Annotated in this window: 57 protein-coding genes (1 of these 57 only partly in view); 45 read left to right on the top strand and 12 right to left on the bottom strand. The window is 55.5% G+C overall.

Features of this window, described 5'->3' with window-relative positions:
• Positions 1-62 precede the first annotated feature (62 nt).
• A complete protein-coding gene (locus BUA65_RS03625) occupies positions 63-1184 on the top strand; it encodes an iron ABC transporter substrate-binding protein (protein ID WP_072867411.1) in 1122 nt (373 codons plus the stop codon).
• Positions 1185-1422: 238 nt separating this feature from the next.
• Here the strand turns inward: BUA65_RS03625 and BUA65_RS03630 are convergent, their stop codons facing one another.
• Together BUA65_RS03630 and BUA65_RS03635 are read right to left on the bottom strand one after the other, a co-directional pair.
• Positions 1423-2478 carry an ATP synthase subunit B family protein gene (locus tag BUA65_RS03630; RefSeq protein ID WP_072867412.1) on the bottom strand — a complete coding sequence of 352 codons (1056 nt, stop codon included), beginning with the start codon at positions 2476-2478 and terminating at the stop codon, positions 1423-1425.
• A gap of 161 nt (positions 2479-2639) precedes the next feature.
• A complete protein-coding gene (locus tag BUA65_RS03635; RefSeq protein ID WP_242656222.1) occupies positions 2640-4574 on the bottom strand; it encodes a DEAD/DEAH box helicase in 1935 nt (644 codons plus the stop codon).
• A gap of 392 nt (positions 4575-4966) precedes the next feature.
• On the opposite strand from BUA65_RS03635, the gene BUA65_RS03640 reads away from it, so the two are divergent.
• Together BUA65_RS03640 and BUA65_RS03645 are read left to right on the top strand one after the other, a co-directional pair.
• On the top strand, positions 4967-5530 hold the full coding sequence (locus BUA65_RS03640; protein ID WP_072867413.1) for a Uma2 family endonuclease: 564 nt from the start codon (positions 4967-4969) through the stop codon (positions 5528-5530).
• 175 nt (positions 5531-5705) lie between these two features.
• Complete coding sequence (locus tag BUA65_RS03645; protein ID WP_072867414.1) at positions 5706-6557, top strand: cyanophycinase; 852 nt, start codon at positions 5706-5708, stop codon at positions 6555-6557.
• Here the strand turns inward: BUA65_RS03645 and BUA65_RS03650 are convergent.
• Both BUA65_RS03650 and BUA65_RS03655 read right to left on the bottom strand, forming a co-directional pair.
• Positions 6554-7054, bottom strand: coding sequence for a ribonuclease toxin HepT-like protein (locus tag BUA65_RS03650; protein ID WP_072867415.1), 501 nt, complete (start codon positions 7052-7054; stop codon positions 6554-6556). The genes BUA65_RS03645 and BUA65_RS03650 overlap by 4 nt on opposite strands.
• Positions 7038-7463: a nucleotidyltransferase family protein gene (locus tag BUA65_RS03655; protein ID WP_072867416.1), complete on the bottom strand. Its 426-nt coding sequence runs from the start codon at positions 7461-7463 to the stop codon at positions 7038-7040. Before BUA65_RS03655 ends, BUA65_RS03650 begins: the two co-directional genes overlap by 17 nt.
• A 606-nt stretch (positions 7464-8069) precedes the next feature.
• Here BUA65_RS03655 and BUA65_RS03660 point away from each other — a divergent pair.
• The 8 genes from BUA65_RS03660 (at position 8070) to BUA65_RS18765 (ending at position 16386) form a co-directional block, all read left to right on the top strand.
• Positions 8070-8546 carry a hypothetical protein gene (locus BUA65_RS03660; protein ID WP_072867417.1) on the top strand — a complete coding sequence of 159 codons (477 nt, stop codon included), beginning with the start codon at positions 8070-8072 and terminating at the stop codon, positions 8544-8546.
• Between the two features lie 45 nt (positions 8547-8591).
• On the top strand, positions 8592-9107 hold the full coding sequence (locus tag BUA65_RS03665) for a polysaccharide biosynthesis C-terminal domain-containing protein (protein ID WP_072867418.1): 516 nt from the start codon (positions 8592-8594) through the stop codon (positions 9105-9107).
• 15 nt (positions 9108-9122) lie between these two features.
• Positions 9123-9713: a flavin reductase family protein gene (locus tag BUA65_RS03670; protein ID WP_072867419.1), complete on the top strand. Its 591-nt coding sequence runs from the start codon at positions 9123-9125 to the stop codon at positions 9711-9713.
• 316 nt (positions 9714-10029) lie between these two features.
• The gene (locus tag BUA65_RS03675) at positions 10030-11154 is read left to right on the top strand and encodes an iron ABC transporter substrate-binding protein (protein WP_072867420.1); all 1125 of its coding nucleotides are present in this window, start codon (positions 10030-10032) and stop codon (positions 11152-11154) included.
• A gap of 87 nt (positions 11155-11241) precedes the next feature.
• On the top strand, positions 11242-12558 hold the full coding sequence (locus BUA65_RS03680) for an FmdE family protein (protein ID WP_072867421.1): 1317 nt from the start codon (positions 11242-11244) through the stop codon (positions 12556-12558).
• Between the two features lie 199 nt (positions 12559-12757).
• The gene (locus BUA65_RS18755) at positions 12758-13183 is read left to right on the top strand and encodes an ABC transporter substrate-binding protein (protein WP_242656223.1); all 426 of its coding nucleotides are present in this window, start codon (positions 12758-12760) and stop codon (positions 13181-13183) included.
• Between the two features lie 27 nt (positions 13184-13210).
• Positions 13211-13513: a periplasmic substrate-binding domain-containing protein gene (locus tag BUA65_RS18760; protein WP_242656224.1), complete on the top strand. Its 303-nt coding sequence runs from the start codon at positions 13211-13213 to the stop codon at positions 13511-13513.
• Between the two features lie 434 nt (positions 13514-13947).
• Positions 13948-16386: a tetratricopeptide repeat protein gene (locus tag BUA65_RS18765; RefSeq protein WP_072867422.1), complete on the top strand. Its 2439-nt coding sequence runs from the start codon at positions 13948-13950 to the stop codon at positions 16384-16386.
• Positions 16387-16501: 115 nt separating this feature from the next.
• Here the strand turns inward: BUA65_RS18765 and BUA65_RS03695 are convergent, their stop codons facing one another.
• Positions 16502-16885, bottom strand: coding sequence for a hypothetical protein (locus BUA65_RS03695; protein WP_131821456.1), 384 nt, complete (start codon positions 16883-16885; stop codon positions 16502-16504).
• 49 nt (positions 16886-16934) lie between these two features.
• Entirely contained in the window at positions 16935-17279 is a 345-nt protein-coding gene (locus BUA65_RS03700; RefSeq protein WP_072867424.1) for a type II toxin-antitoxin system Phd/YefM family antitoxin, read from the bottom strand.
• A 337-nt stretch (positions 17280-17616) separates the two neighbouring features.
• Between BUA65_RS03700 and tsaA the strand changes: the two genes are divergently transcribed.
• Positions 17617-18042, top strand: coding sequence for a tRNA (N6-threonylcarbamoyladenosine(37)-N6)-methyltransferase TrmO (tsaA, locus tag BUA65_RS03705; RefSeq protein ID WP_072867425.1), 426 nt, complete (start codon positions 17617-17619; stop codon positions 18040-18042).
• Positions 18043-18113: 71 nt separating this feature from the next.
• Here the strand turns inward: tsaA and BUA65_RS19165 are convergent, their stop codons facing one another.
• Entirely contained in the window at positions 18114-18353 is a 240-nt protein-coding gene (locus BUA65_RS19165) for an FmdB family zinc ribbon protein (protein ID WP_072867426.1), read from the bottom strand.
• A gap of 360 nt (positions 18354-18713) precedes the next feature.
• Between BUA65_RS19165 and BUA65_RS03715 the strand changes: the two genes are divergently transcribed.
• The 4 genes from BUA65_RS03715 to BUA65_RS03730 all read left to right on the top strand — a co-directional run bounded on the left by BUA65_RS03715 (position 18714) and on the right by BUA65_RS03730 (position 22670).
• On the top strand, positions 18714-19487 hold the full coding sequence (locus tag BUA65_RS03715; protein WP_072867427.1) for an ATP-binding protein: 774 nt from the start codon (positions 18714-18716) through the stop codon (positions 19485-19487).
• Between the two features lie 91 nt (positions 19488-19578).
• Positions 19579-20754 (top strand): iron ABC transporter substrate-binding protein, encoded by a 1176-nt coding sequence (locus BUA65_RS03720; protein WP_072867428.1) that lies wholly within the window; start codon positions 19579-19581, stop codon positions 20752-20754.
• A gap of 93 nt (positions 20755-20847) precedes the next feature.
• On the top strand, positions 20848-21921 hold the full coding sequence (locus BUA65_RS03725; RefSeq protein WP_072867429.1) for a FecCD family ABC transporter permease: 1074 nt from the start codon (positions 20848-20850) through the stop codon (positions 21919-21921).
• Positions 21918-22670 carry an ABC transporter ATP-binding protein gene (locus tag BUA65_RS03730; RefSeq protein WP_072867430.1) on the top strand — a complete coding sequence of 251 codons (753 nt, stop codon included), beginning with the start codon at positions 21918-21920 and terminating at the stop codon, positions 22668-22670. Before BUA65_RS03725 ends, BUA65_RS03730 begins: the two co-directional genes overlap by 4 nt.
• On the opposite strand, the gene BUA65_RS03735 is transcribed toward BUA65_RS03730, so the two are convergent.
• Complete coding sequence (locus tag BUA65_RS03735) at positions 22582-22914, bottom strand: AbrB/MazE/SpoVT family DNA-binding domain-containing protein (protein ID WP_084062022.1); 333 nt, start codon at positions 22912-22914, stop codon at positions 22582-22584. The two genes, BUA65_RS03730 and BUA65_RS03735, sit on opposite strands and share 89 nt — an antisense overlap.
• A 125-nt stretch (positions 22915-23039) precedes the next feature.
• Between BUA65_RS03735 and BUA65_RS17815 the strand changes: the two genes are divergently transcribed.
• From BUA65_RS17815 to BUA65_RS03785, 11 genes are all read left to right on the top strand, one after another.
• Entirely contained in the window at positions 23040-23207 is a 168-nt protein-coding gene (locus BUA65_RS17815) for a hypothetical protein (RefSeq protein WP_114281453.1), read from the top strand.
• Positions 23208-23302: 95 nt separating this feature from the next.
• Positions 23303-23866, top strand: coding sequence for a Uma2 family endonuclease (locus BUA65_RS03740; protein ID WP_072867431.1), 564 nt, complete (start codon positions 23303-23305; stop codon positions 23864-23866).
• A 363-nt stretch (positions 23867-24229) separates the two neighbouring features.
• The gene (locus BUA65_RS03745) at positions 24230-24601 is read left to right on the top strand and encodes a DnaJ family domain-containing protein (RefSeq protein ID WP_072867462.1); all 372 of its coding nucleotides are present in this window, start codon (positions 24230-24232) and stop codon (positions 24599-24601) included.
• 102 nt (positions 24602-24703) lie between these two features.
• A complete protein-coding gene (cphA, locus tag BUA65_RS03750; protein ID WP_072867432.1) occupies positions 24704-27358 on the top strand; it encodes a cyanophycin synthetase in 2655 nt (884 codons plus the stop codon).
• 33 nt (positions 27359-27391) lie between these two features.
• Positions 27392-28270, top strand: a complete 879-nt coding sequence (ispE, locus tag BUA65_RS03755; protein WP_072867433.1) for a 4-(cytidine 5'-diphospho)-2-C-methyl-D-erythritol kinase — start codon at positions 27392-27394, stop codon at positions 28268-28270.
• A 43-nt stretch (positions 28271-28313) separates the two neighbouring features.
• Positions 28314-28994, top strand: coding sequence for a GntR family transcriptional regulator (locus BUA65_RS03760; protein ID WP_072867434.1), 681 nt, complete (start codon positions 28314-28316; stop codon positions 28992-28994).
• Positions 28994-29755, top strand: coding sequence for a nucleotidyltransferase family protein (locus BUA65_RS03765; RefSeq protein WP_072867435.1), 762 nt, complete (start codon positions 28994-28996; stop codon positions 29753-29755). The genes BUA65_RS03760 and BUA65_RS03765 overlap by 1 nt, the downstream gene beginning before the upstream one ends.
• A 21-nt stretch (positions 29756-29776) precedes the next feature.
• A complete protein-coding gene (ilvA, locus tag BUA65_RS03770) occupies positions 29777-30991 on the top strand; it encodes a threonine ammonia-lyase (protein WP_072867436.1) in 1215 nt (404 codons plus the stop codon).
• A gap of 151 nt (positions 30992-31142) precedes the next feature.
• Positions 31143-31397, top strand: coding sequence for a septation regulator SpoVG (spoVG, locus tag BUA65_RS03775; RefSeq protein ID WP_013821316.1), 255 nt, complete (start codon positions 31143-31145; stop codon positions 31395-31397).
• A 250-nt stretch (positions 31398-31647) separates the two neighbouring features.
• A complete protein-coding gene (glmU, locus tag BUA65_RS03780; RefSeq protein ID WP_072867437.1) occupies positions 31648-33033 on the top strand; it encodes a bifunctional UDP-N-acetylglucosamine diphosphorylase/glucosamine-1-phosphate N-acetyltransferase GlmU in 1386 nt (461 codons plus the stop codon).
• A gap of 97 nt (positions 33034-33130) precedes the next feature.
• Positions 33131-34075, top strand: coding sequence for a ribose-phosphate diphosphokinase (locus tag BUA65_RS03785; protein ID WP_072867438.1), 945 nt, complete (start codon positions 33131-33133; stop codon positions 34073-34075).
• Positions 34076-34164: 89 nt separating this feature from the next.
• Here the strand turns inward: BUA65_RS03785 and BUA65_RS03790 are convergent, their stop codons facing one another.
• The gene (locus BUA65_RS03790) at positions 34165-34887 is read right to left on the bottom strand and encodes a PRC-barrel domain-containing protein (protein WP_072867439.1); all 723 of its coding nucleotides are present in this window, start codon (positions 34885-34887) and stop codon (positions 34165-34167) included.
• A 129-nt stretch (positions 34888-35016) separates the two neighbouring features.
• Between BUA65_RS03790 and BUA65_RS03795 the strand changes: the two genes are divergently transcribed.
• Positions 35017-35649 carry a 50S ribosomal protein L25/general stress protein Ctc gene (locus tag BUA65_RS03795; protein WP_072867440.1) on the top strand — a complete coding sequence of 211 codons (633 nt, stop codon included), beginning with the start codon at positions 35017-35019 and terminating at the stop codon, positions 35647-35649.
• A 154-nt stretch (positions 35650-35803) separates the two neighbouring features.
• On the opposite strand, the gene BUA65_RS03800 is transcribed toward BUA65_RS03795, so the two are convergent.
• A complete protein-coding gene (locus tag BUA65_RS03800; RefSeq protein ID WP_072867441.1) occupies positions 35804-37060 on the bottom strand; it encodes an NAD(P)-dependent malic enzyme in 1257 nt (418 codons plus the stop codon).
• Positions 37061-37224: 164 nt separating this feature from the next.
• Here BUA65_RS03800 and BUA65_RS03805 point away from each other — a divergent pair, with 164 nt between their 5' ends.
• The 8 genes from BUA65_RS03805 (at position 37225) to BUA65_RS03840 (ending at position 45720) form a co-directional block, all read left to right on the top strand.
• On the top strand, positions 37225-37542 hold the full coding sequence (locus tag BUA65_RS03805; protein ID WP_072867442.1) for a hypothetical protein: 318 nt from the start codon (positions 37225-37227) through the stop codon (positions 37540-37542).
• Positions 37543-37637: 95 nt separating this feature from the next.
• Positions 37638-38237 (top strand): aminoacyl-tRNA hydrolase, encoded by a 600-nt coding sequence (gene pth / locus BUA65_RS03810; RefSeq protein WP_341349602.1) that lies wholly within the window; start codon positions 37638-37640, stop codon positions 38235-38237.
• Between the two features lie 33 nt (positions 38238-38270).
• A complete protein-coding gene (locus BUA65_RS03815; RefSeq protein WP_072867443.1) occupies positions 38271-38666 on the top strand; it encodes a hypothetical protein in 396 nt (131 codons plus the stop codon).
• Between the two features lie 97 nt (positions 38667-38763).
• Positions 38764-38985, top strand: a complete 222-nt coding sequence (locus BUA65_RS03820) for a hypothetical protein (protein ID WP_072867444.1) — start codon at positions 38764-38766, stop codon at positions 38983-38985.
• 89 nt (positions 38986-39074) lie between these two features.
• Positions 39075-42614, top strand: a complete 3540-nt coding sequence (mfd, locus tag BUA65_RS03825) for a transcription-repair coupling factor (protein ID WP_072867445.1) — start codon at positions 39075-39077, stop codon at positions 42612-42614.
• Positions 42615-42762: 148 nt separating this feature from the next.
• Positions 42763-43062, top strand: coding sequence for a DUF6922 domain-containing protein (locus tag BUA65_RS03830; protein WP_072867446.1), 300 nt, complete (start codon positions 42763-42765; stop codon positions 43060-43062).
• Positions 43011-43646 carry a nucleotidyl transferase AbiEii/AbiGii toxin family protein gene (locus BUA65_RS03835; protein ID WP_072867447.1) on the top strand — a complete coding sequence of 212 codons (636 nt, stop codon included), beginning with the start codon at positions 43011-43013 and terminating at the stop codon, positions 43644-43646. The genes BUA65_RS03830 and BUA65_RS03835 overlap by 52 nt, the downstream gene beginning before the upstream one ends.
• A gap of 118 nt (positions 43647-43764) precedes the next feature.
• Complete coding sequence (locus BUA65_RS03840) at positions 43765-45720, top strand: acetoacetate--CoA ligase (protein WP_072867448.1); 1956 nt, start codon at positions 43765-43767, stop codon at positions 45718-45720.
• An 81-nt stretch (positions 45721-45801) separates the two neighbouring features.
• On the opposite strand, the gene BUA65_RS03845 is transcribed toward BUA65_RS03840, so the two are convergent.
• Together BUA65_RS03845 and BUA65_RS03850 are read right to left on the bottom strand one after the other, a co-directional pair.
• A complete protein-coding gene (locus BUA65_RS03845) occupies positions 45802-46965 on the bottom strand; it encodes a UxaA family hydrolase (RefSeq protein ID WP_072867449.1) in 1164 nt (387 codons plus the stop codon).
• Positions 46966-46967: 2 nt separating this feature from the next.
• Complete coding sequence (locus tag BUA65_RS03850) at positions 46968-47249, bottom strand: UxaA family hydrolase (RefSeq protein ID WP_072867450.1); 282 nt, start codon at positions 47247-47249, stop codon at positions 46968-46970.
• A gap of 563 nt (positions 47250-47812) precedes the next feature.
• Here BUA65_RS03850 and BUA65_RS03855 point away from each other — a divergent pair.
• The 9 genes from BUA65_RS03855 to BUA65_RS03895 form a co-directional block, all read left to right on the top strand.
• Entirely contained in the window at positions 47813-49210 is a 1398-nt protein-coding gene (locus BUA65_RS03855) for an ArsB/NhaD family transporter (protein ID WP_072867451.1), read from the top strand.
• Positions 49211-49359: 149 nt separating this feature from the next.
• The gene (locus tag BUA65_RS03860) at positions 49360-50055 is read left to right on the top strand and encodes a FadR/GntR family transcriptional regulator (protein WP_072867452.1); all 696 of its coding nucleotides are present in this window, start codon (positions 49360-49362) and stop codon (positions 50053-50055) included.
• A gap of 155 nt (positions 50056-50210) precedes the next feature.
• On the top strand, positions 50211-51149 hold the full coding sequence (locus BUA65_RS03865; protein WP_072867453.1) for a hydroxyacid dehydrogenase: 939 nt from the start codon (positions 50211-50213) through the stop codon (positions 51147-51149).
• A gap of 13 nt (positions 51150-51162) precedes the next feature.
• Positions 51163-52206: an Ldh family oxidoreductase gene (locus BUA65_RS03870; protein WP_072867454.1), complete on the top strand. Its 1044-nt coding sequence runs from the start codon at positions 51163-51165 to the stop codon at positions 52204-52206.
• A gap of 135 nt (positions 52207-52341) precedes the next feature.
• Positions 52342-53337, top strand: coding sequence for a tripartite tricarboxylate transporter substrate binding protein (locus BUA65_RS03875; RefSeq protein WP_072867464.1), 996 nt, complete (start codon positions 52342-52344; stop codon positions 53335-53337).
• 64 nt (positions 53338-53401) lie between these two features.
• The gene (locus BUA65_RS03880; protein WP_072867455.1) at positions 53402-54925 is read left to right on the top strand and encodes a tripartite tricarboxylate transporter permease; all 1524 of its coding nucleotides are present in this window, start codon (positions 53402-53404) and stop codon (positions 54923-54925) included.
• The gene (locus BUA65_RS03885) at positions 54912-55361 is read left to right on the top strand and encodes a tripartite tricarboxylate transporter TctB family protein (RefSeq protein WP_072867456.1); all 450 of its coding nucleotides are present in this window, start codon (positions 54912-54914) and stop codon (positions 55359-55361) included. Before BUA65_RS03880 ends, BUA65_RS03885 begins: the two co-directional genes overlap by 14 nt.
• Positions 55362-56061: 700 nt before the next feature.
• A complete protein-coding gene (locus BUA65_RS03890; RefSeq protein WP_072867457.1) occupies positions 56062-56727 on the top strand; it encodes a respiratory nitrate reductase subunit gamma in 666 nt (221 codons plus the stop codon).
• Positions 56727-57468: the 5' portion of a (Fe-S)-binding protein gene (locus BUA65_RS03895; RefSeq protein ID WP_072867458.1), read on the top strand. Its footprint extends 650 nt past the window's final position; 742 of the gene's 1392 nt are visible here — the first part of the coding sequence; it begins with the start codon at positions 56727-56729; its stop codon lies beyond the right edge, outside the window. The genes BUA65_RS03890 and BUA65_RS03895 overlap by 1 nt, the downstream gene beginning before the upstream one ends.

Consider the following 57468-nt stretch of genomic DNA (forward strand, 5'->3'; position numbering starts at 1 on the left):
ACAAGTGGTGATTGTCGTCCCTAGAAATTATTTAACTTGGCTGAAACAAGGGAGGAGAAAGGATGCGCACGAAAGCATTGAAGGCAGGGTTCCTGTTCATTGCCCTGCTGGTTACCCTTGTTGTCCTGGGTGGGTGCGGTGCCAAAACAGCCGGGCAGGATAAGGCTGCGCCGCAGAAAGCCGTTGTCACCGACCTGGCCGGCCGGCAGGTGGAGGTTCCCGTTCCGGCAAATAAAGTGGTGGCCATCGGCCCCGGCGCGTTGCGGCTGGTTTGCTATGTCAACGGCGCGGATAAGGTGGTGGGTGTGGAAAACCTGGAAAAAAGACAGCCCACCGGCAGGCCGTATATTCTGGCCCATCCCGAATTAAAGGATTTGCCCACCATTGGCCAGGGAGGACCCGATTCCACCCCGGACGCGGAAAAGCTTGTCAGCGTCAAGCCGGACGTAATTTTTGTCGCTTACCTGGTGGATAAGGCCAAGGCCGATGATCTCCAGGCTAAGACCGGGATTCCGGTGGTGGTTTTAAGCTACGGGAAGCTGGCCACCTTTGACGAGGACGTTTATAAGTCCCTTGTGCTGATTGGCAAAATTACCGGCCGTGAGGAGAGGGCCCGGGAAGTAGTTGATTACCTGCAAAAATGCCAGCAGGACTTGCATAAGAGGACGAAGGACATTCCTGAAGACAAAAACCCCGGGGTCTACGTGGGCGCCCTGGGCATGAAGGGAGTGCACGGCATCGAGAGCACCCAGGCCAAATATCCGCCCTTTGTAGCTGTTAATGCCCGGAATGTGGTTGACGAAACGGGTAAAACGGGAAGTGTCATGATCGACAAGGAAAAGCTCCTGGAATGGGACCCCGATATTATCTTTATCGATGAAGGCGGCTTAAACCTCGTGCGGGAAGACTACAAGAAGAACCCGCAGTTTTACCAGTCCCTGAAGGCGGTCAAAACAGGCCGGGTTTACGGCCAGATTCCTTATAATTATTACACCACGAACATCGGCACCGCCATTGCCGACGCCTACTACGCCGGAAAAGTGATTTACCCCGAACAATTTAAAGATATCGACCCGGCCCAAAAGGCCGATGAGATTTACCAGTTTCTTTTGGGCAAACCTGTTTATGAACAGATGGCGAAAGATTACGGTGGATTTAAAAAGCTGGATCTTGCCGGTCCGTAATACCCGGGGAGTTCCCATGACCGGAGCGAGCCGGACAATTCCGGCCCGATGGTAAAGGATGGTAAATCCCTGTTTTCGTGGGTGATAAAAAATATGCGGCAGGCCGCGATGGAAAACATCCCGGAAAGTCATACCCGTAGTGCCGTTGTAACAGCCCGGGGTGGTCTTCATGGCTTTGTTCGCAGTGGTCAATTGCAGCCCGTCCCGCCGGGGAGAGTAATTCTGGACGGTCCGGTTTTTAGCGCTCGTGGCTGGTGCAGATGAGCCGGCCCTCCCTGTCCGGAACCAGGCGGGTGGCCGGCTGGCCGCACAGGGGGCAGAGCGGTGGTTCCAGGCGGTGGGCCTGCAGGTTGTAAAGCACGGTGGTGGTCAGACACCGGTCTTTATGCTGCAGTTCCAGCCTGGCGTGCAGTCGCGGCACGCGATAGTCTACCAGGTGATCCAGGTGAAGGTCTACTTCCACGGCATAACGATCCAGGATATCCTTTTCCCGCCGCTGCCGGTCCGCTTCAATGGCGGCCAGCTGTTTGGCCAGGCGTTCCTTTTTTGTTTCGTCCCCGGCGGCCGCCATCTTTTTCGTAGTTTCCTGGGATAGCTGGGTATAGTAGTCCGCCATCCTGGCCAGCTCCCGTTCCATGCGCCAGGCGGCCTGGCGCTGCAGGGAAGCGGCAAGTTCCCTGGCCTGTTTTTCCGCTTCCCGGCAGGCATTCTGGTAGAGTTTTTCCGGGGGGAGATGCCGGGCGAAGGGAAGCTGGTATGGTGGCTCGCCGGCGGCCACCACCTTGCTCCACCACCCCTCAAAGTCGAACGCGATTTGCCCCGTGTAACCGTCCACCACCACTTTGAGCAGCTCTTCTCTTTTTTCGAAGGAACGGAAGACGGCCCGGAAATAAAAACCCCGGAAGACATGCTCCTCCAGCCACTGGTGAATTACCTGCGGCGGGCGGCAGCGGAGGAAGTGCAGGTGGTGCCGGATCTCGTGTTCCAGGTGTCGTTTTTCCCCGGTACCCGGGTCAGGGCAGTAAAGCACGGTGTAACGGCCGTAACCCGCCCCCAACCTGGCCAGTTCCTCCAGAAAGGGGCTGCCAAAGGTAACGAAGATGGCTTGCGGGTTTTCCCGAGCTACCTCGCTGTCAAAGGCCAGTTGAAGATGGTCTGTGGCAAAGCGGCTGCTTAATTCTTCGGGTAAGAGAACTTCCACCAGCTCGAAACCGGCCTCTTCCACGATGGCTCCGCTGCGCTCCAGGCAGGCGGTGACAAATGAACGTACCGGTATTAGTTCACTGGAAGCCACAGGAACAGGACCTCCTTTTCTTAGGGTCCGGATCTGTTAACCCGTTGCCTGTACCGCGGGATGAAAGGGGTGCTTCCGCGGGACGATAAAAGCGACGGTTGGTGTTCTCAATGGTTAGTCCTCTGGCTGTTACCGCCGCCTGCCGGGGAGCACGGGGGTGCTCAATCTTTTTCCGGTAGCAGCGCTCCCAGCAGCCGGTCGTCAAGCTCCTTGACGGCCAGATAACGTTCCTTGGCCAGGACCAGCTGCTGGCCCAGATCGTCCAGCTGGCGGCGTAGCTTTTCTTCGTCGGTGGCGGTGGACCAGATGTCCATGATGATATCTTCGAAATCCCTTTTCTCCTTGAGGTTCCCCAGGATCATGTCCAGTTCCCCCACCACCAGCTGGAACATGTTGATTTTGGCGTCCAGCAATTCCAGTATATGTGCTTCCACCGTACCGGCTGCCGACAGGTTATAGATGTATACGTCCCTGGTCTGGCCCAGGCGGTGCAGGCGGCCCACCCGTTGTTCGATGCGCATGGGGTTCCAGGGCATGTCGTAGTTGACGATTACATTGCAGAACTGCAGGTTGCGGCCTTCACTGCCGATTTCCGTGGAGACCAGGATACGGGCGTCACCGGCAAAGGCGCGCACCTGTTCCTCCTTTTCCGCCCGCCGCATACCCCCGTGTAGTATGGCCGTCTTGAAACCCTCCCTTTGCAAAAGATTGTTCAGCAAGTGCAGCGTGTTCCGGAAACAGGTGAAAACCACCACCTTATCCGGCATCCTTTCCAGTAGTTGTAACAATACTTCGGCCTTGGCCCGGCGGGGTACCAGCCGGGCCTGTCCCGCCAGGGCGTCCGCCAGGCGCCGCAGGGGTGCAGGGTTGCTGGCTTCGGCAGCCATCTTTTCCAGGGTGGGCAGCACCGCTTCGATACTGCTGCCTACCTCCCGCTGCAACGTTTTCAGCACGAACTGGTTAACCCCGCCGGACATCTTACTTTCACCGGCCCGGTAGTGGCCGCGCACAAAGGTGGTGAGGCGCCGGTAAAAAGCCGCCTCTTCCGGGGAAAGGGTTACCTCCACCACTTCCGCCCGGCGGCCGGTTTTGATGGCCCCGGTTTCACTGCGCCTGTTCCGGACCATCACCTCGCGCATGAGCCTTTTCAATTCCCCGGTGTTTTTGGGCTTCAGGGGATCACCCCGCGTAATGTACTTGCGCTTGAAGGAGGAGACTGTTTCCAGCTGGCCGGGTTGCAAAAGGGTAATCAGGTTGAACAGTTCCTCCAGGTTGTTTTCCACGGGGGTGGCCGTCAGCAGCAGCATGTATTTCTTTTTTAACTGGCTGACCAGCTGGTAGGCCCGGGTTTTCTGGTTTTTTAAGTGATGTGCTTCGTCCACGATGATCATGTCGTAAGCCGGCTCCACCACCATATTCCTGTGGGGTTTTCTCTTGGCCGTATCCAGGGAGGCGATAATGAACGGTAAGGTTTTCCAGGGATTGGGTGTGGATTTGAAATGAGGGTCGTCGCAGGTGATAAAATTCAAATTGAACTTGGTTTGCATTTCCACCCGCCACTGTTCCACCAGGGATGGAGGTGCTAACACCAGCACACGCCTGACCAGTCCCCGCAGCAAGTATTCCATCATGATCATGCCAGCCTCAATGGTTTTGCCCAGGCCAACCTCATCGCATAAAAGGGCGCGGCCGCGCAGGTTTTTCAGCACATGGCGCACGGTATCCAGCTGGTAATCCAGCAACTGGATATCACGGACCACGCCGGTGGAGAGCAGGGTTTCAAAGCCCGGCGAAAGGTGGAACCCCAGGGCCTGCCGGTGCAGGTAAAAATCCGGGATGGGGGAAGCGGCATTCTTTTCGGCAAGTTCCAGCACCTGGGCGTCTTCATCCGGGAAAAAAAAGACCTTTACTGGCGGGAGCCGGTGGTTAACTTCTGCCGGTTGCCGGTTTCGTGCCGGACTGGCCGGTTCCGCCGGTTCTTCCGGTGTATTATCGCTGCCCTGTCCCGGATGGGTGCTGATGCTCCCTGCCTGTTTGCTGGCCGGGAATAACCGGTTAATGCTTGTTTGAGGTATGTTGCCCCTGTCCTGGCTCAAAGAAATGCACCTCTTGGCTAAAATTAACTGGAAGGCCGGAATAACTTTTTGATCAGCCGGGTTTTTGTGACATTATTATACCACAAACCAGGGGTTGTCTACCGGAACGCTCGCCATCCCGGTAATTATACGGTTCATATTTTAAAGCATCCGTTGGACCTGTTAGCCGCATTTTCGGCAATAATAATTTTTCTTAAGGGGAAGGTGGGCATTGGCACGGTTTAAGTAACTGGCCCGTTACCAGAACGACGGTAGTCAGGAAATTGGTGGGCTGCGTGTCAGGCTCGGAAGATTTGCGCGGAGGGCAGCGTTAAGGTATAATAAGGTATAATTATGAAAAAGGTGCAGATAAAGGCAGTGCCAGAACCAGCCAGGGAAATGGAGGTGTGGAAATGAAAGCCGTCCTGAAAGAGCCGGCGGCCGGCCGGCAAAGGTATACCTACGAAGACTACTGCCGCCTTCCGGAAGGGTCACCCTATCAACTGATTGGGGGGGAACTGGTCATGACGCCCTCGTCCACACCCTATCACCAGATGGTGTCCATGAAACTGGAACTAAAAATGGCGGGTTATGTCCTGGAAAAAGGGCTGGGTATTGTTTTACACGCTCCCGTCGACGTCTACCTGGAGGAAACAGAAACCTACCAGCCGGACATAATTTATATTTCCAACGAAAGGCTGTCCATTATCGAAGAGAAGCGGATTAATGGCGCCCCGGACCTGGTGGTGGAGATCCTTTCCCCTAGTACCGGTTATTACGACCTGCGGATCAAGTACAAGGTTTACGAAAAGAGCGGCGTCAGGGAATACTGGATCGTTGATCCCCATAGCAAATCAATCCAGGTTTTTTGCCTGAAGGGTGGAAAATATGCCCTGGACCAGGAAGTGGAGCAACAGGGGACGGTTCAATCCCATGTAATCGCCGGATTTGCGGTAGAGGTGGAAAGTATTTTTTAAAAAGTTGACGCGATCCTGTGGCCACCCTGTACGATAAGAGCAGTTAAATAATCCTTTAGCTTCTGACACTGGATTGCTTCCGGGTATAAATTGCCCGGCTTTTTTGTTGCCGATGATTATTTTTTTCGTGCGGCGTAAAACAATTGTAAATGGGTTTACGAGCGAGGTGTATTAAATGGCAGTAAATGAATTCTTGCCAAAAGGTACCGGGGGGCCTTTCCTGCTCATCGGGGGGGCGGAGGATAAGGACGGAGAGTGCCTCATCCTGCGCGAGTTCGTCCGCCTGGCCGGGGGAGAACGGGCAAGCATTGTGGTAATTACCACGGCCACCCGCCTGCCCGGGGAAGTGGGTGAGGCCTACCGCCGGGTATTCCTGCGGCTGGGGGCAAGAGAAGTTTCGCCGGTCCACCTGGACAGCCGGAAAAAGGCCGGGGACCTGCGCCATGCCGCCATTTTGCAACGGGCCACGGGCATTTTTTTTACCGGGGGCGACCAGTTGCGGATTGCCAGGATCCTGGGGAAGACCATCTTTGAACATGCTTTGGAGGCCGCCACCCTTGGGGGAGTAGTGATCGGCGGCACCAGTGCCGGTGCGGCGGCCATGGGCGAGATCATGATCACGGGCGGCAGGGGCGGACGTTCTCCCGGAAAGAATGCGGTGAAAATGGCCCCCGGCCTGGGACTTATCAGCGGCGTGGTGATTGACCAGCATTTTGCCCAGCGGGGGCGGATCGGCCGGCTCCTTGCCGCCGTGGCCCATAATCCCCATGTTCTGGGTATCGGAATTGATGAAGATACGGCCATCGTAGTTTCGCCGGACGGTCGTTTAACCGTGCTGGGGTCCGGCACGGTGACGGTGGTGGACGGGCGGACCATCACGCATACCAGCGCTTATGATGTGCACCCCCAGCCCATGCTGGCCCTCACCGGGGCAACCCTGCACATTCTGCCGCAGGGTTACGGCTATGATTTTAAAGCCGGAAAACCTTACTCCCCCGGCAGCAGAATGGCTTGTGGCCCGCTTTAATCCAGTTCGCCGGCAAGGCGCATCAGGAAGGACCGGAAGGCGGCAACTTCCCGGGTGAACTGCTGGTATACGGAGTCCAGGTTCTCCAGGAGAGGCTGTATGCGTTTCCAGTCGAGCAGGTAGCCGTAAACGTTTCTAAAGACGTGGCGGAAACGGAGATACTCGTCCAGTTTCCAGCGCAATTCTTCGGAAATAACCGCTGGACGGAGCCCGGGAATGGGGATGGACATTTTCACCAGCAATTCTTTGTGCCAGGTCGTTCCCTGCGGAAGACTGCCGTTAACATCTCCGGCAATAGCCTCGAAAACGTCCTCGACAGCCGTATAAAAATCATGGAGCAGGCTGCCGAGCCCGCGCAGTTCGAAGGGGGTGGGAATGACCGTACTGAATTCCCGCTCTTTTGCTTCTGCTTCTTCGACAGTTAGCCGCAGGGCTTTCATAATGTGGTCCAGCTGACCCACCAGGGAGAGAAGGTCTTCTTTAGTTCTGGCCCGCATGAAATCCACCCGTTTCTTTTTCGCAAAATAGTGGTTCTAATTGTTTCCCCCCAAGCAGCTTTCCTTCCTTTCTGATGGCTGCCGCCAGCCAGGGAGGGCAGGCATCCAGATCAACTAAATCAACGGCAAATTCGGTGGCGGCATTGAGCCGCGCGATAATCCGGAAGAATTCCTGCGCTGGCAGACCGGCGGCGGCAAGATCGATGTCGGAGTTCCTGTGGAAACTGCCTGACCGGATCAGCGAACCAAAAAGCCAGACTTCTTTGGCTCCGTAATCCTGAACAAGCATTTCGGCCAATTTTCCGGCTGTTTCCCTGGCCTGTCGCAGCCTCTTTATCCGCTTCCTTTCCTCGTCTCTTTGCCTTTTGCGCCAGGCTTTTGCGTATTGTTGAAAAACCGCTTCGTCCATCAGGTTGTCCCCCAGCATAAAAATATTTGAGGACCTGGTTATTTCTTCTAAAGTAAAATTATAACACAGGCTCAATGTGAATTAAAATACTGACATTTTCACTGACGGATTTTACCCTGATAATATCACAGATGGTTTACATAACCATCGAAATTAGAACTTGACAATTTAGGTAATAATATGGTAACGTGAAAGTAATAGGAACGCCACGAAGGTGTTGATTCTTCCCTAAGGAAGGGCCTTTGTGGCGTTTTGCTTTGGGAACATGTTTGACTCAGGCCGTATGGCACGGGAAATACGCACCTTAAAAATCGGGAGGTTGGCTGAAAATGCAGTAATCATGTATGGTCGGGGTGACAGCGTCAAGAATGCACTGTTGGCTTTAAATGCATGGCGATAAGCAGAAAGGGGGGAATGCTGGTGAGACCAATCTAAGTTTGGGTATAATGCCGGGCCTCGAGCCACTTGTGAAGACTCAGATGGATTACGTGGGCGGCAAGAGTTAAGAGTTGTATTAAATAAGGTCCTGAATCCATGACGGATTCATGGGGGTTGGAAAATTAACACAAATTAGCTTTCAAAAACTGTAATGGGGGTTGTAAAACCATGCACAGCGAAGAAGAAATGAGGGTGATACGCCCGTATCTTGAGCGAGTCGGTTTGCTCCTGCGTTATTACGAGCGGTTTGGAGAAGAAGCTTTAACGGTAGCCGCTGACTTTTACAACGCTGCGGGAAAAATTCTGGGCAGCGAGGTATCGAAAAGTTTGAGCATGGGTAGGAACAGTGCAAACGAAATTGCAGCCGTTTTGAATCATATCTTGATGCCCGAGGCTCCTGGGAGGGTGGAAAATATCGCTACGGCAACGGACGATGGAAGGGTGATCTGTAAAAATGATGCCTTTTGTCCGGTGTTAGAAGCTATCAAAATGACGGGTGCCCCGTTGGACAAGATATGCCGGCATTTCACTTGGCCCTGGATCGAAGGAATTGCATCATCGGTTAATCCCAATATTAAAATTAGCGTTGTAAAATCCCGCACTTGGGGGGATGATTGCTGCCTTCACATCATTGAAATCCAGTAAACTTTTTGGTTTTGTCAACTTTCTAGTTCTTGGGAGGGATTGATTATGGAAAAAAAGAGAACAAAAGTCATGAAAAAAGAGGGGATGTGGGCTGACAGGCTTATTCAGGGTGTGGAGTACAGGCGTTTAAGGGTATTTCCTGATGAGAGAGGTTTGTTGCTGGAAATTTTAAGAAACGACGACAAGTTATTTTTAGGAGAAAAATTTGGCCAGATTATTGTGTCGGTTTGTTATCCAGGCGTGGTTAAAGGCTGGCACATCCATTCCGTCCAGGTGGACCGGCTGGCGGTTATTTCCGGGATGGCCAAAATTGTCCTTTATGATGGCAGAGATGATTCACCGACAAAGGGAGAGATCAACGAGTTTTTTGTGGGAGAACGGAACCCCCTTTTCATACTCATTCCTCCAGGAGTGTATCACGGTTTGAAAGCAATTGGGACCGAACCGGCCATTACCATAGGTCTCCCTACGGAGCTATACAACTATGATGAACCTGATGAATTCCGGGTGGATCCTCACGGCGGCGGCATTCCATACGACTGGAGCAGGAAAGATGGATGAGGGGAGGCCAGAACGATGATTTTAGCTCCACGCCAGAGGGAACATATCTTGCCCCTGCCGGTGGTGTTGATTTCCACATTGAGCGAAGACGGGGTGCGCAACATCGCCCCCTGGTCCAATATCACCCCAATTTTGAGACCTCTGGATGATATTCTTCTCGCTTCATGGATTAAACGGGATACGTTGGACAACATCCGAAAAACAGGAGAGTTTGTGGTCAACGTGCCACCCGTCAGGATGGTCGAAGCGGTCATGATTTGTTCCAAAAATTTTCCGCCAGAAGTGGACGAGTTTGAACAGGCCGGTTTGGAACCTCGCCCGTCCCGCAAAGTGAAGGTGCCCGGAGTTGAAGGCTGCCTGGCCTGGGCGGAATGCACCTTGGTAGAAGAAATCAGCCGCAAGCATTATTCCCTAGTCATTGGAAAAGTGGTACACCTGGAAGCAAACGACGATTTCTTCAACGAAGCAGGGGAAATGGACTTCGAACGAGCCACGCCGCTAACCGTTATGCTCGGTGAAAAAGGGATGTGGTTTACGCGGCCTGTTTTTGCCGGCCGCTACGCAAGTTATGCAGAAATGTTCTTGAGCGGTCAAAATGGCGGATAGTTTTTGAGGACTTTATTTAAACATACGGTGCTAAAAAATTTTTTATGTTGCAGGATTTACTTTTCGTGTGTCAAAAATATAAATTACGTTATCCCAAGCCGTAATATCCTGCACGGATATCTTAAGCAGGTAAGCCGGAAAGAAGGCGAAAAGATTTGGGTCGCGAAGGCCCTTTGCCGGCCTGAAGGCTGGGCGGGGGCCTTTTTGCATTTTCCGGAACAGGACGTCTTAACATTGTCCCGGCTTGGTTACAAAATGGTGACTGCCGAATCCTTGAAATCATTTAACTTGCATGAAATAAGGGGAGGAGAAAGAAATGCGGACAAAAGTGCTGAAGGCGGGGTTCTTGCTCATTGTCCTGCTGGTTACCCTGGTTGTCCTGGGTGGGTGCGGCGCCAAAACGGCCGGGCAGGATACGGTTGCGCCGCAGAAAGCCGTTGTCACCGACCTGGCCGGCCGGCAGGTGGAAGTTCCCGTTCCGGCAAATAAGGTGGTGGCCATCGGTCCCGGCGCGTTGCGGCTGGTTTGCTATGTCAACGGCGCGGATAAGGTGGTGGGCGTGGAAAACGTCGAAAAACAGTGGCCACCCACCGGCAGGCCGTATATTCTGGCCCATCCCGAATTAAAGGATTTGCCCACCATTGGCCAGGGAGGGCCCGATTCCACCCCGGATGCGGAAAAGCTGGTCAGCGTCAAGCCGGACGTAATTTTTGTTGCCTACCTGGTGGACAGGTCTCGGGCAGATGAACTGCAGGCCAGAACGAATATTCCGGTGGTGGTGCTGAGCTACGGCAGGCTGGCCACCTTTGACGAGGACGTTTATAAGTCCCTTGAGCTGATTGGCAAAATTACCGGCAATGAGGAAAGGGCCCGGGAAGTAGTTGATTACCTGCAAAAATGCCAGCAGGACTTGCATGAGAGGACGAAGGACATCCCTGAAGACAAAAAACCCGGGGTCTACGTGGGCGCCCTGGGCATGAAGGGAGTACACGGCATCGAAAGCACCCAGGCCAAATATCCGCCCTTTGTGGCCGTCAATGCGCGGAATGTGGTTGATGAAACGGGTAAAACGGGAAGTGTCATGATCGACAAGGAAAAGCTCCTGAACTGGGACCCCGATATCATTTTTATCGATGAAAGCGGCTTGAGCCTGGTGCGGGAAGACTACAAGAAAAACCCGCAGTTTTATCAGTCGCTGAAGGCGGTCAAAACAGGACGGGTTTACGGCCAGATTCCTTATAATTACTACGCCACGAACATCGGCACCGCCATTGCCGACGCCTACTACGCCGGAAAAGTGATTTACCCCGAACAATTTAAGGATATCGACCCGGCCCAAAAGGCCGATGAAATTTACCGGTTCCTTTTGGGCAAACCTGTATACGAGCAGATGGCGAAGGATTACGGTGGATTTAAAAAGCTGGATCTTGCCGGCCCGTAATGGTGCAGGGAAGCCTCCATTATTTGGGGAGAGCAGCTGCGACAGGAGCAAGACATGAACTTTAAATTTTGAGGAGGGTGATTTTCAATGCGGAAGGTAGTTTCAGCGGCGCTTTGTTTTGTAACGCTTCTGGCAGTGCTCGGAGGGGCCGTTTTCTTCTTCCCGGGTGGGCTTTCGGCCATGGAGCCGGTAAAAATCCTTGTAAACGGCCGGGAAGTCACTTTCGATGTTTCACCTTTTTTACAGGAAGGACGCGTGCTGGTGCCGGTGAGCCGGCTTGCCGAAGCTCTGGGGTGCGGTGTGAAGTGGGACGAGAAAACGAACGCGGTAGAGGTCACCTGTCCGGCTTTCCCGCAAGGGGCGGCTGGCGAATACAGGTTCTGGCGGTTGCTGGCTGAGCAGGCTGCAGGGGAGGCCTTTAAATACCTGGAGAGAAGAGGGGACTTGCTGGTGCTGACCAATGCCGGTTACGTGACGGTGGGCGGCAGTTCAACCGCCCCCTGCCTTGACGGCCTTATTGCTGCTACCGGTTGCAGCCCTGGACGGGGCAACCTGCTGGAGGTGCATACTGCTGATAGCAAACCCCTCTGGTTTTTCTTTTTTGAAAAGAAAAGCGGCCAGGGCGTGTTTGTGGAGGTGGATGGCGCAAAAGCCGCAGGCTTTGTGGCTTCCGGGAGTGATCCGAACGCAGTTGATAGCAACCCGGCACAATTTTTTAAAAAAGTAGTGGCTGAAAATGTGTCGGCGGAAAAACTCCTGGCCAATCCCGGCGATTGGAACCAAAAAGTCCAGATGAAAGTGTTTTCCGGTTTGGAATTTAACATTGTCACCATTGCCAATCTGGCGGCAAAAGGAGCGCAACCCGGCCTGGTAAAAGCAGCGCTCTTTCACGACCACCTCTGTCCGGGAGTGACCAGCGGTTACCTTCTGGCTAATTACCTGAAGAAAGAGTTTCCTCTGCGTTCGCCCGATGAAAGCTACTACGTCCTGGCCGTTCCGCCCTGGTGCAAAGACGATGCCCTGCAGGTAGTCCTGAATACTACTCCCGGAAAATCCGGCATGGCCGTAATACCGGTGAACGCTTCCGCCAGGGAAAACCTGAAGCCGGAAGCCAAAAACCTGGCCGGGATCTATTTCCGTTACGATAGCAAAGCTAAAAAAGGTGACGGGGTTGTCCTGGCGTTTGACTTTGCAAAAGCCCAGAGCCTGAGCGGTATTGACATGAATAAAGGTTTCCCCTGGGAAACCCGCCTCAAATCCGATCTCTGGTACCTCGATTACCTGGACAAGCCGGAGTTGTTTATAAATGTGATCAAGAAATTCGAGCTGAAACCGGGTGAAGTCCCTGACGATTATGCCCAGCCGGGGGCCAACCCGCTGGCCAGGTTGGACCTGCTGCAATAACGGTGCTTTTGGTTCTTGCAAATTTTGCGAAAGTGGGCGGTCCGGGTTCCGGCAAGTTACCGGGTCGCCCGCTTCGTGCCATGTCGCTCCAGGGGCTGGCGGCGGTTTCAGGCGGGAAAAGATTTTCAAGCACCCGCACGGGTATTTGCCCGGCGCGGGTCAAATATGGGGGTGAAAAAACTGGCTCGGGAAGGGAGCATTGCTGATTTCACGGCAGGTGCACTCAGGGAACCCCGTTTCTGGGCGGAGGCCTGGAGCGGGGCGCACAAAAATTCCCCTGCGCCAGGCGGTGAGCCTGGCCATAGACCGTGCGCAGATGGTCAAAGAAGTGCTTGGCGACTACGGCGAGCCGGCAGATACTCTCTTTACTCCTCTGGCCACGACGTGGGTGGTTAGAGGGCTCTGGACAACTGATGAGGACAGAGCCACGGAGCTGGTCACCCAGGTGAAGGCCGGCACGCCACACAAAGTGGTTTTTGCCGTCAATTCGGCCCTGGCCAACCGCTGGTCGTACAAGCCGATAGCGGAGATACTGCAGTGGGAACTCAAAGCTTTTGGATTTGAGGTTGAGCTGAAGTTGCTGGAAATGGGCGCCTGGAATGAAGCGGTAAAGAAAGGCGAATAGGACCTCACCTTAACGCCCTACACGTTGATGACCGGTGACCCGGACTTCTTCTTCGGCCGCTGGATCATCTCCAGCGGGCAGATGAACGTGCAGCGGGGAGTGGGATACAATAACCCGGAGGCGGACCGGCTGGTGGAGTTGGCTGCTGCCGAGCGAGAACCGGCAAAGAAAAAGGAGCTTTATGATCGGCTGCAGCGGCTGGTAGCAAGTGATGTGCCTCTCTGCCCCATCTACCATGATGTATGCCTGTACGCAACAAGAAAGGAAGTCCAGGATTTAACGCTGGATCCCTTCTTTAAACCGAGCTTGGAAAAAGCCTGGATTAAGTGAACCTCCCCCAGGACAAGCCCGGGGGCTTCGTCCCGGGGGTTTCTCATGTCATCGGAAAGCCACCTGCAAAAGCGCAGGTCTTACGCTTTCCTCGTGAGCTACATCCCGGCATTTGCCGGGAAGGCCCGGTCCATAAGCGTCTACTGCTCATCGTAGATACGTCAGGCTGCTTTCTGTAGCGCCAGCACTTGCGGCCGCAGGTATTATGAAGGCATTCAAATCCTGGCCAGGAACGAACCGCCATTGATTAATTGCGAAAAGCCTGCCACAGCGGTGTCCTGCGCCTGGCTGAAATCATTCGGGTGATGAAAATTGTTTTTTTGGAGGAATTTTGGGAGTAAAAAGCGAAAATAGATGGCAACCCCTGGATTGGTCGGAAGAAATGAAAAAATCGCGATGGGTACACACTGATAACAGGAAAGGGAGTTTTCAAGATGTCTGCCCCGCTCTGGCAGTACGCCGACTATCTGCAATACGCCGGTCATCCCAGCCCCTTGGTGCGCGAATGGGCCCTTAAGGGACTGGAATACCACTATCCTGAACAGGGTTTACCGGTAGCGCTAAAACTTCTTGACGACCCGGAGGAGGAGGTTTCTCGAGAAGCATCCCTCTACCTGGCGGAGCACGCCACCGCCCGGGAGTGCCCCTCTCTTTTAGATGCTTTCTTTGCCCGGAAAACCAAGGCCAGTCCGGTATACTTAAAAGCTTTGGGCCGGGCCGGTTATGTCCAGGCTGTTCCCCTGCTGGTCGAACGGCTGGCGGTCACCCGAGATAAAAATGAAATGCTTATGCTTGCTGAAATTTTGGCCTCCCTGGGCGGCCCCTTAGCCAGGGAAGCTCTCTTACGGCTGCTGGCTCAAGTCAAGACGGACCCCCTTCTCTGGTCAGGCGTGGCTGCTTCCCTGGCCAGGCTGGGCCAATCGGCGGATCTCCGGCAAATAGCGGCCGATTATTTTGACCGTCTGAAGACAGCTTACCCCTATGATCACCGGGGGCTGGCCGACATTGCCGGGGTAAGGGAACTGGCGGAGGCCCTGGCCCGGATCTGGACGGGTCGGGGCAAACGGCGGCAGGAACTGCTCGACTGTGCGGTGGAATACTTTGGTCCCGACTTTCCGGTGGACTGGTTTTGCTCCGCCGATCTGGCTCCGCTCTGGCGCCGGATTACCAGGGCGTCCCGGCTGGACGATCTTTCCGGGGCGGTGCTGGAAATGGCCCGGCAGGTCATCAAAAGCCAGCGGCGGGACGAAAATATGCTCACGGCAGCCGCAGCGCTCACCAGGGAGGAAAACCCGTACCGGCGGTTGGCTGGCTTGCGCTGGCTGCTGCTGGCAAGCCTGCATCAGGAGGCGCGGGAAAATAATTCGCGCCGGATACCGGGAGAAACTGCCGGCATTTTACTGGCGTGCCTTTTTGCCCTGGCGGCGGATCCAAATTACGGTGAAGTCCCCGCGGACACCCCGCCGGAGGAACGGGAACGGCTGCTGATGGAATTATTAACCGGCCCGCGGCCAGAAGTTAGCCCGGCGGTGATAGAAGAGGTGGCTGAGCTGGGTGGCCGGGTGGTAAAAGAGCTTACCGACGTGCTGGTCAAAGATCCGGCCGGTTGGGGGGCGCTACGGGCCGTCCGGGTGCTCCGCCAGTTGGCCCGCAGGCAGCCGGAAGCTTGCCTGCCTGCGGCCCCGGCTTTGCTTGCCGTGCTGGAGAACGATGCCGCCCTGGATTTAATGGAGGATTGCGTAGACGTCCTTGCTACCCTGGGGCCGGCCGTGCTTCCCCTGATTGATCGAGCTTTTCAGAACAACTCCCGCTCGGGTGCCGAGTTTCACCTTCTGAGCATTCTCGGCCGGCTTCCCTACCCGGAAGCAGTGGCAATCCTGGCCAGGCAGGAGCAGCTTTTGTTTGCGGCCACGGAATCCTACTGTCTGGCTGTAAAAAGCCTGGCCAGCGCCTCTTTTCTCGAACTTTACCGGCGGGAGTGGCGCCCGGGGGAGTTTTTGCTCACCGAAACCCTCCTTTTTTTGGCCGAGTTGCACGGACAGCCCATTCCGGAACTGCCCCGGCTGCGCCGGGAGTACCGCGAATACCGGCAAAGGCAGAGAAAAAGCCTGGCCACTTTGGAATCGGCCCTCAAGAGGGGAATTCTTCCCGAAAGGGATGACGAAAGCCGCTCCCTTGAGCTCAAGTGCCGTCGCTGCGGCCGGGTTTACCATTATGAGGTAGAAGAGCTCTTTGTTGATATAAGCCAGTACAGGAAGGAATCAGCAAACCTGCGCGATGCCCTGCTGATCCAGGAAGACATTGTTTGCAAGGGATGTGGCGCCGTCAACGATTATGAGTATACAAATGCAGCCATGCTGGCGTTGACGGCGGAGATAATGCTTCTGGCCGCTCGGGGTCAAAAGGAAAGTTCCTGGCTTACGTTTGGCAGGAGCACCACCTTCGACGGGAAGGAAATCCCGCTTTCAAAAATGCCCGCCTATTTCGAGCGGCTGGTTCAGCGCTCTCCCGCCAACGCTGCGCTGCGGGTCCGGTACGGAAATGTGCTGCGCCGGCTGGGTCGGGTTGAAGAAGCCCTGGCCCAGTACCAGACCGCCCTTCGGCTTGAACCGGACAACGCGGAGGCAGCGTACGCCCTGGGCACACTCTACCAGAGCATGGGCCAGGGTGACAAAGCGGCTCCCCTGCTGGCCAGGGGGGAAGCTTTTCTGGCCGGGCAGCCTGCCGTGATGGAAACGGCCGGGCAAAACCTCCGGGACGATCCCCCGGATAAAGTAACTCCAGTTCCAGTCAGGGTGGCCAGGATCGGGCGCAACCAACCCTGCCCCTGCGGGAGCGGTAAAAAGTACAAGCACTGTTGTGGGCGGAGGTAAGGCTCCGGCGTTTAATGATTCGGTTAATCGGGAAAAGATGAGGGTTAGGTACTTATTTTTTGGAATAATCCGGGTGGTTAGAAAGGGGGTGCCGGTGCCTTCGGATTTGGTGATCTCACTGTCTTTGAACATATTCCCGGGGTGTAAAAACTGCAATGGCTGTTCTGCCGGAAAAATGTTTTTTGTTCCAGGTGACAATGGCCGCGGCCCCGTACATTTCTGCTTCTCTTAAAAAGATGGCATCGCCGACGGTCATTTTCTTCAGGATGTACGCCGTTAGCTCACTGAAGTAATCGAGACTGCCCGTTGTTTCCTCCGGGCGCTCGAAAGGGTCGAGAATTTCAACGGGATAAACCTCCGGAAACGAATATAGCCACTTTTCTTGCTCCTCGGCGGATAGGTTGAAAGAAGTGATTCCGCAAATTTCTAAGAGTGTAAAAAACGGAACGGCTGCTCTGATCCCCATTTCGTTTATTCTCTCCAGGAACTGCTTATTCACCTTGTGATTCTTATCCCTGGGGAAAAAGCGGTCTAATAAAAAAATATTGCTATCGAGAAAAACCATAAAAATCACCCTTGGCAGCTCTGTCCATTTCTTGCCAGGAGGGAAATTCTTTTACTTTTCCCGATATCTTATCGTTTAATTGCCGCAATTCCTCTTTTGTCATGGCTAGCAACTGCGGGTGTTTTTGGCCAATCTGCTTTCGGATTTTCTGATAAAGCGAACTGTTGCTTTTGCCGCCGGTAAGATCGCTTTCCTGGAACGGTTTGATGGTTGCGACGGGTTTGCCGTAACGGGTCACCACAATTAAATTCCCTGTTTCAGTAGCGCGCAGGATTTCGTTTGTTTTGTTCTTCAATTCCCGCGTGCTGATAAAATTTATGTCTGGCATGCCTCCTCAACCCCCCTTTGGTTCTATCGTCCTGGATATTTGTGTTGCTACGATTATAGCTACACTTTCCTTTCCTGTCAATGGGGGTGGGAAAAATGATAGATTGCCATCGAAAGCAAAAAAAACAGGTCCTCGCCGGTTGTATCCCGGGGACCTTCTCGTTCGTGTACCCTCGACGCCAGGCCGGCAATAATCACGCTGCTGTCCAGGAATACTTCTAGCAAATCACATAAACAGCCACGGAGGGCCGGATGACCTTTTTGGAGAATAGAGGCGTGGCTTTATTATTTTTTTGGACCAGAGTGTTCACAAGTTAATTTAAAGAAGGTGATCGCTTTTGGAGCTAATTCCCATTGGGGTAATCCACAGCCCTTACCGGGTGCCCGGCGAGGCGCCGCACCAGGGGCGTTTTTCCGACCGGACGGCGGAGCTGGAGATTTACCCCCAGTTCACGGAAGGTTTGAAAGATGTGGAACAAGCAACCCACCTGATTGTGCTTTACTGGTGCCACCTGGCGCGCCGGGACACGCTGCAGACAAGAACGCCCTTTGGCCCGAAAATACGCGGTGTTTTTGCCTGCCGCTCACCTTCCCGGCCCAACCCCATTGCCTTCTGTGTGGCGGAACTGCTGGAGGTGAAGGAAAACCGCCTGCTGGTGCGTGGGGTCGACGCGCTGGACGGGAGCCCGCTTATAGACATAAAACCGTATTCTTCTGATGTGGACAGTGTTCCGGGGGCACGCATCGGCTGGTTTAAAAAGTAAATCCAGGGGGGTTCCCTGTGCCAGTTTAACCTGTCCGAATTGCGGGTCGTCAATGACCAGAGGACAGTAAATTATGATCTTCGGCAGGAGTTGCCTGAAGAACAGGGGGGTGCGCTGCAGCGCTCCGTTCGCCCACAGCATGTTGTCCCTGCTGGCCGGGATGATCCTTTCATTACATAGGGGGCGGGGAAAAGCCGCGTAAGACTGTTGCTTTGGCAGTTCGGGCAGCTTTCGGGGTAACCGCTGCCTCCGGAAATGTTGACTTCCCAGATGTGGCCGCAGTCCTGGCACTTAAAGTCGTAAACAGGCATTTTCAACCACCTTGCTTGTTAAAATGAACATATGTTATAAAAAATATAATCCGCAGGGCTACGGAAGTCAAGTAAAAAATGGCGGCTTACCCTGCCAGGTGTTTCAGGGGATCCTGCAATTAGGGCCGAAAATTAAAAAGTTTTGCATTAAAGTTTTTTGGGGCAAATGTACGTGCATGAAAAATTAAGCTGTTAAAAATTTTTTGTTGCAGGATTTTCTTTTCGTATGTAAAATATTATTGACATGAAACAAGAAATAAGGCGATAAAATTTGGGTCAGGAAGACCCTTTGCCGGCCTGAAGGCTGGGCAGGGGGTCTTTTTGCATTTTCCGGAAAATACAGGATGGGAGGGTTTTTCGATGCTAAAAATCATGATCTGCGGCCGGGGCGGCAGCGGCAAGAGCACGCTGGTTACCTTGCTGGCAAGAGCGCTTGCTGAACGGGGAAAGGTGCTGGTAGTGGATACTGACGAATCGAACCTGGGCCTGGATAAAATGCTGGGCCTTTCCACCCCGGCGATGACTTTAATGGGTTGCCTGGGCGGTAAACCGGCGGTGCGCGAGAAGTTGCTGGCTTCCCTTCAGCAAAAGGGCAGTGAAAATACGGGCTTCTTTACGGAAGACTTGAGCCTGGCCAGCTTGCCCCCTGAATGTACTGGTGGGGAGTGGCCGTTGCGTTTCCTGCGTATTGGTAAAATTGAGCGCAGTTTGGAAGGTTGTGCATGTCCCATGGGGGCGGTGGCCCGCTCGTTTTTAAAGCAGTTGCGGGTTGATCAAGACGAGTGGGTGCTTGTGGATACCGAAGCCGGGGTGGAGCATTTCGGCCGGGGAGTTGTAGAGGGTGTCGACCTGGTGGTGATGGTGGTTGATCCTTCGCACGAGGCGGTCCTGCTGGCCGGGCGGGCCAGAGCACTGGCGGCGGGAGTAGGAAAGGAGTTTGTGGCTGTTTTAAACAAGGTCGATGCCGTGACGGAACCTTTTCTCCGCCGTGAGCTGTCTGAGAAAGGTATTCCGGTGCGGGGCGCGTTTGGTTTTTCGCCGGAAATCACGAAAGCCAACCTGGTAGGCAATCCGCTGCCGGCGGGAAACTATCGGGAACAGGTAAAGGAGTTGCTGGCTTCCCTCGCAATTTAAGATTTTAAAACATTACTCCGGCCTGATTGACAAGTGGTGATTGTCGTCCCTAGAAATTATTTAACTTGGCTGAAACAAGGGAGGAGAAAGGATGCGCACGAAAGCATTGAAGGCGGGGTTCCTGTTCATTGCCCTGCTGGTTACCCTGGTTGTCCTGGGTGGGTGCGGTGCCAAAACAGCCGGGCAGGATACGTCTGCGCCGCAGAAAACCGTTGTCACCGACCTGGCCGGCCGGCAGGTGGAAGTTCCCGTTCCGGCAAATAAGGTGGTGGCCATCGGCCCCGGCGCGTTGCGGCTGGTTTGCTATGTCAACGGCGCGGATAAGGTGGTGGGCGTGGAGGACGTGGAAAAACAGAAGCCCCGCGGCAAGCCCTATATGCTGGCCCATACCGAACTTAAAGATTTGCCCTCTATTGGCCAGGGCGGTCCCGATATCGCACCGGATGCGGAGAAGCTTGTCAGCGTCAAGCCTGAGGTAATTTTCGTTGCCTCCTTGCTGGACAAGTCACAGGCGGACGAACTGCAGACCAAAACAAATATACCGGTAGTGGTACTGAACTACGGCACCGAGGTGCCCTTTGATGAAAATGTTTACAATTCCCTCCTGCTGATCGGCAAGATCATCGGCAACGAGAAAAGGGCACAGGAAGTGGTAGCTTATCTTAAGAATTGCCATCAGGACTTGCAGGAGAGAACGAAAAATATCCCTGCTGACAAAAAGCCCGCAGTTTATGTGGGTGCTCTGGGCGCAAAAGGAGCGCACAGCATTGAAAGCACAGCTCCCAAATACGGGCCTTTTGTGGCCATTGGTGCTAGAAACGTGGTTGAAGAAGTCCAGGGTCGCGGAAGCGCGGTAATTGAAAACAAAAAGCTTTCCCAAATGGGTCGCGCACTTGGGCGCAACGTAATGATTGAAAAAGAAAAACTTTTGGAGTGGGATCCTGACATCATTCTTATCGATGAAGGCGGCTTGGAACTGGTGCAAAATGACTACAAGAAAAACCCGCAGTTTTATCAGTCGCTGAAGGCGGTCAAAACAGGCCGGGTTTACGGCCAGATTCCCTTTAACTTCTATAACACCAACATCGACACCGCTATTGCCGACACCTACTACGCCGGAAAAGTGATTTTCCCCGAACAATTTAAAGATATCGACCCGGCCCAAAAGGCCGATGAGATTTACCAGTTTCTTTTGGGCAAACCTGTATATGAACAGATGGCGAAGGATTACGGTGGATTTAAAAAGCTGGATCTTGCCGGTCCGTAATACCCGGGGAGTTCCTTTGTTCGGAGCGAGCCGGACAATTCCAGCACGATGGTAAAGGATGGTAAATCCCTATTTTCGTGGGTGATAAAAAATATGCGGCAAGTAGCGATGGAAAATATCCCGGAAAGTTACCTTAAGTATACCCAGAGAAAAGTTTTCATCATTTGCCTGCTTGTCCTTTTAACCGCCCTGCTGGGTGTCTACGCCATCAACGCCGGGTCGGCGGAGCTTTCGCCGGCCCAGGTGCTGCTGACGCTGCTGGGCAAAGCGGAGGGACGTTTAAATATCATTATCTGGAATATCCGGTTGCCCCGGGTGCTGGCGGCGGTCACCGCCGGGGTCGGCCTTTCCGTGGCGGGTTGCGTGATGCAAAACCTCTTGCGAAACCCCCTGGCGTCCCCCTTCACCCTGGGCATTTCGCAGGGCGCGGCCTTTGGCGCCGCCGTGGCCATCATTGCCCTGGGGGCGGGGAGCACCCACAGCACCAGCGCTGATGCCGTCATCATCAACAACCCTTACCTGGTCACCATTTCCGCCTTTGTGGGGGCGATGGCGACGACCCTGGTGGTCCTCTTCCTGGCCCAGGCCAGGGGGGTCACTCCCGAAGCGATGGTCCTGGCGGGGGTGGCCCTGGGCTCCCTTTTTTCAGCCGCCACCGTCATCCTGCAGTTTTTTGCCAGCGACGTGCAGGTGGCTTCGATTGTTTTCTGGACCTTCGGCGACATCGGCCGGGCTTCCTGGCGGGATCTGGAAATCATGGCCGCGGTAACCGGCGCCGCGCTGCTTTACTTTATGGCCAACCGGTGGAATTACAACGCTCTGGACGGCGGGGAGGAGACGGCCAAAGGGCTGGGTGTTGATGTGGAGAGAATCAGGTTGACCGGGATGTTCGTGGCCTCCCTGGTCACGGCGGTAACTGTATCGTTTCTGGGCATCATCGGTTTCATCGGCCTGGTCGGCCCGCACATGATGAGGAGGGTGCTGGGTGTCGACCACCGTTTTTTAATCCCGGCCTCCAGCGTAATGGGAGGGCTTTTGCTGCTTGCTTCCGATACCCTGGCAAGGACCATTATTTCCCCGGTTGTTTTGCCGGTGGGGGCGATAACCTCCTTTATGGGTGCCCCCCTGTTCCTTTACCTTCTCTCCAGGGGGTACGGCAAAAGATGATCCTGTCGGTAGACGGAGTGGAATTCAGTTACGGCAGCCGGCCCGTGTTAAAGGATATCAAACTTGAAGTCAACAGGGGGGAATTTTTTTCTATCCTGGGCAACAACGGCGCCGGTAAGTCCACCCTGCTCAAGTGCCTGAACAGAATTTTAAAGCCGCAAACGGGGACAATTCTCATTGAAAAAGAAGACCTGTTTGCTCTCAGCCGCCGGGAAGTTGCCCGCCGCCTGGGGTACGTGGCGCAAAGATACGAAAGCACCCGGCTTACAGTCTTCGACGCCGTGCTTTTGGGCAGGATACCCCACATCAAGTGGAGTACTACCGCAAAAGACCTGGAAATCGTCCGGAATGTTTTGGGCATCCTCGGCCTGGAGGAGTTTTCCCTGCGCTACCTGGATGAATTGAGCGGGGGAGAGCTGCAAAAGGTGGTTATTGCCAGGGCCCTGGCCCAGGAACCCCGGGTTCTTTTGCTGGACGAACCCACCAGCAACCTGGATTTGAAAAATCAATTCGAGGTTTTGAAAACGGTGAAAAGTGCGGCCAGGGAACAAAACATTGCGGCGGTGGTGGTGATGCACGACCTTAACCTTGCTTTGCGGTTTGCAGATAAATTCCTGCTCCTGAAGAACAGGACCGTCTTTGCTTGCGGGGGGATGGAAATCATGACTCCGGAAAACATCGCCGGCGTCTACGGTGTTCCGGTAGCGGTGGAAAGACTGGCGAACATACCTGTAGTCGTACCGTTGTAACAGCCCGGGGTGGTTCTGCCCGGCTATCCTCTCTTAATTCCGCCAGTATCTGCTTCAAGTCCACTCCGCTCTTTTCCATTTCTTTACGGACGGAAGCGGCCAGCTCTTTCACCAGCATCTTTTCCGGGGTGGCCACGATTGCTCGCCCTGCCTTGAAGACCTCCAGGATCGTATCTTCTTTGATTCCCAATCTTTCCCTTATTTCAGCCGGAATGGTGAACTGCCCTTTGCCCCAGACACGCACCTTCTTCTAATGTTATGTATCGAGGTGAAATAGTGGAAACGGGTGTATCCTTCGAAATATTCGAAAACCCGGAACATGTTTACACCAGAAAGCTCTTGAGGGAAGCTTTCAGAGATTTGGTTTGATTGAATGCTTCCGCTGGTGTCCCGGGGGTGGTCATGGGCGGCAGCGGTCCCACTGTTTTTGGCATGTGCCGGGATGGGGGGAAGGCCCGCCGGGTGGCCGGACGGCTTCACCCGGGGCTGGGGCGGCTTTTGCACACCCATTTTTTGCGGCCAGGCAGGTTCAGATAGTTTGCGCAAACTGCTGTGTTCAGGTAAAATAATGAAAAAGCTGCGGATTAAGGCAATGCCGGAACCAAGAACGCAGGGAAATGGAGGTGCGAAAAATGAGCGTCGTCCTGGATGAGCTGGCGGCCGGCCGGCAAAGGTATACCTACGAAGACTACTGCTGCCTTCCGGAAGGGTCACCCTATCAACTGATTGGGGGGGAACTGGTCATGACACCCTCGCCCACACCATACCACCAGATGGTGTCCATGAAACTGGAATTAAAAATGGCGGGCTTTGTCCTGGAAAAGGGACTGGGCATTGTTTTGTACGCTCCTGTGGACGTCTATCTGGAAGAAACAGAAACCTACCAGCCGGACATAATTTATATTTCCAACGAAAGGCTGTCCATTATCGAAGAAAAGCGGATCAATGGCGCCCCGGATCTGGTGGTGGAGATCCTTTCCCCCGGTACCGGTTATTACGACCTGCGGATCAAGTATAAGGTTTACGAAAAGAGCGGCGTCAGGGAATACTGGATAGTTGACCCCCACTGCAAATCGGTCCAGGTTTTTTGCCTGAAGGGCGGGAAATATGCCCTGGACCAGGAAGTGGAGCAACAGGGGAAGGTTCAATCCCGTGTAATCGCCGGATTTGCGGTACAGGTGGAAAGTATTTTTTAAAAGTTGACGCGATCCCGGGGCCACCTTGCCCGGCAAGGGCGGGACACCCCAGGCCGGCCTGTTCCCGTTTGTTTCGCCTTCAGCCTCCAAACGCTCTTCCATCCTTTCCTTTAACAGCTCACCCGGACTCATGCCCTCTCTTTTACGGTCGTCCCTGGGGCGGGGGCTTCTCCCGGCCCGGCAGGGGCTGGGGCGGATCCAGCTTCCTGTCTAATGCGTTTCACCTCAAGCCTTTCCTATCCCTGGCTATGCACGGCAACTGGAACATCATCCTGACCACCCTCATGGCGGCCTCCCTGGGAATGGAATGATACGAGTACCGGAAACTGCCAGGTCATTGATATAGGGAGTGATTTCATGGGTATTGATATTCTGGCCGTCCTGGCCGAAGAGAAAATCCGGGAAGCCATGCGTAGGGGTGAGTTTGCAAACCTTGCGGGAAAAGGGCAGCCCCTGCAGGTGGACGAGCTGTCCCACGTCCCCGAAGAGCTGCGGGCCGGTTATATCATCCTGAAAAACGCGGGGGTGCTGCCCGAAGAAATGCAGCTGAAAAAAGAAATGGTCAGCTTGCAGCGACTGATCGACTGCTGTTACGAGGAGGAGCAGAAGACCGGTTTAAAGAAAAAGCTGACCGAAAAAATGCTCCGCTTCAATATGCTCATGGAAAAGAGGAAAATGAACAACAGCGCATTTCAGTTCTACCGGGAGAAGATTTATAGCCGGCTGGGGTTTTGAACTGATAATGGTGATGCCTGTCGCCCTCCGCTGCCCGTGGTATTTTCCCGGGTTTATTGGTCAATACTGGTAACATAACTGTTTTTGCGGAGGGCAACAAAGGTGAAGATTCTGGATTTACGGGCCTATTACGGCAGCAACATTTACAGCTACCAGCCGGTAATTAAAATAATCCTGGATCTCGCCCCCGACGGGTGCCGGTCCACCAGCGAGCTGGGGGATTTCAACCGGCGGTTGTTGTCCCTTTTGCCCGGCCTGGGTGAGCACCACTGCTCCCGCCGGCGCCCCGGGGGTTTTGTGGAGCGGTTAAAAGAGGGTACCTACCTGGGCCACGTGGTGGAACATGTGGCCCTGGAGCTTTGTAAGCTGGCCGGCCAGGAGGTGATTTACGGCAAGACCCGCCGGGGGGACGGGGAAACGGTTTATGAAGTGATCTTTGAATATGTTTCCGCCCCCGGCGGGCTGGCCGCCGCCCGGGCGGCGGTGGAACTGGTGCAGGCCCTGCTGGAGGGAAGGACGGTGGAAGTGGCGGAACTGGTGGAGAGGGTGCGGCAGGCCGCGGAAGAAGAATACGGCCCCAGCACCCGGGCGATCCTTGAGGCGGCCCGCAAAAGGGGGATTCCGGTCCTTCCTTTAGGGGGGGGATTCTACCAGCTGGGTTATGGGCGGCATGCCAGGCGGATAGCGGCTACCATTACGGATCACACTCCCTGTACTGCCGTCGACCTGGTGCAAGATAAGCAGTTATGCAACCAGTTGCTGGCTGCCCACGGGGTGCCCGTACCCGAATCGGGGATTGCCCGCACGGTGGAAGAGGCCCTTGCCCTGGCCGAAAAGTTGGGACCCCCTGTGGCCATCAAACCAGTCAACGGGCATCACGGGCAGGGGGTAAGCCTTTTTGTGTCCGGAAAAGCCCGGGTGCGCCGGGCCTTTGAACTGGCCGGCTATTATGGCCGGCCAGTGCTGGTGGAAAAACAAATTCCCGGCCGGCAATACCGGCTTTTAGTGGTGAACGGCCGGATGGTAGCCGCGTCTTTGCGCCTGCCTCCCCGGGTGGTGGGGGACGGGCGGCGCACCGTCCGCGAACTGGTGGAGGAGGTTAACCGGGACCCCCGGCGGGGTGAGGGGCACGGCAGGCCCCTGTCCAAAATTCCCCTGGATGCGGTGGCCGTGGCTTGCCTTGACCGCCAGGGTTTAACGCCCCGGGATGTGCCCGGGAAAGGGCAGGTTGTTTACCTGCGGGACAACGCCAACCTCAGCACCGGCGGGACCGCTATTGATGTTACGGAGCAGGTGCACCCGGCCAATGCCCGGTTGGCCGTACGGGTGGCCCGCCTGACCGGTCTGGATGTGGCGGGCATCGACGTGGTGGTGGAGGATATCGGCCGCCCCCTGGAGGAGCAGGGAGGTGCTGTCATTGAGGTGAACGCAGCTCCGGGGTTACGCATGCATACCCACCCGGTGGAGGGCCTGCCCCGGGAAGTGGGTGCGGCCATTGTGGATCACCTCTTTCCTCCCGGCGTACCCTGCCGCATTCCCATTGTGGCGGTAACGGGGACCAACGGCAAGACCACCACCACCCGGATGATCGGAGCCATTTTGGCCCGGGCCGGCCTGGTGGTGGGCATGGCTACCAGCGACGGCATTTATATTGACGGGCGGCGGGTGCTTGCCGGCGATACTACGGGACCGGTCAGCGCCAGGCTGGTGCTGGCGGAGCCGGAGATTGACGCGGCCGTGCTGGAAACGGCCCGGGGGGGCATCCTGCGGGCCGGTTTGGGCTACGAGGGCAGTGACGTGGGGGTGGTTACCAACATCAGCGGGGATCACCTGGGACAGGACGGCATCGAGACGCTGGAGGACCTGGCTGATGTAAAGTCCCTGGTGGTGGAAACCGTGCGCAAAAACGGCTATGCGGTGCTCAATGCCGATGACCCCCATGTGCTGGCCATGGCCGGCCGGGTCCGGGGCAAGATCATTTATTTCTCCCTGGTGCCGGATAATATCACCGTGCGCCGCCACCTGGGTGCCGGCGGCACGGCGGTGTTTGTGAAGAACGGGATGCTGGTGGTGGCCCGGGGTCAGCAGGTGCGCCGGTTGCTTTCGGTACGCCGGTTGCCGGCCTCCCTGGGCGGTTTTGCCCGGCACAACATCCAGAATGCCCTGGCGGCAGCCGCGGCCTGCCTGGGTTTGGGTGTATCCATGGATCACATCCGGTCCGGCCTGGAAAGCTTTCGCTGCAACCTGGAGCAAAATCCCGGCCGGCTGAATATCCTGGATGTGCAGGGCATCCGGGTGGTGATCGACTACGCCCATAACGCCGCCGGCTACCTCAGTATGGTTAATGTGTTGCGGCACTTCAAAAGGCGGCTCATTGGCGTCATCGGCGTACCCGGGGACCGCCTGGATGAGCAAATCAAAGAGGTAGGGCGCATTGCCGGCCAGAACTTTTCGGCCCTGGTGATTAAAGAGGATGCCCACCGGCGCGGCCGGCAGCCCGGGGAAGTGGCCGCCCTGCTGCGGGAAGGCGCCCTGGAAGGGGGCATGCACCCGGGGAGAATCCGGGTGGTTTTGCCCGAAGGGGAGGCAGTGCTGCGGGCCCTTCTGGCGGCAAAGCCCGGCGATACGGTGGCCATTTTCTACGAAAAGCTGGACACGGTGGTCAAAGCCATCCAGGTGTTTTGTGCCGGCCGGCAGCTGGTTAATGGCGAAAAAGTCGACGGCGGGCAGCAGGGAAATATTCTCCCGGCGACGTAAAACTACTGGTAAACAAAAAGGGAGATATTGCCCGTGCTTGAAGTGCTGGCCCGTGCCAAGATAAACCTTACCCTGGACATTACAGGGCTTTTGCCCGGCGGTTACCATCAGCTGGAAACAATAATGCAAAGCATAGCCCTTTGCGACCGGCTGGTGTTTTCTCCCCGCTCCCAGGGTATTGAGCTTCAAACCAACAGCCCCCTTATACCTGCCGGTCCGGAAAATCTGGTTTACCGGGCGGCGGAGCTTTTGCAAAGGATCACCGGTTATCGTCAGGGGGTACATATTTTTCTGTTCAAAAATATCCCGGTGGCGGCCGGCCTGGGGGGCGGTTCCGCCGATGCGGCGGCCACCCTGGCGGCCCTGAATCAACTCTGGTCCCTGGGCCTCTCCCGGGAAGAGTTGCTTGTTTTAGCCGCCAAGCTGGGGGCGGATGTACCCTTTTGCCTCGAAGGAGGTACCGTTTTGGCCCGGGGAAAAGGGGAGTTGCTCACTCCCCTAAAACCCCTTCCCCCTCTGGGAGTGGTGCTGGTCACCCCGTTCCTGGCCGTATCTACGGCCCAAATTTACCGGGAGTATGACCGCCTATTGCCCGGTGTTCATCCAGATACCCCCGCCATGGTGGCGGCTATTGAGCGCCAGGATATCACCGCGGTAGCCGCTCTTTTGGGCAATATCCTGGAGCCGGTAACTGCCGCCCTTTATCCACAAGTTTACGTGGTAAAGGAAGCCCTGAAAGCGGCCGGTGCCCCGGGAGTGGTCATGAGCGGCAGCGGTCCTACCGTTTTTGGCTTGTGCCGGGATGAAGGGGAAGCCCGCCGGGTGGCCGGACGGCTTGACCCGGGGCTGGGGCGGATATTGTACACCCGTTTTTGCAGCCAGGCAATAAAACTTGCGGTAATTAACGGCTAAAGGTAAAATATAAGTGTTATGACCAGAAAAAGGGGTGGCGGCCGTGGAAGAACCGAGACTCATTCCAATTAAGCTGGATAATTACAAACCTTTAAGGGAGCTGGTTTTTGAATCCTTGCGGGAAGCGATTATCCAGGGCCGCCTGAAACCCGGGGAGCGGCTGATGGAAATCCAGCTGGCTGAAGAAATGGGGGTAAGCCGCACTCCCGTGCGGGAGGCCATCCGGAAGCTGGAGCTGGAAGGTTTTGTGGTCATGGTGCCCCGCAAGGGAGCCTATGTGGCGGGTATTTCGGTAAAGGATATTGTCGATGTCTTTGAAGTGCGGGCGGCACTGGAAGCGCTGGCTGCCGGTTTGGCCGCTGAGCGGATTACCGAAGAGGAATTGGAGGAGCTGGAACGGGCACTGGTGAAAACCTACGAAGTCAGCGGCCACGACCTGGAAGCACTGGTTGAAACGGATACCAGATTCCACGAACTCATTTATAAAGCAAGCCGGAACGAAAGGCTGGTCCAGATCATCACCAACCTGGCGGATCAAATTCAACGCTTCCGGGTCACCTCTTTGGCCCAACCGGGGAGGACGAAGCACGCCCTGGAAGAACACAAGCAAATTGTAGAAGCCATCAGCGAACGCAACGTGGAACTGGCCCAGATCCTGGCGCGGGAGCATATAGAAAATGCCGAACAGAGCCTGTTAAACGCCCTGGGGGAGGCAAAGGAATAATGGTTGACGCGGTGGTTCTGGCCGGCAGTCCCAATAACGGACCGCTCAAGGAATGCAGTCCGGTGCCCTACGAAGCGCTTATTCCTATTGGCTCCAAAGCGATGGTGCAATATGTAGTGGAAGCATTAGCACTGGCCAGAGGGGTAGACAGGATTGTAGTGGTCGGGCCCAGGGAGGAGCTGGCGAATCACCTCAAAGATGACCGGGTAAAGGTTGTTCCGGCAGGCAGCAGCCTTTTGGAAAACGTCCAGCGCGGACTGAAAGAGTTGGCGGGTACCCGCCGGGTGCTGCTGGTCAGCTCCGACATTCCCCTGATTACACCCCGGGCCATTGAAGATTTCCTGGAGCTTTGTCAGGATCAAGAAGCGGATTTGTACTACCCCATCGTACCCAAGGAAGCCGTGGACAGCCGTTTTGCCAATCCTGTGCGGCGGACCTACGTCAGCCTTAAAGAAGGTATTTTCACCGGGGGCAACCTGTTTTTACTTAACCCGGAAGTAGTTTCCCGTTGTTTGCCCCTGGGGGAGCAGTTGGTGGCCGCCCGGAAAAGCCCCCTGCGCCTGTGTCGCCTGGTAGGCCTGGGCTTTTTGATTCGTTTTCTTCTGCACCGGGTTACGTTGGAGGAAGCCCAGGCGCGGGTTTCCCGCCTGCTGGGCATCCGCGGGGTAGTGGTAATCAGCCGCTACCCGGAAGTGGGTGTGGATGTGGACAAACCCGTGGATCTGGCGCTGGTGGCCAGAACGCTGCAACAGGCTTCGTGACCTAAAAGGAAGTGTTTTCTCATGCCCCTTCCCCTGAATCTGGCTATGATCCAGGAGGCCAGAAAGCGCCTTGCCGGCGTCATTCACCCCACACCTCTGGATCATTCAACCACTTTTTCCCGTCTTACCGGCAGCGAGGTTTATTTCAAGCTAGAGAACCTGCAAAAGACCGGGTCCTTTAAAATTCGGGGTGCCTACAACAAGATCATGTCTTTGACTTTGGAAGAGCGGCAGCGGGGTGTGATTGCCGCTTCCGCCGGAAACCACGCCCAGGGGGTGGCTTGTGCGGCCACCAGGGCCGGCATTCCCTCCACGGTGGTCATGCCGGAGGGTGCTCCCATTTCCAAGGTTATGGCCACCCGGGGTTACGGCGCCCGGGTAATCCTGGCGGGAGGAGGTTATGACGAGGCCTTTGACTACGCCCGCCAGATGCAAAAGGAAACCGGGGCCACCCTTGTGCACGGCTTTGACGATCCCTTGGTGGCGGCGGGCCAGGGTACCATAGGCCTGGAGTTGCTGGACGAGTTGCCCGATCTGGACGCCGTGCTGGTGCCCGTTGGCGGTGGCGGGCTGATTGCCGGTATCGCCGTGGCCATTAAGTCATTGAAACCCCGGGTGCGCGTGATTGGTATCCAATCCCGGGGGGCACCGGCGGTTTATCTTTCCCTCAAAGGCAATTGCCGGCAGCAACTGGCTGCCACCGCCACCATTGCCGACGGGATCAGCGTGCGTCGTCCGGGCGAGTTTACCCTGGAGGTTATTCGCCGTTATGTGGATGATGTGCTGCTGGTGGACGACGAGGAAATTGCCCGGGCCATTTTAATGCTCCTGGAGCGTTCCAAAATTGTAGTCGAGGGGGCCGGGGCGGTGGTCCTGGCCGCCCTTTTGCACGGGCACCTGTCTTTGCCCGGGGCGAAGGTGGCCCTGGTTTTAAGCGGGGGAAACATTGACGTCAACATTCTCTCCATCATCATTGAACGCGGGCTGGTCAAATCCGGACGCATCACCCGCTTGCGCACCGTGGTTACGGATCAACCGGGCAGTTTACAGCGCCTGCTGGGCGTGCTGGCCGCCGTACGGGCGAACGTAATTTCCGTTAACCACGATCGCATTAAACCTCAGGTGCCCTTAAAACAGGCGGAGGTTGAGTTGCTGCTGGAAACTAGTGACGTGGAACATGTGGGGAGGGTCATGGCCGCCCTGTCCCGGGAAGGGTACCGGGTGGAAAGGATCTAGGAAAAATTTTTATAATAGTGAAATGGAAAATTGCAGGAATTTTTACATTCGTGGAGAAAACAGGTTAACAGGTATCGGGTGGGGCAGCTTCGATCAGTGCTACCCGGTGATTCAAAAATGTCAGTTGAGGTTGCAGGAAGGTGGTGAGGGAGTGGTTGTTACGGATGTGCGGGTGCGCAAAATTCTCCCCGAAGGAAAAATGAAGGCCATTGTGTCGGTCACCCTGGATAATATGTTTGTTATCCACGACGTAAAGGTAGTGGAGGGGAACAAGGGCTTGTTTGTGGCTATGCCAAGCCGCAAAACCCCCGACGGTGAATTCCGGGATATAGCGCACCCCATCAACTCTTCAGCCAGGGCTATTATTGAAACCGCGGTGTTGCAGGCCTATGAACAGGCCATTTAGCCTTTTCATTCCAGGGTTGGGCTATGATATTGTCATGTTTTTTGTAAAAGCGGAGCATAGTTAAGGACCTGCACTTTCGGTGATCGCTATGCTCTCTTTTTGTGCGAAAAGTATAAAAATTATCTGACGAAGAGGAAAATCACGTTTTTTGTTGAATCCTGTTATCGGGATTAAGAACTGGTTTTTTGACGGCGGGGCTGCCGGTGGCAGCCCCTTCACGCGATCCCTGAGATGACAAGGGGGACGCCTGATGTCACTGGCGGCCGTAATTCTGGCGGCAGGTAAGGGTACGCGTATGAAATCCGACCTGCCCAAGGTAATGCATAAGGTTTGTGGCCGGCCCATGATCGAATACGTCCTGGATGCGGTCCGGGGGGCCGGGGCAGAGGAAATCGTGGTGGTGGCCGGTTTTGGCGGCGATCTGGTAGCCCGTACCGTCCAGGGCCGGGCGAAGGTGGTCTACCAGCAGCAGCAACTGGGCACGGCTCACGCCCTGCTCCAGGCCGCTCCCCTGCTGGCCGACTTCCCCGGTACCATTCTGGTGGTCTGCGGGGACACTCCGCTGGTAACCGCCGGGACTTTGGCCCGGTTGGTGGCGGCCCATGCCGCCGCGGGAGCCAGAGCCACCGTCCTTACCGCCTGCCTGGAAGATCCCACCGGTTACGGCCGGGTGATCCGGGACGGGGAGGGGCGGGTACAAAAAATTGTGGAACAACGGGATGCCACACCCGGGGAGCTGGCGGTGAGGGAAGTAAATACGGGTATTTATTGTTTTTCCGCGCCCGGGCTTTTTGCCGCCCTGTCCACCCTCAGAAGGGAGAACTCCCAGGGGGAATATTACCTCACTGACATTATTGGCCATTACGTGCAGCAGGGTGAGCCTGTAGCCGCGCTGACGGTGGAGGATGCCCGGGAAGTGGAGGGGGTCAATGACCGGCGGCAGCTGGCCCGGGTGGAAAGTTACCTGCGCCGGCAGATAGTGGAAGAGCTGATGCTCTCCGGTGTGACGGTAATGGACCCCGCCACCACATTTATCGACCGGGATGTAGAGATAGGTCGCGACACGGTGATCTACCCCTTTACAATTATCGAGGGAGATACCATAATCGGTAAACATTGTATCATCGGCCCGGGAAGCCGGCTGCTCAATGTCCAGGCAGGCAACGGCGTGGTTATCGAGCACTCGGTAATCCTGGAAAGTAAAATCGGGGATAATTGTACCATTGGCCCCTTTGCTTATATCCGGCCGGGATGTGTTCTGGCCCCGGATGTGAAGGTGGGAGACTTTGTGGAATTGAAAAAGACGGTGGTGGGCCGGGGAAGCAAGATCCCCCACTTGAGCTACGTGGGCGACGCCACCGTCGGTTCGGGCGTTAATATAGGTGCCGGGACCATTACCTGCAATTATGACGGGGAAAAGAAGTGGCCCACTATTATTGGGGACGGGGCCTTTATTGGAAGCAATACCAATTTAGTGGCACCGGTGGAAGTGGGGGAGAAGGCTTTCATTGGTGCCGGTTCCACCATCACCAAAAATGTGCCCCCGGGGGCGCTGGGTATTGAGCGGGGGCGCCAGCGGAATATAGAAAACTGGCTCCAGAAGAAGTCCAAAAAAGAATCCTGTGAAGAAAAGTAATTTTTTGCGCCGGTGATTAAAGGAGGGGGTAGTCATGCTCCCCGGGCCGCCGGGTTGGGCACCCTGGTTTTCGGAAATCAGTGTTGGAGGTAGAAGGATGTCATCGCGTAAAGAATTAAAAATCTTTACCGGCAACGCTAACCCCCAGCTGGCTGAAGAGATTGCCCAGTACCTGGGTGTTAGTGTGGGCGCGGCCAAGGTTACCCGCTTTTCCGACGGGGAAATTCAGGTCAAGATAAATGAAAGCGTGCGGGGGGCCGATGTTTTTATTATCCAGCCCACCTGTCATCCGGTAAATGAGCATTTGATGGAACTGCTGGTAATGGTGGACGCGGTGAGAAGGGCTTCTGCCCGGCGTATTACGGCGGTTTTGCCCTACTACGGCTATGCCCGGCAGGACCGGAAAACCCGGGCCAGGGACCCCATTACGGCCAAACTAGTGGCCAACCTCCTCACTGCCAGCGGTGCCCGGCGGGTAATAACCATGGACCTGCATGCGGGGCAAATCCAGGGATTCTTTGATATCCCTGTGGATCATCTCCCCGGGGTGCCACTCCTGGCCCAGTATTTCATCCAGCAGAGACTAAAGGACGTGGTGGTTGTCTCACCCGACCTGGGCGGGGTAACCCGGGCCAGGGATCTGGCCGAGCGCATTGGTGCGCCCATTGCTATCATCGACAAAAGGCGGCCCGAACCCAATGTGGCGGAAATTATGAATATTGTGGGTGACATTGAGGGTAAAAAAGTCATCATGATTGATGACATCATTGATACCGCCGGTACCATTACCCAGGGTGCGGCGGCACTGAAAAAATTTGGTGCCCAGGAAATTTACGTCTGCTGTACCCATCCGGTGCTGAGCGGTCCGGCGGTCCAGCGCCTGCAGGAAGCGCCGATCAAGGAGGTACTGGTCACCAACACCATACCCATACCTCCGGAAAAGATGATCGATAAAATAAAGATTCTTTCCGTGGCACCCCTGCTGGGCGAGGCCATTATCCGCATTCACGAAGATCTATCGGTAAGCAAGCTTTTCGATTAAAATATAAGGCCGGCTTGGACCGGCCTGCGTTACCGGTGCATTTTTCGGTGCAAAATTTTAAGGTTCTTACACCGGCATATTTGCCTTGCTTAATTTTCTGGCGGCGGCTGTTCCCGCTGCCCGCGGGCTTCGCCGTTGGGACCCGGGTGCTGATGGCAGGAACAGGTGGTTTCCTCATCCCGGGGACCCCTGACCCGCTCCAGGGAGCGGTTTATTGCTTCTCCCAGTTCCCGGGTTTTTTGCCGGGTGGTATCCCAGGCCTGGCTGGTCGATTTCTGCAGCTGGCGCAGGGACTCCGCCAGCCCGCCCTCAATTTTGATTACATTGGCCAGGGCCTCGTTGCTGGTGACGATTACTTCTTTACCGATGGTACGGACAAAGGTGGTGTCCAAAAAGGCCCGGCCGGAAATAACGCTGTCCAAAAACCCGCCGGAGAATTCCAGGCCCACAATATCCCCGGCTTCAAGATCCACATAATACTCATCCACCTGTCCTAAAAGGGTGCCGCTTTCCGTGACGATGCGGGCGCCGATGATCCCGATACGGTCCTTGACCAGTTTCACAATATCTGGGAGTTTGGCGCCCCTTTCGGCATTGGTGCTCCGGTCCACGGTAATGACATTTTCCCCTACGCTGTGCACCCGGTTGAAGGGGACATACTTTTGTTCCTTGAACCAGCCTTTTTGTTCTATGATCAGGGCGGCCACCGCTTTCTTCTCCGGGTCCACCACCAGCCCCCGGACCACGCCGATTTGCTGTCCTTCCTGCAGGCTGATAACCGGCATACCAGTAAATTGTTTGCTCTTGCGCATCTGCTGACCCCCTTTAGGTAGCTTTCCTGTCCCTAATCCATATGCTTCATTCCGAGTTGATATGACCAAAAAAAGGGAATACTAGAGAAGAATGCGGTTTTATGCCAGGATTGAGGAGGGATGGTTACCATGGAAGCCAGTCTGTTGGCGCAAGTAAGAACCGGCCGGGGGAAAGGTTACCGGCACCGGTTGGCAGCACAAGGAAAAATTCCCGCCGTTGTTTACGGCAAGGCTATCGGCAACATTCCGGTGGAGGTGGAGCTACGGGCACTGAAGAACATCCTGGCCGGTGAGGGCGGCCGGAACACCCTGATCAACCTGAAGATCACCGGAGAGGGGCAGGCGCGACAGGACAAGGTTTTGATCAAAGAACTTCAATACGACTCCCTGCGCGGCGAGTTGATCCACGCCGACTTCCAGCAGGTTTCCCTTACAGAAAAGATTACCACCACCGTGCCGGTGGAGCTTGAAGGCGAGCCGGTTGGAGTGAAGCAGGGAGGCATTCTACAACAACAGATGCGGGAGCTGGAAATCTCCTGCCTGCCCGCAGACATCCCCGAGGCCGTGACTATGGACGTTTCAGGGCTGGAAATAGGGGATACTGTTCACGTCGCGGACCTCCCCGTGCCGCCCGGCGTAAAGGTTCTCAACGATCCCGAAGAAGTGGTGGCTACAGTGGTGGCTCCGGCAGTGGAAAAGGTGCCGGGTGAGGAAGAAGCCGGCGAGGAGAAGGAAGCCTCTCCGGAAGCCGGGGAGGAGTAACTTTACTGCATGCTTTGCTAAATCAGCGTGATCCGCTGGGGCAGGGTAAAATAATTTGGAAAATCGTCGGGGCTTTCAGGCATGGGCCGCCCCGGCGTTTTGTTATGCCTGGAGATTGGGCAAAAAAGAAACCCCGTGTGAAAACCGGGGTTTCTTAGCTGGCTCTCAGTTCGGTAAGGCCGGGGCCATGACGGGCAGTTAGTTCACGGGTATGCCGGGCCACCTGTTCGGGGTCTACCTTCAACCGGGCCACTCCTGTTTGCATGGCCGCTTCTGCCACGGCTGCGGCCACCGCCGGCGCCACCCGGGGATCAAAAGGCTTGGGAATAATGTAACCGGGCCCCAGTTCCCCCGGAGTTACCAGGCCGGCAATGGCCCGGGCGGCAGCCACCTTCATGGCATCGTTAATGTCGGTTGCCCGCACGTCCAGGGCACCGCGGAAGATGCCCGGGAAGGCCAGCACATTATTGATCTGGTTGGGGAAATCGGAACGCCCGGTAGCTACCACTGCCGCTCCGGCCTCCAGGGCTGCATCGGGCATAATTTCCGGTACGGGATTGGCGAGGGCGAAGACGACAGCACCGGGAGCCATGCTGCGTACCATGTCCTGTGTCACCAGACCGGGTCTTGACAGACCGATGAAGACGTCTGCGCCGCTTAAGGCATCAGCCAGCCGGCCCTTAATTCCCCGCGGGTTGGTGCGGCAGGCCACTTCTTCCTTGTACTTATTGAGTCCAGTACGCCCGCGGTAGACCACACCCTTGCTGTCGCAAAGCACGATATCCCGTACGCCCAGGTAGTACAACAAGTTGGCTACGGCTATACCCGCTGCGCCACACCCGTTTATAACCACCCGCACTTCGCTTATCTCTTTGCCCACCACTTTTAAGGCATTAAATAACCCGGCAGCCGTGACCACCGCAGTGCCGTGCTGATCATCATGGAAAACGGGAATGCTCACTTCCTTCTTCAGCCGGCGCTCAATTTCAAAACAGGCCGGTGCAGCAATATCTTCCAGGTTAATGCCGCCAAAGGTCGGTTCCAGCATTTTAACCGTCTCGACAATTTTATCGATATCTTTGCTGCCCACGCAAATGGGAAAAGCATCGACACCCGCCAGTTGCTTGAAGAGCAGGGCTTTACCTTCCATTACCGGCAGTGCTGCTTCCGGGCCGATGTCTCCCAATCCCAGTACGGCAGTACCGTCGGAGACGATGGCCACCAGGTTACCTTTAGCGGTATATTCGTAAACCAGATCCTTTTGGGCGTGAATTTGGCGGCACGGTTCAGCCACGCCCGGGGTATAGGCCAATGAGAGATCGTGTTCATTATCGATGGATACTTTTCTGCCCACTTCTATTTTTCCGTGGAATTTCCGGTGCATTTCAATTGCTTCTTCATTTAGTGTCATGGTAAACACCTCGAGAAATTAATGTATAATGTATCATGTATACAGTATAACAAGAAGTTAATTGCCTGTCAATCCAAAAAATGTATTGGCAGGCCGGTAACACCAAAGAGCCCCTCCCTACATAAAATGGCAGCAGAACCATATTTATGCGGGGAGGGTAGAATATGTCCGAAGCCCAGTTGCAGTCATATTACGGTGCCATGGATATGGCCTTGCCTCTGGTTGATCGCCTGCGTCAGCTCCAGGGGCAGCAGGTAACGATTTATGTGATGCACCTCATGAGGCACCAGGTCGGGACCTTTGAGGTTACGGGTATGCTCCACGCCGTTGGCATCGATTACGTTGAGTTGCACGTTGCGGGGACCAGCGGGCCAATACGCTATGTCTTCATTCCCATCGCGGCCATTGGCGCTGTTATTGCCGGTGGACCCCTGGCATTTGCACCCGGGCCTGGAGTTTATCCACCCCATGGCGGGCTGTAGAACCAGAACCAGGTAAAGCTCCGGAAAAAAGCCGGAGCTTTTTTATCGTCCCGGCAAAAACCTTACGGTTGCGGGGGAGGCCCGTTGTGGATACAATGGTCGTGGAAAGGAGAGAAAAAATCATGTGGCTTGTAGTGGGATTGGGCAATCCCGGTCCGGAGTATGCAAGGACCCGCCATAATGTGGGCTTTATGGTTGTGGATAGACTGGCCCGGGATTTGGACATTAAAATCGACCGGGTGTTTTTGCGTGCCCTGGTCGGCCAGGGACAGGTAGCCGGCCAGAGATTGGTTTTGGCCAAGCCCTTAACCTATATGAATAGAAGCGGTGAAGCGGTGACCGCCCTGTTAAACTGGTACAAGCTAACGCCGTCTCAACTGCTGGTTGTTTCCGACGACCTGGATTTGCCCACCGGCCGCCTGCGCCTGCGCAAGTCCGGGGGGGACGGAGGGCACAAGGGGTTGCGGTCCATCATTGAGCTGGTGGGCAGCCGGGAATTTGCCCGTTTGCGTGTGGGCATAGGGCGTCCTTCCGGGTCGGATTATCAGGTGGTGGATTGGGTTTTGAGCCGGTTTACAGAGGAAGAAGGACCGCTGATGGAGAAAGCAGTGGCCGATGCTTCCAAAGCCATTCAGGTAGCCCTTACCCGGGGCCTGGATGCGGCCATGAATCTCTTTAACGCCGGCCGGGTATAGAGGCCGGCTTTTTTTGTTCATACTAGGATAAAGATGAATCAGTTAGCCTTTATCCCGGCCGGAGTGCTGGCGGCCGCCACTTCCTGGCTGGTTAACGGCCTTATTTTCAGCCGTGCGGGTGTCTTTGCCGTGGTTTATGTGGCTCCCGGGGTTGAAGAGGCGGCCAAAACAAGTTTTGCCCTTTTTTTGGGAACATCCATTCCCCTGGCCCATTTCATTTTTGGTTTGGTGGAGGGGTTGTGGGAGGCCGCCCGGGGCGGGCGGGGTTGGGCGGCGGGGCTGGTGAGCCTTGCTTCCCATACCGCTTTTGGGCTGGCCGCCGGTTGGCTTTACCGGCTCACCACCAATGCCCTGCTGGCCGTGGCCGGAGCCTATTTACTGCACATGAGTTGGAACAAACTGGTGGTAAATCTTTCTGGGAAACCGTAAAGATGCTAGCGTTGTAAATATTTCATTGAAAACCGGCTTTGAGGGTGCCCCTATAAGCGCATGAGCGCTGCCTGTTCAAGAAAGGATGCATCTATAGATGAAAATAATCCATATTTGTGAGTGCTGCGATCAGGTGGTCAGGGAGGAAAGGATCAGTAGCGACGGTGCTGGCAGGCTGGTCTCTGCCGCCTTGACTGGGGAGGATTCCGGGGATATAATGAATGTGATCTTTCAGTATTGCCTTTGCGATGACTGCCGGGAGACGTTATACGGTCCTCCCGGACCCCTTTTTTACCAGGGCCCGCTCTGGTTGCACTGATGTAAACGTAGCTTGCGATGCGTACAGGGCTTTAGCTGCGCTAAAGCTCTTTTTGTGATGCCCATTTTCGAAAGAGGTTCATCTTAAAAATGCGTGCACTGCTGGAACCATTGCAAAAAAGTTCAGAATTTAAAACCCTGCTTGCCGCCGTGTCCCGGCAAGCCGGCCAGCAATTGGTTTTCGGTCTTTCCGGAGCCCAGCGCAGCCTGGTTGCCGCGGGCCTCATTGACGCCGTGGGTGGCCCGGTTTTAATCATCACGCCGGGAGATAGTGAGGCTTCCGTGCTGGCCGATGATCTTGCCTCCATTTTGCCCGGCATTCCCGTTTACCTGTTTCCCGTATGGCAGTTGCTGCCCTACCAGGTCCTGGCCCACGGCAAAGAGGTGCTTGCCCAGCGGCTGAAGGCGCTGGTGGCCCTTTCCCGGGACGAACCCTGTGTGGTGGTGGCACCGCTGGAGGCCCTACTGCGCCGCCTTTCCCCGCCGGAGGTCTTTCGCCGCGCCATCATCGACCTTGCCGTGGGTGATAGGGTGGATCTGGAAGAACTGGTCCGGCAGCTGGTGGACGTGGGTTACGAGCGGGTGGAAATGGTGGAAGGCCCGGGTCAACTGGCCTTAAGGGGCGGTATTCTCGATGTTTACCCCCTGACCTTTGAGCACCCCGTACGGCTGGAATTCTTTGACGACGAAGTGGATTCCATCCGTTTTTTTGATGCCGACTCCCAGCGTTCCATTGACCGGGCCGGTGCAGTTTCCCTTCCTCCCGCCCGGGAACTGGTGGTTACGGAGGAGAGCCGTGCCCGGGCGCTGGATGTCCTGGAAACGGAGTATCGCCTGCAGCTCAAGAAAGTTACCGAAAGTTCCACCCTGGAAGTGCGCCGCCGGTTGGAGGAACTGGGGGAAACCGCCAGGGAGCAAATTGCCTCCAGTGGTTACTACCCGGGGTTGGATCAGTTTTTGCCCTATTTCTACCGCCATCCCTACACCCTGCTGGATTATATGCCCTTCGCCAATCTGACGGTGGTGGACGACCTCATCCGCATCCGGGAGCTGGCGGAAAGCATCTTCAAAGAGCGGTCGGAAACCTATAGCGAGCTGTTATCCGCCGGCCGCGTTTTGCCCGGGCAGGTCCAGGGCTATGCAACGTGGCAGCAAATCGAGCAGCAGCTGCACAGGCGCAAAACGATTTATTTTTCCCTCTTAACCCGCCAGCCCCAGCATTTGATGGTCCTCGATGTGGTTACTTTTTCCACCCGGGGTATGCATTCTTTTCTGGGGCGCCTGGATGTGCTGGCCGATGAAGTACGTCACTGGCGCAAATCCGGCTATGCCGTGGTCATGCTGCTCTCCACCGAGGAGCGGGCCCGGCACCTGGCGGAAGAACTGCGCAATGCCGGGCTTGACGCCTACGTGACCGGTTCCCTGGACCGGCCCGTGACGCCCGGCAACATTGCCCTTGCCGCAGGTCGCCTTTCCGGGGGATTTGAGCTGGTTTCCGGCCGGCTGGTGGTCATCACCGAGGCGGATATCTATGGCCAGCGGTGGAAAAGGACCCAGCGGGTGCGTGCCCGGACCGCCGGCCACCCGGAACCTATAACGGACTTAAAAGCAGGCGATTACGTGGTGCATGTAAACCACGGCATCGGCCGTTACATGGGCATCGTTTCCCTGAATATCGGGGGCGTGCAGAAGGATTATTTACTGATCAAGTATGCCGGGGAAGACAAACTGTATGTGCCTACCGACCAGGTAGGGTTGATCCAGAAATATCTGGGGGCCGAAGCGGAAGCTCCCCGGTTGTCCCGCCTGGGGGGAGGGGAATGGTCCCGGGTCAAGGGGCGGGTAAAAGAAGCGGTGCGGGAGATGGCCCAGGAGTTGCTGGCCCTCTACGCCGCCCGCCAGGCCCTGCCCGGCCATGCCTTCAGCCCCGATACGCCGTGGCAGCAGGAATTTGAAGCGGCCTTTCCCTACCAGGAAACTCCCGACCAGCTCCGGGCCATCCAGGAAGTCAAAGCGGATATGGAACGCCCCCGTCCCATGGACCGCCTGCTCTGCGGGGACGTGGGCTACGGCAAAACCGAGGTGGCCCTGCGGGCCGCCTTCAAGGCGGTCATGGACGGAAAGCAGGTGGCCGTACTGGTGCCCACCACCATCCTGGCCCAGCAGCATTACAACACCTTCCGGGAGCGTTTTGCTGGCTTTCCGGTGACCATCGAGGTTTTAAGCCGCTTCCGCACGCCGAAGGAGCAGCGCCGGGTGCTGGCGGGCCTGGCCTCGGGCCAGGTGGACATTGTCATCGGCACCCACCGCCTGGTGCAGGACGATGTGGTGTTCAAGGACCTGGGTCTTCTGGTGGTGGACGAGGAGCAGCGCTTCGGGGTGGCCCACAAGGAAAAGTTAAAGCGGCTGAAGCAGGATGTGGATGTGCTCACCCTGACCGCTACCCCCATCCCCCGCACACTGCACATGTCGCTGGTGGGTGTGCGGGACACGAGCCTTTTGGAAACACCTCCGGAAAACCGCTTCCCGGTGCAGACCTACGTCCTGGAAGAGGACCCGGTGCTCATCAGGGAGGCCATCCGGCGCGAGATGGGCCGGGGTGGCCAGGTTTATTTCGTGCATAACCGCGTGATGGATCTGGACCAGGTGGCCGCCTGGCTGCAGGGCCTGGTACCGGAGGCCCGCATTGCGGTGGCCCACGGGCAGATGAAGGAAGAGGAACTGGAACAAATCATGCTCGATTTCATGGACGGTGCTTATGACGTGCTGGTCTGCACCACCATCATTGAAAGCGGCCTGGATATTCCGAATGTCAACACGTTGATTGTTAAAGATGCTAATAATTTCGGCCTGGCCCAGCTCTACCAGCTGCGGGGCAGGGTGGGCCGCTCCAACCGCCTGGCCTACGCCTACTTTACCTTCCGCCGTGACCGGGTTTTAAACGAAATGGCGGAAAAAAGGCTGGCGGCCATCCGCGAGTTTACCGAGTTTGGTTCCGGGTACAAGATTGCCATGCGGGACCTGGAAATACGGGGCGCGGGCAATTTGCTGGGCGCCGAGCAGCACGGCCACATTGCCGCGGTGGGCTTCGACCTCTACTGCCGTCTGCTGGAGGAGGCGGTGCGGGAGGCCAGGGGAGAGGTGCCGGAAAAGGTGGTGGAAACCTCCATCGAACTGCCCGTGGAAGCTTATATCCCCGATACCTATGTCCGGGACGGCAACCAGAAGGTGGATCTGTACCGTCGCCTGGCCGTGGTGCGCCGGGAAGAGCAGGTCGTGGAGCTGGAGGATGAACTGGTGGACCGCTTCGGGGATCCCCCGCAGCCGGTATGCACCTTGCTTACCGTGGCCCGCTTGAGGGCCCTGGCCAGCTCCTTGGGGATTAAATCCATTACAGCCCAGCCGGGGAGTTTCCGCCTGCTGTTTGCGCCAGAGCACAACCTCCGGGGCGAGGCGCTGGTGGAGATAAGTAAGCAGTACACCAACCGGGTAAAATTCAGCAGCAGTAACGAAGAATTTGAAATCCGCCTCCGGACCCGGAATACCCCGGACGATCCCCTGAATTACCTGGGCGGACTGGAAAATTTCCTGCGGGACCTCCATGAGGCAAACAAAGTGCACGCGGCTTAGCACGAAAAGATTGGGGAAGAGCATCCACTCGAAAACACCATTTTCGCAAAACCAATGATGGTGCGGGTGGCAGTCGTTACTAAGGGTGACCGCCGCCCAACCGGTTATGCGACAGTACCCACTGGTTGATAAGGGACGGTGATCTCCGGTGTCGCTGCCCGGGTTTTTAAAACAGTTTTTTTGGGACGTTGCCTTTGCCGACCTGGATGCCCGGGCCGATTATTATTTTGTCATCGAGCGATTGCTGGAGTTCGGCAATGACCGGGCCATTCGCTGGGTGCTGGAACAATATACTGATGCCGAGTTGCTGGAAGTGATCAAAACCAGCCCCCGGCTTTCAATCAAAACAGGTAGTTTCTGGCGCTGTTATTACCATTTGCAGGAGGATGAGCTTAGATGTTTGCGTCCGCCCTCCCACAGAGGGGACAAAAGGCACTGGAATTATTAAGTTCCGCCGGCTTGCTGCGGGATTTTTACCTGGCGGGCGGCACCGCACTGGCCCTGCATTTGGGGCACCGCCTTTCCGAAGACCTGGATTTTTTTTCACCTTTCCATGTGGATACCTTGTTGCTCAAGCAAAGGCTGCAGGAAGTGGGACAGTTTCTGCTGCTGGAGGAACGGTGGGGGACACTGCACGGTATATTCCGGGAAACCAAAATAAGCTTTTTGTACTACCGCTATCCGTTGCTCTTTCCTCCTGCCCTTTTCCTGGACTGCAAGGTGGCTTGTCCCCAGGATATTGCCCCGATGAAAATAGAAGCCATTGCCTCCAGGGGGAGCAAAAAGGATTTTTTTGACCTTTACTTTATTAACCGGGAAATTGCGGACTTGCGCGAGTGCCTGGAACTTTACCGGCGCAAGTTTGCCGGATCCAACTTCAACCTGTATCATGTACTGAAAAGCCTCACCTATTTTGCCGATGCCGAAAAGGAGAGGGATCCCGTCCTGCTGCGCGACGTCGGCTGGGACCAGGTGAAGAAGCATTTTGAACGGGTGGTACCGCCGCTTTTACGTGAGGTTTGCATGGATTAGTATGGAGGCGGGCAGGGTTTTATTTTCCGGCGGCGAATATACTTAATAAAGGATAAATTCAGAATTTTTTTAATCCGGGACAGTGCTTTCGTCCCGGACAAAGGGGGTAACAGGAACGGTGAGGAAATTACTCTGGGAGCCGCCGGAAGAGAGAAAAAAACAGGCCAACATGACCCGCTTCATGGAATTTGTAAACAAAAAGCACGGCCGCAATTTTACCACTTACAATGAACTCTACCAGTGGTCCATTGAAAACGCTCCCGCCTTCTGGGAAGCCATGTGGGAATTCGGGGGCATCATCGCCTCCCGTCCTTACGACCGGGTGGTGGAGAACTTCGAGGACATGCTGGGTTCCAGGTGGTTTGTGGGAGCGGAGCTGAACTTTGCGGAGAACCTGCTGCGTTACCGGGACGAACATACGGCCCTCATTTTTAAGGGGGAGGCCATGGAAGAGCCGGTGCGCCTGACCTACGCCGGGCTCTATGATCAGGTGACCCGGCTGGCCAAATCCCTGCGGGAGATGGGCGTTACCGTGGGAGACCGGGTGGCGGGCTTCATGCCCAACATGATCGAAACCGTGGTCGCCATGCTGGCCACCACCAGCATCGGGGCCATCTGGTCCTCCTGCTCGCCGGATTTTGGCGTTAAAGGGGTGTACGACCGGTTCGGGCAGATCCAGCCCAGAGTGCTGTTTTGCGCCAACGGCTACTCCTACAACGGCAAAACCTACGATTCCCTGGATAGGGTAACCGGCATCGTAAAGGAAATCCCCAGCATCGAACGGGTCGTGGTGGTTCCCTATACGGAAAGAGAACCGGACATCAGCCGCGTGCCAAAGGCAGTGCCCTATCAGGACTTCCTGGCTGCCGGCGAAGGATTTGAGATTGAATTCAACCGGCTGCCCTTTGACCACCCGGTATACATCATGTATTCCTCCGGCACCACCGGGGTGCCCAAATGCATCGTCCACGGGGCGGGGGGCACCCTCATCCAGCACCTGAAAGAACTGATCCTGCATACCGACCTGAAACGGGAAGATACCATCTTTTATTTCACCACCTGCGGCTGGATGATGTGGAACTGGCTGGTCAGTTCCCTGGCCGTGGGGGCCACGGTGCTCCTCTTTGACGGTTCGCCCTTCTATCCCGAGGCAGGGGCCCTCTGGAAGCTGGCCCAGGACGAGGGGATCACCATCTTCGGGACCAGTGCCAAGTACCTGGCCTCCCTGGAGAAAGCCGGGGTGAAACCCGGGAAAAGCTATAACCTGAGCAAGCTAAAGGCCATCCTGTCCACCGGTTCACCCCTGCCGGTGGAAAGCTTTGAATATGTATACAGGGACATCAAACAGGATGTCTGCCTCTCCTCCATTTCCGGGGGCACGGATATCATCTCCTGCTTCGCCCTGGGCAACCCAACCGGACCGGTGTATGCCGGGGAACTGCAGTGCCGGGGATTGGGCATGAAAGTGGAAAGTTACGATTCCGACGGGAAACCCCTGATCAACCGGAAGGGCGAGCTGGTCTGCACCGCTCCCTTCCCCTCCATGCCCGTCTACTTCTGGAACGATCCCGACAAGAAGAAGTACAGGAGCACCTACTTTGACGTCTATCCCAACGTGTGGCGTCACGGGGATTACGTGGAGATTACCGCTACCGGCGGCGTGATTATCTACGGCCGTTCCGACGCCACCCTGAATCCCGGCGGGGTGCGCATTGGTACGGCAGAGATTTACCGCGTGGTGGAATCCCTGCCCGAAGTCCTGGACAGCATCGTGGTGGGGCAGAACTGGGACAACGACGTGCGGGTGATCCTTTTTGTCAAGCTCGCCAAAGGCGTGGAACTAACCGGCCAGTTAATCAATAAAATCAAGACCGCCATTCGGGATAACACGACGCCCCGCCACGTCCCGGCCAAGATCATTGCCGTCAAGGACATTCCCTACACCTTGAACGGCAAAAAGGTGGAAATGGCGGTGCGCAATGTCATCCATAACCAGCCGGTGCTTAACAAGGACGCTCTGGCCAACCCGGAGGCGCTGGAGTATTTTAAAAACCTCCCCGAGCTACAAAGCTGAATGCCAGCATACAAGCAAAAGCCCCGGAAGCTTGCTCCCGGGGTCTAACTATATAATGGGGGAGTAAGGAGGGGATTTCATTTAAGCGCTGCGGTAGAGCTTATTAATGACAAATTCCCTGTGGCCCAGCACCTCGGCGGAGGTCAGGCGGCCGTTGGCGGTGCGGATGATCATATCCATCAACTTGTCGGCGGCCTGATCGAGGGTCAGTTCGCGGCGGAGTACACCGGATACGTCCACGTCAATGTGCTCGGACATAGTGGAGACGGTAATAGGATTGGCCGTCAGTTTAATGACCGGGACGATGGGGTTACCCACCACGTTGCCCTGGCCGGTGGGGAAGAGGTGAATCACGGCGCCGCCGGCCGCCCACAGGGTTACGGCCTCCGCCGCTGCAGAAGAGGTATCCATAAACCAGAGCTTGCCGGTTCGCGGAGGAATGTATTCGGCAGATTCAAGGACGCCGTCCACCATGCAATTGCCGATCTTCTGGATGTTGCCCAGGGCTTTTTCTTCAATGGTGGTCAAACCACCGATGATGTTGCCCTGAGTCGGCTGGGAGCCGAGGAGGTCGGCTTCTTCCCGCATGATGAGGGCCTGGTAGTCATTGAAAAGGGCCATGAATTTGTCCCTTAGTTCCGGGGTTCTCATCCTGGCGGCAACAATATGCTCGCCTCCGGTTAGTTCGGTGGTTTCGCCGAAGCTGCAGGAGGCACCGGCCGCTGTCAGCCGCTCCACCACTTTACCTACGGTGGGATTGGCAGCCAGGCCGGAGGTGGTGTCCGACTCGCCGCACTTCACACTGACCACCAGGTCGGCGATTTCGCATTCTTCCCGCTGGAGTTCGCTGGCCCAGTGAACGAATTCCTTGGCTTTTCTGGAAGCCCGCTCGATGGTGTTGAAGTCGCCGTATCTTTCAATTCCGAACATGGCCACGGGCTTGCCGGTCTTGGCGATTCCCTCGGCCACCCGGGTGGTCCAGTGGGACGACTCTATGCCGATGACTACGCAGGCGGCTACATTGGGGTTGCTGCCGATGCCAATTAACTGGCGGAAGAAAAGCTCCAGGTCACGGCCGAACTGAAGGCGGCCGAAATGGTGCGGGAGGGCGATGGTCCCTTTTACGTTGTTGGCCACTGCTTCAGCGCAGGCATTGGATATATCATCGAGGGGCAGAATCACTACGTGGTTACGGACTCCCACTCTTCCGTTCTCCCTGCGGTATCCCATGAATTTTAGTGTCATCTTTACCACCTCGCAGTCTTTAGGTTGTGGATGTGCACGTGTTCCCCTTTTTTGACGGCCTGGGTAGTTTTGCCGATGGACTCGCCATATTTGATTACAGTGTCGCCGGCGGAAATATCGCACAGGGCTATTTTGTGGCCCAGGGGAATGTCGTTGATGGCCGTCACGGTGATTTCATTGTCAGTATCCATCACCCAGCCGGTAGCGGTTTCGCCGGCTTTAATATCGGCTACTGCCACTCCTACGGTGTCTTTTTCATGGTGCACAAAAAACTTTACCGCCATGGTTGTTGGCCTCCCCTCTCTTTGTGAAAGTTTACTTTCAATTGCTGGCCGGGCCCGGCCAAATGGTTAACACCCGGGTTAATTAGTTAATTGAGGTCTGTGGTATGTGGTATGACCGCTGTTTGGATAGATTGTACTGCTATTCTCACCAGGTGTCAACTACTTTTGCTCCCGCTTCATGCAAAAAATCGACGCAAAAAATTGATCTCAGTGGGCGAGTATATTTCAGAACACAGTTACCTGTTAAATCTTGATACTAACCCTTAGTGCATATAACTTGCGGATGCCTCGGCTCTGTGTTAAACTAGTTCCGGCAAAATGGCATGAGGTAAGACCGCTCGGTTAATTAAGCAAGAGTTTAAAAAACTTTAAAGAGGGAAAACCGGCTTTTTGTCAAAATTAGGTCAGCAAGTAGGTTGAGCGATAGTCTGGCCTGCCCAGTTTGGATGGAGCTTGTTAAACAAGCCGGGCAAGGAACGGGTATAACCGCTCGTATGAAATACTTAATCCAGACAGCAATTTTGCCTTAGCGGGCTTTGTATTGGTAAGGGAGGGGTATGACGTTGTCTTCAGAATTCCAGGTTATCTTTGCCACGGCGGTATTTCTCATTACCTATGCAGTGATCGTTTCCGAAAAAATACACCGTTCGGTGGCCGCTTTGGCCGGTGCGGCCCTGGTGGTTCTTTCCGGCATAATCCATCCCGAGGAAGCTACGGAGGCCATCGACTTCAACACCATCGGCCTTCTGGTGGGCATGATGGTGATTGTGGGTATCACCAGGCAGACGGGGGTTTTTGAGTACCTGGCCATCAAGGCCGCCCGGCAGGCCAAAGGGGAACCCCTGCGCATTATGGCCGCCCTTTCCCTGGTCACGGCGGTACTGTCGTCCTTCTTAGATAACGTGACCACCGTTCTCCTCATTGTACCTGTGACCTTTGCCATTGCCAGCCAGTTGTGCATCAGTCCCGTACCTTTTTTGATTGCGGAAATTCTTGCCTCCAACATCGGCGGTACGGCCACCCTGATTGGGGACCCGCCCAACATCATGATTGGGAGCAAAACCGGTTTGGGTTTTATGGACTTCATTATAAACCTTACTCCGGTAATCGTAGTAATTTATGTATTGACCATATTTGCTTTGCGCTTGATCTACCGCCGCCAGCTGGTGGCCCGGCCCGATTTGCAGGCGGCCATCATGAACCTGGACGAGCGGGATGAGATCAAAGATCCGGTGCTGCTCAAAAAGTGCCTTTTCGTATTATTCCTCACCATCGGCGGTTTTGTGCTGCACCAGTACGTCCATCTGGAATCCTCGGTGATTGCCCTGTCCGGGGCCAGCCTTTTATTGTTGCTCAGCCGGGAGGATCCCGAGCACGCCCTGCACGCCGTGGAATGGCCGGTAATCTTTTTCTTCGTGGGCCTCTTTGTGGTGGTGGGTGCGCTGGAAAAGGTGGGCGTCATCGAGGCCGTTGCCCGGTTTTCCCTGGATGTTACCGGAGGGCATCTGGTGCCGGCAGCCATGTTGATTCTGTGGCTTTCGGCCATTGCCTCGGCCTTCGTGGACAACATCCCCTTTGTGGCCACCATGATTCCCCTCATCCAGGACATGGGCCGCTTGGGACATCTGGGTGACCTGAACCTGCTCTGGTGGTCGCTTTCTTTAGGAGCCTGCCTGGGGGGCAACGGGACCATCATCGGCGCTTCGGCCAACGTGGTGGTCATCGGCATGGCCGAAAAACGGGGCCAGCCCATTACCTTCATCGGCTTCTTTAAGATAGCCTTCCCCTTGATGATTATGTCCATTGTCGTATCCACGGTTTACCTGCTGGTCTGGCACCATTATCCCGGCATTCCCTCCATGGTGGGAACCCTGGCGGTAGGACTAATCCTGGCCGCGCTTCTGGGGCTGCTGCAGCGGCAGGAAGCCCGCCGTTCCCGGGAAACCGCTTCCCATGACTGATTTACCTGGTTTGATTTGTCCTCTTGATTTTGAGTTGAGGGGATGGTAAGATCCCCTCAAAAGGTGTGGCATGAGGTATGACCACTTTTTGATATAGCAATCCTTGCAATCACTTTTCTGCAATTTTTGGACAAAGGGATGGTGCTCAGGTGTTTGTACCGGTGGTTTCGGAGAACATCAACCGTTCCCAGCGCATTGTGGCTCAAATTCGCTCCCTGATTGCTGAAGGAAAGTTAAAGCCCGGTGACCGCCTGCCCCCGGAAAGGGAATTGGCCCAGTTAATGAATGTCAGCCGCACCTCGGTGCGGGAGGCCATCCAGACCTTGGCCACCATGGGGATGGTGACCATTAAGAAGGGTCAAGGGATTTTTATTGCCCAAAACGACGTCAGTTCGTTGATGAACACCCTGGGCGAGTTTCTGGTGGTTAAAAAGGACGAAGTCAAGGAACTGCTGGAGGTACGCAAGGTCCTGGAGACCCAGGCCATCGGCCTGGCGGTGGAAAGGGCCACCGATGAGGAAATCCACGCCTTGCGGGGCATAGTGGAGGATGCCCTGGTCCAGGTTTCAGGGGACGACATCGATCCCGCCTACGCCCGGGAGCATGACGCCCGTTTCCACGGGGCCATCTTTAACGCCACGCGCAACCACATTTTAATTGCCATTGTGAGCAGCCTGTACCATGTCTACGACCGCATGCGCAGCCGCACCACGGCCATTCCGGGTCGTGCTGCCCAGTCCATCAGGGATCACCTGCGCATTGTGGAGGCTATGGCCCGCCGGGACAAAGAGGCGGCCGTAAAAGCCATGCTGGAGCACATCGAGAGTGTGGACCGGGCCCTTTAATCAATGCAAAATTAGGCCATTGACACGGCAAACGGGGTGCAGTTACAATACAAGTAATCAACTAGCGTGGTATGACCTCAGAGGTAGGAGGAATTATTTTACCCGCAATAATAAGATTTTCTAATATTTATAATCAGAACCGGGAGTGACCAGGCGTGAAAATAGTTGTGAGCGAGCTCATCTGGGAAGAGGGGTTGCAAATCCTTTCCGAACTGGGAAACGTGGTTTATGACGCCAACCTGTGGAAACAGGACCTGGCCCGGGAACTGGTGGATGCCGATGCCCTGGTGGTGCGCAACCAGACCCGGGTAACCAGGGAATTAATTCAGGCAGCGCCCCGCTTGAAGGTTATCGGGCGGTTGGGCGTGGGTTTGGATAACATCGACCTGGCGGCGGCCAGGGAGGCCGGCATTCCGGTAGTCTATGCCCGGAACGCCAACGCCATCTCGGTGGCCGAGTATGTTTTCGCGGCCATGCTTACCTTTGCCCGGCGGCTGGAGGAGGCTACCGCCCACGTGAAGGGGGGCGGCTGGAACCGCCGCCTTTACACCAGGATGGAGTTGTACGGTAAAACCCTGGGTCTCATCGGGACCGGTGAAATCGGCACCCGCCTGGCCTACCGGGCACAGGCTTTTGGCATGAAAATACTGGGCTACGATCCTTTTGTCCCTCCTTATGAAGTGGCCTGCACCGAATTTGGCGTGCAGTTGACCGATTTAAAAACCGTCCTTTCCCAGGCTGATTTTGTCAGCCTGCACGTGCCGTTAAATAATGCCACCCGCAACTTAATCAACAGGGAAACCCTTTCCCTGATGAAGCCTTCGGCCTACCTGATCAACACCGCCCGGGGCGGGGTGGTGAATGAGGAGGACCTGTACAACGTCCTCCGGGAGGGTAAGATCGGCGGTGCGGCGCTGGATGTACTTGCCCAGGAACCGCCCCAGGATTCCCCCCTGTTTAAACTGGACAATGTGATTTTAACCCCCCACATAGCCGGCTTAACCGAGGAAGCACAAGTAAAAACATCGGTTCTCGTGGCTCAGGAAGTAGTCAAGATCCTGCGGGGAGAGCCGTCAAGCTGCGTGGTTAGATAAGGGGGCGACTATAGTGGCAGATAAATTTTCCGTGGAAATCTTGACTAAATTTTGCCGGAAACTCCTGGTAGCTGCCGGTGTGCCCGAAGGGGATGCGGATGTAGTTACCGATGTATTAATCGATACCAGCCTGGAAGGCATTGATACCCACGGCATCAGCCGCCTGCCCATTTACCTGTCCCGGGTTAGAAACGGGCGGATCAATGCCCGGCCGCGGATTACCGTGGAAAGGTCGGGAGCCGTGGCCGTCGTAGACGGGGACAACGGCCTGGGACAGCTGGTGGCCGTACGTTCCATGGAAGTGGCCATTGGTTTGGCGGCGGAATACGGCGTAGGGTTTGTGGCCACCAAACACAGCAACCATTTCGGTGCCGCCTCCTATTACTGCAAGATGGCCGCCCGGCGGCAAATGGTAGGCATGGCTTTTACCAACACCCCTCCCGGAATTCCTCCCTGGGGTGGCAGGCGGCCTTATTTCGGTACCAACCCCATTGCTTTTGCCTTTCCTACGGACAAGCACCCGGTGGTAGTGGACATGTCCTCTTCCACCGTGGCCCGAGGGAATATCATTCTGGCGGCCAAGGAAGGGCGGGAGATTCCCCCTGGCTGGGCCATCGATGCCGACGGGCGGCCCACCACTGACCCCAAGAAGGCGCTGGAAGGAGCCGTGCTGCCGATAGGTGGCGCCAAAGGGTACGCCCTGGCCCTGGCCGTGGAAGTGATGTCGGGAATAATCTCCGGCTCTGCTTACGGACCCGGGGTGGGCTGGATTTATGACGACAGCCTGGAGCCCGTAAACATCGGACACAGTTTTATCGCCATCGATGTGTCCCGCCTGATGCCGGTGGAAACCTTCCATGAGCGGATGGCTGATATGATCCGCAGTATTAAGGCCGTGCCCCTGGCCGAAGGGTTTGAACGCATTTTGATCCCCGGCGAAAGGCGGCAGATGAAAGCCGAAGAAAGGTTAACTGGCGGTATCCCGGTAAGCGAGAACCTGCTCAAGGAGTTTAACGATTTGGCTCGCGAACTGGGTGTACAGCCCCTGGAAGCATGAATCCAGGGGCCGTACAAGAACAGGTTTATTAAAATAGGGGGTGGGACCCGGGGCGGAGGAAGGGCTTTTTGGAGAGGTAAAAGGATGATTTTCCCCATGTTCTGCCAAACACATGCAAACAAGGAGGGCTATGTGGTGAAAGGAAACCGAAAATTTGTTGCCTTGTTGCTGGTGGGCATTATGGCTGCCCTGGTACTGCTGTCTGCCGGTTGCGGGCAAAAGCAGGCCGGTTCCTCCGGTGAACAGAATTACCCCACCAAACCGGTTAACATGATTATCGCCTTCACCGCTGGCGGTTCCAGCGACGTGCAGGCCCGGATCATGCAGAAGTACTGGGACAAGCTTGTGAAACAGCCCTGGGTCTTCCAGTACAAGACCGGTGCCGGTGGAGCCATCGGATTTGCAGAAATAGCCAAGTCCGCTCCTGACGGCTACACTATCGGTGGCGTGAACGTGCCTCACATCGTGCTGCAGCCCCTGGGTCAGGGTGCTCAGTATACCATCGATGATTTTGAGTACATTTGCCAGGTGGTTAACGACCCGCAGGTGCTGGCGGTGCGCAAGGACAGCAAGTTCAAGTCTGTCAAAGAAGTCCTGGATTTCGCCAAAAAGAACCCCGAAAAGCTGAAGGTTGGTATTGTGGGCACCTTCACCGGTCACCACCTGATGCTGCTGGACCTGCAGGATAAGACGGGCATCAAGGTAACCCAGGTGGTTTATAAGGGAGCAGCCGACCAGAACGCAGCTCTCCTGGGCGGCGAGATTGACGTGATGATCGGCAACGTAAACGATGTCATGCGCAGTCTGGAGCAAATGCGCGTCCTGGCTGTAGCCAGCGAGGAGCGTTCCAAGTTCTTACCCGACGTACCCACCTTTAAGGAAGAAGGCCTTGATATAGTATCCGATATCCGCCGCGGTTTTGTGGCTCCAAAGGGGACAGATCCCAAGGTGGTACAGTTCCTGCGGGACACCTTCAAGAAGATAGCCGAGGACCCGGAATATTTGAAAGATATGGAAAAAGCCGGCCAGCCGGCGGAGTACATGTCCGGGGAAGACTTTGAAAAATACGTTCGTGAGCAGAACGAAAAGTCCAAAGAACTTCTGACCAAGTTTGGTTTGTTGAAGGCGTAGGTTCATAAGTGGACGAAAGGGGGCAGGAAGCCTGCCCCCTTTTGTCAAGGGAAGGAGGATTTGCATGTGGGAACAGATCGGGGCGGGCCTGATAAACGCGTTACAGCCCTTTAACCTTTTTCTGGCCATTGCCGGTCTAACCGGGGGGATTCTCATCGGCGCCCTGCCCGGACTGACGGCCACCATGGGCGTGGCTCTGATGGTGCCTCTGACCTTTGCCATGAACCCCACCAGCGGCCTGATCATGCTCGGGGCCATTTATTCGGGGGCCATTTACGGCGGTTCCAACGCGGCCATATTGATCAATACCCCCGGCACCCCTTCCTCGGTGGCCACCACCTTTGACGGCTGGCCTATGTGCCGGGCGGGTAAGGCCGACGAGGCGCTCAATGCGTCGCTGCTTTCTTCGGCTTTCGGGGGAATTGTCGGCACCCTGTTCCTGCTGTTCCTGGCTGCTCCCCTGGCCCGGTTGGCCCTGAAGTTCGGCGCGCCGGAGTTTTTCTGGCTGTGCATCTTTGGCCTGAGCACCATTGCGGCCATGTCGGCGGGTAATGTGTTCAAGGGACTGGTTTCCGGGGCCCTGGGCCTTCTGGTGAGCACCATCGGTCTCGACCCCATCGAAGGGGTGCCACGGTTCACCTTCGGTTACTACCCCCTGGTACAGGGGATTGAAGTAATTCCGGCCATGATCGGTCTCTTTTCCTTTTCCCAGGTGATCAACCTGGTGGGCAGCCGGCAGAAATATATCGCCGATTATAAACCTAACCCGGGTGCTTTCATGCGGGTGGTGCGCAAGCTGTGGAAGGACTGTAAGATGATTTTAACCCGCTCCTCTGTCATCGGCGCCATTGTGGGTATACTGCCCGGGGCGGGCGGGGAGATTGCCTCCATCATTGCCTATAACGAAAGCAAGCGCTGGGACAGGAATCCCTCCCGCTACGGCACGGGTATTGTTGAGGGAGTGGCGGCCAGCGAAAGCGCCAACAATGCCACCATCGGCGGCAGCTTGATCCCCATGCTGTGCCTGGGCATTCCGGGGAGCGCCGTGGCGGCGGTGATGATGGGTGCTCTCTTGGTGCACGGCATTACGCCGGGGTTTAAGATCTTTACCGCCAGTGGCAACCTGGCCTATACTTTCATTGTTTCCCTGCTGGTCGTCAACGTCCTCATGGTGCTGGTCGGTTCTTTGCTGATCAAAGGCACCGCGCGGGTGCTCAACGTGCCCACATCCTACGTAGGGGTGGCCATTGTAGCTTTGTCCATCATCGGTTCCTACGCCATCCGGAACAGCATGGTGGACGTGATGATCATGATCTTCTTTGGCCTGGTAGGTCACTTTGGCAGCCGCATCGGCCTGGATACAGGAGCCATGGCCCTGGGGATTATTTTGGGGCCCATTGTGGAGGAAAACCTGGGCAAGTCCATCGCCCTGGCCGGAGCTGACGGCTCAGTGTTCAAGGTATTCTTCACCCATCCAATTTCCCTGATTTTGATTGTCCTGACCGTACTTTCGGTGATCACTCCCTGGCTTTTAAGCAGGCGGCGGGGGTGCAGCACAAAGGAGGCGGTTGACGGTGTCCAGTCGTAAGGCGGACCTGATTGCCGGTGTGGCCAGCATTGTAGTGGCTCTGCTCTTTGGTTTTCAGGGCCGGGAGCTCTCCTTGGCCAGCAAAGTCTTCCCCCTGGTGCTGGAGGTTTTTCTGGTCATGATGGGCCTGGTTCTGGTTGTGCGCGGCCTTACAGGATGCAAAGAGCAGCATAGCGATCAGGAAAAAATTGATTACGGCCGAGCGTGGCTCGTAGTGGTCGCTTCGCTGGTTTATGTGGCGTGCATTAATTATGCCGGTTTTTATGTTTCCACCTTTGTTTTTCTCACCTTGCTTTCCTGGTGGCTGAGCGACCGGGGGCGGAACCTGCCCTCCCTGGGCATTTCCGGACTCTTCGGGTTGCTGGTGACCGCCGCCCTTTACGCTACTTTCTGGTTGTTTTTAAAGGTACCCACTCCGCAGGGCCTGCTTTTTTAAGCACGAACGAACCCCTTAATCTCTCTTGTGAGCGCTGCGTGTGTTTCGTTTCTGGCCCTCCAGCCCAGCACTCACTGGTAAAGCACTCCTTCGGAGTAACGTTATATACACATGATCAATGGTAATTCTAAAGAAAGAGATGTTCCAGTGAGTGCTGGGTTGCTCCTTAAGGGACCACCGCCGCCCGTTTCGTTTGTGGTTTTGCGACAGTTCCTATTAGTGGCAAATAAACAGGTACTTACGCTGCTTTTTTCCATGCTGTAGCCGTTGCAGTTAGAACCTGGTTGTAACTACACGATCCCTCCCCTCGGGGAGGGTTTATATTTGAAACTTTGCTTTTACTCCATGTTTTTATGAAATAATGTCTGGAAACAGCATAAAGTGCTTGTTCTCCCCCTTTTTTTAAATATATTGAAAAAACGTTCATATTGGCAAGTAACGCAAATTATAGTCAAAAAGTGTTGCAAACCATCCTTTCCTTTGCTATAATGGCATTGCTTTGTAAGTTACAGCGAAAATATGTAAAATAATTTTTGAAGTGATTAAAAAATATTATAGATACAATTTTCTTGTGTTTAACATAAGAAATTGGTCAAAAGGCAGGTGGCTTGCAGGCTCAGGTGTAGAATTTTCGGTCTAAAGGCGGTACTAAAAAAGACTACCTGTGCTTATCCCATTTTCGTAGCCAAGGAGGGTAATTATGGATTTCGGGCATTATTTAATTGCCGGGGTTATGCCCTATGTCGCTGTTGCTTTCTTTGTTTTTGGTTTAGGGTATAGGATCGTCTACTGGTCAAAAGCCCCAATGCACCTGCACTGGGAATTGTTTCCTTACCCCCATACCATGTTGGAGCAGCTTAAGGAAATGATTACCGAAGTTTTAACCCTGCACAGCCTGTATCGTTTCAATCGCAAACACTGGCTGCCTTCCCTGATGATGCACTGGGGCTTTTATTTGCTCGTTGGTTGGCTGGTTGTTTTGCTTTTGGGCTTTTCGTTTGCCGCTTACGTGGGTACAACAGGAGGTGTTTTGGTTCTTGCCGGCTCCTTCTCGCTGTTTTTACTGAGGCTTTTGGACGCCGAAGTGCGCAAAATATCAGCCCCGGTTGAATATATCAACCTGATTTTTGTCTTCACCCTGGCCTCTAGTGGCCTGTTCAGCGGCTTTTTAGGAGATATCCAGTTAGTGAGGAGTTATTTCCTTAGTTTGCTTACCTTTAAACCTGATGCATCCATTGCAGCTGATTACCTGATACCGTTATTGTTGTTTGAGTTGTTCCTGATCTATATTCCTTTTACGCGCATGGCCCACTTTGCGGCCAAGTTCTTTACCTACCACAAGATTAAATGGGGTGAGCTTCACTGATGTCTGCCGTGGCAGTGCAAAAAGTATTTGACGAATACCGTGTCCTTTCCGATGAAGTGTTAAAGCCGGGTGAACCCCGGGTGGAAAAATTCCTGCGGGCCATGCGGAAGTCGCTCCAGCAAAAGGAAAACTGGACCTTCTGGTTGCCTTATACCCTTTCCCTCGATACCTGCATGAAATGCGGCACCTGTGCCGAGGTCTGTCCGGTTTACCAGGCCACAGGGCGCAAGGAGATCTACCACCCTGTTTACCGCACCGATATGCTGCGGAAGATCTATAAACGGTACTTTACCCTGCCGGGGAAACTCTTTCCCTGGCTGGTAGGGGCGGAAGACCTTACGGAGGAAAAACTCAACGCCCTGGCGGAAAACGTTTACCGGTGCACCATCTGCCGCCGCTGCTCTTACGTCTGCCCGGTGGCTATTGACAACGGGGTGATTGTGCGGGAGGCAAGGAAGATCTTTGACGCCATCGGCATTGCCCCGGACGAGCTCAAGAAAAAGGGAACCCGGCTGCAGTTGCAGGCCGGCAACGCCACCGGAATGCCTGCGGTAGCCTTCCTGGACATGGTGGAGTTCCTCGAGGATGAAATCGAAGAGACCAGAGGGTATCGAATTAAAATACCGGTGGATAAAGAGGGCGCCGAATTCCTGCTCATGCACAATGCCGGTGATTACCTGGCCTTTGCCGAGACGGTAATGGGCGCCGCTGAAGTCATGCATGCAGCCGGTGTCGACTGGA

This window comes from Desulfofundulus thermosubterraneus DSM 16057, from assembly GCF_900142025.1.
GTDB classification, from domain to species: domain Bacteria; phylum Bacillota; class Desulfotomaculia; order Desulfotomaculales; family Desulfovirgulaceae; genus Desulfofundulus; species Desulfofundulus thermosubterraneus.

Coding starts and splice junctions, on each gene's coding strand:
- BUA65_RS03625 (WP_072867411.1), top strand. CDS start 63: ATGCGCACGAAAGCATTGAAGGCAGGGTTCCTGTTCATTGCCCTGCTG.
- BUA65_RS03640 (WP_072867413.1), top strand. CDS start 4,967: ATGAAAGCCGTCCTGAAAGAGCCGGCGGCCGGCCGGCAAAGGTATACC.
- BUA65_RS03645 (WP_072867414.1), top strand. CDS start 5,706: ATGGCAGTAAATGAATTCTTGCCAAAAGGTACCGGGGGGCCTTTCCTG.
- BUA65_RS03650 (WP_072867415.1), bottom strand. CDS start 7,054: ATGCGGGCCAGAACTAAAGAAGACCTTCTCTCCCTGGTGGGTCAGCTG.
- BUA65_RS03655 (WP_072867416.1), bottom strand. CDS start 7,463: ATGGACGAAGCGGTTTTTCAACAATACGCAAAAGCCTGGCGCAAAAGG.
- BUA65_RS03660 (WP_072867417.1), top strand. CDS start 8,070: ATGCACAGCGAAGAAGAAATGAGGGTGATACGCCCGTATCTTGAGCGA.
- BUA65_RS03665 (WP_072867418.1), top strand. CDS start 8,592: ATGGAAAAAAAGAGAACAAAAGTCATGAAAAAAGAGGGGATGTGGGCT.
- BUA65_RS03670 (WP_072867419.1), top strand. CDS start 9,123: ATGATTTTAGCTCCACGCCAGAGGGAACATATCTTGCCCCTGCCGGTG.
- BUA65_RS03675 (WP_072867420.1), top strand. CDS start 10,030: ATGCGGACAAAAGTGCTGAAGGCGGGGTTCTTGCTCATTGTCCTGCTG.
- BUA65_RS03680 (WP_072867421.1), top strand. CDS start 11,242: ATGCGGAAGGTAGTTTCAGCGGCGCTTTGTTTTGTAACGCTTCTGGCA.
- BUA65_RS18760 (WP_242656224.1), top strand. CDS start 13,211: ATGACCGGTGACCCGGACTTCTTCTTCGGCCGCTGGATCATCTCCAGC.
- BUA65_RS18765 (WP_072867422.1), top strand. CDS start 13,948: ATGTCTGCCCCGCTCTGGCAGTACGCCGACTATCTGCAATACGCCGGT.
- BUA65_RS03700 (WP_072867424.1), bottom strand. CDS start 17,279: ATGCCAGACATAAATTTTATCAGCACGCGGGAATTGAAGAACAAAACA.
- BUA65_RS19165 (WP_072867426.1), bottom strand. CDS start 18,353: ATGCCTGTTTACGACTTTAAGTGCCAGGACTGCGGCCACATCTGGGAA.
- BUA65_RS03715 (WP_072867427.1), top strand. CDS start 18,714: ATGCTAAAAATCATGATCTGCGGCCGGGGCGGCAGCGGCAAGAGCACG.
- BUA65_RS03720 (WP_072867428.1), top strand. CDS start 19,579: ATGCGCACGAAAGCATTGAAGGCGGGGTTCCTGTTCATTGCCCTGCTG.
- BUA65_RS03725 (WP_072867429.1), top strand. CDS start 20,848: ATGCGGCAAGTAGCGATGGAAAATATCCCGGAAAGTTACCTTAAGTAT.
- BUA65_RS03730 (WP_072867430.1), top strand. CDS start 21,918: ATGATCCTGTCGGTAGACGGAGTGGAATTCAGTTACGGCAGCCGGCCC.
- BUA65_RS03740 (WP_072867431.1), top strand. CDS start 23,303: ATGAGCGTCGTCCTGGATGAGCTGGCGGCCGGCCGGCAAAGGTATACC.
- BUA65_RS03765 (WP_072867435.1), top strand. CDS start 28,994: ATGGTTGACGCGGTGGTTCTGGCCGGCAGTCCCAATAACGGACCGCTC.
- ilvA (WP_072867436.1), top strand. CDS start 29,777: ATGCCCCTTCCCCTGAATCTGGCTATGATCCAGGAGGCCAGAAAGCGC.
- glmU (WP_072867437.1), top strand. CDS start 31,648: ATGTCACTGGCGGCCGTAATTCTGGCGGCAGGTAAGGGTACGCGTATG.
- BUA65_RS03785 (WP_072867438.1), top strand. CDS start 33,131: ATGTCATCGCGTAAAGAATTAAAAATCTTTACCGGCAACGCTAACCCC.
- BUA65_RS03790 (WP_072867439.1), bottom strand. CDS start 34,887: ATGCGCAAGAGCAAACAATTTACTGGTATGCCGGTTATCAGCCTGCAG.
- BUA65_RS03795 (WP_072867440.1), top strand. CDS start 35,017: ATGGAAGCCAGTCTGTTGGCGCAAGTAAGAACCGGCCGGGGGAAAGGT.
- BUA65_RS03800 (WP_072867441.1), bottom strand. CDS start 37,060: ATGACACTAAATGAAGAAGCAATTGAAATGCACCGGAAATTCCACGGA.
- BUA65_RS03805 (WP_072867442.1), top strand. CDS start 37,225: ATGTCCGAAGCCCAGTTGCAGTCATATTACGGTGCCATGGATATGGCC.
- pth (WP_341349602.1), top strand. CDS start 37,638: ATGGTCGTGGAAAGGAGAGAAAAAATCATGTGGCTTGTAGTGGGATTG.
- BUA65_RS03815 (WP_072867443.1), top strand. CDS start 38,271: ATGAATCAGTTAGCCTTTATCCCGGCCGGAGTGCTGGCGGCCGCCACT.
- BUA65_RS03820 (WP_072867444.1), top strand. CDS start 38,764: ATGAAAATAATCCATATTTGTGAGTGCTGCGATCAGGTGGTCAGGGAG.
- mfd (WP_072867445.1), top strand. CDS start 39,075: ATGCGTGCACTGCTGGAACCATTGCAAAAAAGTTCAGAATTTAAAACC.
- BUA65_RS03835 (WP_072867447.1), top strand. CDS start 43,011: ATGTTTGCGTCCGCCCTCCCACAGAGGGGACAAAAGGCACTGGAATTA.
- BUA65_RS03845 (WP_072867449.1), bottom strand. CDS start 46,965: ATGACACTAAAATTCATGGGATACCGCAGGGAGAACGGAAGAGTGGGA.
- BUA65_RS03850 (WP_072867450.1), bottom strand. CDS start 47,249: ATGGCGGTAAAGTTTTTTGTGCACCATGAAAAAGACACCGTAGGAGTG.
- BUA65_RS03880 (WP_072867455.1), top strand. CDS start 53,402: ATGTGGGAACAGATCGGGGCGGGCCTGATAAACGCGTTACAGCCCTTT.
- BUA65_RS03890 (WP_072867457.1), top strand. CDS start 56,062: ATGGATTTCGGGCATTATTTAATTGCCGGGGTTATGCCCTATGTCGCT.